The sequence below is a fragment of the Pedomonas sp. genome, from assembly GCF_036515995.1.
In the GTDB taxonomy this organism is placed as follows: Bacteria; Pseudomonadota; Alphaproteobacteria; order Sphingomonadales; family Sphingomonadaceae; genus Pedomonas.
In genome coordinates, this window is sequence record NZ_DATBUP010000119.1 from 1 (window position 1) to 46476 (window position 46476).

The 46476-nt window shown below is 65.8% G+C and carries 40 protein-coding genes, 1 tRNA gene and 1 pseudogene; 15 read left to right on the top strand and 27 right to left on the bottom strand.

The features are described 5' to 3' along the window. Positions 1-107 precede the first annotated feature (107 nt). From VIG90_RS09155 to VIG90_RS09225, 15 genes and pseudogenes are all read right to left on the bottom strand, one after another. Positions 108-443 carry a phage head closure protein gene (locus VIG90_RS09155; protein ID WP_331593196.1) on the bottom strand — a complete coding sequence of 112 codons (336 nt, stop codon included), beginning with the start codon at positions 441-443 and terminating at the stop codon, positions 108-110. Next, positions 440-1021, bottom strand: a complete 582-nt coding sequence (locus VIG90_RS09160) for a head-tail connector protein (protein WP_331593197.1) — start codon at positions 1019-1021, stop codon at positions 440-442. The genes VIG90_RS09155 and VIG90_RS09160 overlap by 4 nt, the downstream gene beginning before the upstream one ends. After that, on the bottom strand, positions 1021-1299 hold the full coding sequence (locus tag VIG90_RS09165) for a hypothetical protein (protein WP_331593198.1): 279 nt from the start codon (positions 1297-1299) through the stop codon (positions 1021-1023). The genes VIG90_RS09160 and VIG90_RS09165 overlap by 1 nt, the downstream gene beginning before the upstream one ends. Positions 1300-1390: 91 nt before the next feature. Then, entirely contained in the window at positions 1391-1765 is a 375-nt protein-coding gene (locus tag VIG90_RS09170; protein ID WP_331593199.1) for a hypothetical protein, read from the bottom strand. A gap of 37 nt (positions 1766-1802) precedes the next feature. Then, complete coding sequence (locus tag VIG90_RS09175) at positions 1803-2795, bottom strand: hypothetical protein (protein WP_331593200.1); 993 nt, start codon at positions 2793-2795, stop codon at positions 1803-1805. Positions 2796-2873: 78 nt separating this feature from the next. Beyond that, a complete protein-coding gene (locus tag VIG90_RS09180) occupies positions 2874-3983 on the bottom strand; it encodes a phage major capsid protein (protein WP_331593234.1) in 1110 nt (369 codons plus the stop codon). A gap of 133 nt (positions 3984-4116) precedes the next feature. Then, a complete protein-coding gene (locus VIG90_RS09185; RefSeq protein ID WP_331593201.1) occupies positions 4117-4623 on the bottom strand; it encodes an HK97 family phage prohead protease in 507 nt (168 codons plus the stop codon). A 428-nt stretch (positions 4624-5051) separates the two neighbouring features. After that, the gene (locus VIG90_RS09190; RefSeq protein ID WP_331593202.1) at positions 5052-5405 is read right to left on the bottom strand and encodes a DUF6127 family protein; all 354 of its coding nucleotides are present in this window, start codon (positions 5403-5405) and stop codon (positions 5052-5054) included. A 233-nt stretch (positions 5406-5638) separates the two neighbouring features. Then, positions 5639-5914: a hypothetical protein gene (locus VIG90_RS09195; RefSeq protein ID WP_331593203.1), complete on the bottom strand. Its 276-nt coding sequence runs from the start codon at positions 5912-5914 to the stop codon at positions 5639-5641. 126 nt (positions 5915-6040) lie between these two features. Beyond that, positions 6041-7216, bottom strand: a complete 1176-nt coding sequence (locus tag VIG90_RS09200) for a phage portal protein (RefSeq protein ID WP_331593204.1) — start codon at positions 7214-7216, stop codon at positions 6041-6043. Positions 7217-7996: 780 nt separating this feature from the next. Continuing rightward, on the bottom strand, positions 7997-8224 hold the full coding sequence (locus VIG90_RS09205; protein ID WP_331593205.1) for a hypothetical protein: 228 nt from the start codon (positions 8222-8224) through the stop codon (positions 7997-7999). A 510-nt stretch (positions 8225-8734) separates the two neighbouring features. Beyond that, a complete protein-coding gene (locus tag VIG90_RS09210) occupies positions 8735-9814 on the bottom strand; it encodes a DNA-packaging protein (protein ID WP_331593235.1) in 1080 nt (359 codons plus the stop codon). Positions 9815-10216: 402 nt separating this feature from the next. Beyond that, positions 10217-10477: pseudogene (locus tag VIG90_RS09215) on the bottom strand (hypothetical protein); the annotation flags it as partial. Positions 10478-10728: 251 nt separating this feature from the next. Further along, positions 10729-11295 (bottom strand): hypothetical protein, encoded by a 567-nt coding sequence (locus VIG90_RS09220; RefSeq protein WP_331593206.1) that lies wholly within the window; start codon positions 11293-11295, stop codon positions 10729-10731. 485 nt (positions 11296-11780) lie between these two features. Continuing rightward, complete coding sequence (locus VIG90_RS09225) at positions 11781-12269, bottom strand: DUF6456 domain-containing protein (RefSeq protein WP_331593207.1); 489 nt, start codon at positions 12267-12269, stop codon at positions 11781-11783. 109 nt (positions 12270-12378) lie between these two features. Here VIG90_RS09225 and VIG90_RS09230 point away from each other — a divergent pair, with 109 nt between their 5' ends. Together VIG90_RS09230 and VIG90_RS09235 are read left to right on the top strand one after the other, a co-directional pair. Continuing rightward, a complete protein-coding gene (locus VIG90_RS09230) occupies positions 12379-13032 on the top strand; it encodes a helix-turn-helix transcriptional regulator (RefSeq protein ID WP_331593209.1) in 654 nt (217 codons plus the stop codon). A gap of 1746 nt (positions 13033-14778) precedes the next feature. Further along, positions 14779-15147 (top strand): hypothetical protein, encoded by a 369-nt coding sequence (locus VIG90_RS09235; protein WP_331593210.1) that lies wholly within the window; start codon positions 14779-14781, stop codon positions 15145-15147. Between the two features lie 52 nt (positions 15148-15199). Here the strand turns inward: VIG90_RS09235 and VIG90_RS09240 are convergent, their stop codons facing one another. The 3 genes from VIG90_RS09240 to VIG90_RS09250 form a co-directional block, all read right to left on the bottom strand. Next, positions 15200-15379, bottom strand: a complete 180-nt coding sequence (locus VIG90_RS09240; protein WP_331593211.1) for a hypothetical protein — start codon at positions 15377-15379, stop codon at positions 15200-15202. Between the two features lie 73 nt (positions 15380-15452). Beyond that, positions 15453-16142 (bottom strand): MBL fold metallo-hydrolase, encoded by a 690-nt coding sequence (locus VIG90_RS09245; RefSeq protein WP_331593212.1) that lies wholly within the window; start codon positions 16140-16142, stop codon positions 15453-15455. A gap of 179 nt (positions 16143-16321) precedes the next feature. After that, positions 16322-18232, bottom strand: a complete 1911-nt coding sequence (locus VIG90_RS09250; protein WP_331593213.1) for a S9 family peptidase — start codon at positions 18230-18232, stop codon at positions 16322-16324. A 244-nt stretch (positions 18233-18476) separates the two neighbouring features. On the opposite strand from VIG90_RS09250, the gene VIG90_RS09255 reads away from it, so the two are divergent. The 4 genes from VIG90_RS09255 to pabB all read left to right on the top strand — a co-directional run bounded on the left by VIG90_RS09255 (position 18477) and on the right by pabB (position 23502). Continuing rightward, positions 18477-20000 carry a S10 family peptidase gene (locus VIG90_RS09255; RefSeq protein ID WP_331593214.1) on the top strand — a complete coding sequence of 508 codons (1524 nt, stop codon included), beginning with the start codon at positions 18477-18479 and terminating at the stop codon, positions 19998-20000. Positions 20001-20263: 263 nt separating this feature from the next. Then, on the top strand, positions 20264-20743 hold the full coding sequence (locus VIG90_RS09260) for an outer membrane protein (protein ID WP_331593215.1): 480 nt from the start codon (positions 20264-20266) through the stop codon (positions 20741-20743). 207 nt (positions 20744-20950) lie between these two features. Continuing rightward, a complete protein-coding gene (locus VIG90_RS09265) occupies positions 20951-21484 on the top strand; it encodes a hypothetical protein (protein WP_331593216.1) in 534 nt (177 codons plus the stop codon). Positions 21485-21666: 182 nt separating this feature from the next. Continuing rightward, positions 21667-23502 (top strand): aminodeoxychorismate synthase component I, encoded by a 1836-nt coding sequence (pabB, locus tag VIG90_RS09270; protein ID WP_331593217.1) that lies wholly within the window; start codon positions 21667-21669, stop codon positions 23500-23502. Between the two features lie 606 nt (positions 23503-24108). Here pabB and VIG90_RS09275 read toward each other — a convergent pair. Beyond that, positions 24109-25284, bottom strand: a complete 1176-nt coding sequence (locus VIG90_RS09275) for an MFS transporter (RefSeq protein WP_331593218.1) — start codon at positions 25282-25284, stop codon at positions 24109-24111. 254 nt (positions 25285-25538) lie between these two features. Between VIG90_RS09275 and VIG90_RS09280 the strand changes: the two genes are divergently transcribed. Continuing rightward, on the top strand, positions 25539-26432 hold the full coding sequence (locus tag VIG90_RS09280) for a pirin family protein (protein ID WP_331593219.1): 894 nt from the start codon (positions 25539-25541) through the stop codon (positions 26430-26432). Positions 26433-26473: 41 nt separating this feature from the next. On the opposite strand, the gene VIG90_RS09285 is transcribed toward VIG90_RS09280, so the two are convergent. Together VIG90_RS09285 and cphA are read right to left on the bottom strand one after the other, a co-directional pair. Continuing rightward, the gene (locus VIG90_RS09285) at positions 26474-27295 is read right to left on the bottom strand and encodes a cyanophycinase (RefSeq protein WP_331593220.1); all 822 of its coding nucleotides are present in this window, start codon (positions 27293-27295) and stop codon (positions 26474-26476) included. Between the two features lie 15 nt (positions 27296-27310). Beyond that, positions 27311-30103 carry a cyanophycin synthetase gene (gene cphA, locus VIG90_RS09290; protein WP_331593221.1) on the bottom strand — a complete coding sequence of 931 codons (2793 nt, stop codon included), beginning with the start codon at positions 30101-30103 and terminating at the stop codon, positions 27311-27313. A gap of 308 nt (positions 30104-30411) precedes the next feature. On the opposite strand from cphA, the gene VIG90_RS09295 reads away from it, so the two are divergent. Further along, complete coding sequence (locus tag VIG90_RS09295) at positions 30412-31659, top strand: MgtC/SapB family protein (RefSeq protein ID WP_331593222.1); 1248 nt, start codon at positions 30412-30414, stop codon at positions 31657-31659. Between the two features lie 84 nt (positions 31660-31743). Here VIG90_RS09295 and VIG90_RS09300 read toward each other — a convergent pair. Then, a tRNA-Leu gene (locus tag VIG90_RS09300) sits at positions 31744-31830 on the bottom strand. 150 nt (positions 31831-31980) lie between these two features. Between VIG90_RS09300 and VIG90_RS09305 the strand changes: the two genes are divergently transcribed. The 5 genes from VIG90_RS09305 to VIG90_RS09325 all read left to right on the top strand — a co-directional run bounded on the left by VIG90_RS09305 (position 31981) and on the right by VIG90_RS09325 (position 38197). Further along, entirely contained in the window at positions 31981-33588 is a 1608-nt protein-coding gene (locus VIG90_RS09305; protein WP_331593223.1) for a pseudouridine synthase, read from the top strand. Further along, positions 33585-34136, top strand: a complete 552-nt coding sequence (gene rsmD, locus VIG90_RS09310) for a 16S rRNA (guanine(966)-N(2))-methyltransferase RsmD (protein WP_331593224.1) — start codon at positions 33585-33587, stop codon at positions 34134-34136. Before VIG90_RS09305 ends, rsmD begins: the two co-directional genes overlap by 4 nt. A gap of 207 nt (positions 34137-34343) precedes the next feature. Continuing rightward, a complete protein-coding gene (locus VIG90_RS09315; RefSeq protein ID WP_331593225.1) occupies positions 34344-34817 on the top strand; it encodes a response regulator in 474 nt (157 codons plus the stop codon). A 153-nt stretch (positions 34818-34970) separates the two neighbouring features. Next, positions 34971-37262 carry an ATP-dependent helicase gene (locus VIG90_RS09320; RefSeq protein WP_331593226.1) on the top strand — a complete coding sequence of 764 codons (2292 nt, stop codon included), beginning with the start codon at positions 34971-34973 and terminating at the stop codon, positions 37260-37262. Positions 37263-37273: 11 nt separating this feature from the next. Next, positions 37274-38197, top strand: a complete 924-nt coding sequence (locus VIG90_RS09325; protein ID WP_331593227.1) for a 50S ribosomal protein L11 methyltransferase — start codon at positions 37274-37276, stop codon at positions 38195-38197. A gap of 160 nt (positions 38198-38357) precedes the next feature. Here VIG90_RS09325 and VIG90_RS09330 read toward each other — a convergent pair whose 3' ends face one another. The 4 genes from VIG90_RS09330 to VIG90_RS09345 all read right to left on the bottom strand — a co-directional run bounded on the left by VIG90_RS09330 (position 38358) and on the right by VIG90_RS09345 (position 43369). Next, complete coding sequence (locus tag VIG90_RS09330) at positions 38358-38543, bottom strand: hypothetical protein (protein ID WP_331593228.1); 186 nt, start codon at positions 38541-38543, stop codon at positions 38358-38360. A gap of 151 nt (positions 38544-38694) precedes the next feature. Continuing rightward, on the bottom strand, positions 38695-40821 hold the full coding sequence (ligA, locus tag VIG90_RS09335) for an NAD-dependent DNA ligase LigA (RefSeq protein WP_331593236.1): 2127 nt from the start codon (positions 40819-40821) through the stop codon (positions 38695-38697). A 63-nt stretch (positions 40822-40884) separates the two neighbouring features. Next, positions 40885-42543 carry a DNA repair protein RecN gene (gene recN / locus VIG90_RS09340; RefSeq protein ID WP_331593229.1) on the bottom strand — a complete coding sequence of 553 codons (1659 nt, stop codon included), beginning with the start codon at positions 42541-42543 and terminating at the stop codon, positions 40885-40887. 10 nt (positions 42544-42553) lie between these two features. After that, positions 42554-43369, bottom strand: a complete 816-nt coding sequence (locus tag VIG90_RS09345) for an outer membrane protein assembly factor BamD (RefSeq protein WP_414695486.1) — start codon at positions 43367-43369, stop codon at positions 42554-42556. Between the two features lie 122 nt (positions 43370-43491). Between VIG90_RS09345 and VIG90_RS09350 the strand changes: the two genes are divergently transcribed. Then, positions 43492-44676, top strand: coding sequence for a glycosyltransferase (locus tag VIG90_RS09350; protein ID WP_331593231.1), 1185 nt, complete (start codon positions 43492-43494; stop codon positions 44674-44676). A gap of 98 nt (positions 44677-44774) precedes the next feature. On the opposite strand, the gene VIG90_RS09355 is transcribed toward VIG90_RS09350, so the two are convergent. After that, positions 44775-45395: an SOS response-associated peptidase gene (locus VIG90_RS09355; RefSeq protein WP_331593232.1), complete on the bottom strand. Its 621-nt coding sequence runs from the start codon at positions 45393-45395 to the stop codon at positions 44775-44777. 438 nt (positions 45396-45833) lie between these two features. Between VIG90_RS09355 and VIG90_RS09360 the strand changes: the two genes are divergently transcribed. Beyond that, positions 45834-46476 (top strand): glycosyltransferase (locus VIG90_RS09360; RefSeq protein WP_331593233.1); only part of this gene is annotated, 643 nt, incomplete at its 3' end.

Consider the following 46476-nt stretch of genomic DNA (forward strand, 5'->3'; position numbering starts at 1 on the left):
CCCCGGCGCAAGCGCGGCGGCCTCCGCCCGCAACCGCTCCGCCAGAGCCCGCGCCGCGCGCCGCCCCTGCCGCGCGCCCGCGTCTTTCAGCCGCTCCGAAAATCCGCTCATGACACCGTCTCCTCCCGCGCCTGCAGCAGCACCAGCTCGGGCCGCCCGTCCACATCCGCCAGCGCGGTGATGCCGAGCAGCCGGTTGCGCCACCGCACCCGCCAGCCCGGGTTCAGCCCCGGCGGCTTGCGCGCCACCAGCCGGTAGCGAATGGCGCGGGCGTGCTGCTGCGCCACCGTTTCCTCCTTCACCGCCACCATCTCGATCGCCGCCCAGCCGTTGGCGACGCGCCGCCAGCCGCGCGTCACACCGCCAAGGCCATCGTCCAGTCCGGTGAAGGCCTCGAACGTCACCCGCTCGCGCATGCGCCCCAGAAATTCGGCTCCGGTCATGCCAGCCTCCCCACGCGAAACGGCCGCCACAGCGCCGCCACCGCCAGCGGCGGGCCGGTGTCGTCCGGCCGGTCGCGGTGCGCGTACAGATGCGCCGCCAGCCGCAAGATCCCCTGGCGCAGCGCCTCGGGCACGCCGTTCCAGTCGCTGCCCATCCCCGCCCAGTAATCCACTTCCAGCGCGGCTCCCGCCGGCGGCAGGAACGTCATGCGCAGCAGCGTCTGGCCGCGAGCGTTCTCGGCAATGTCGAAATCCGGCAAGCCCAGTGCCGTGCGCGTGCCGTCCCGGCTCACCAGCGTCGCTGACATGATCTGCCGCAGCGGCATCTTGCCCAGCCGCACGCAGCGCCCCGCGCTCCACGGCACGCCGCTGTTCTGCGCCGCGTCGAACGGCTTGCGTTCAGAGTAGCGCGTCGCGATCAGCACCTGCCCGGTGAAGGCCTCGCACAGCTCCCGCGCCACCTTCAGGAAACCGGCCAGCCCCGCGTCCTCCTCCCCGCATTCGATGCGCAGGTAGGCCCGCGCCTCGGTCACGGACACCGGCTCCGACGCCGGTCCTTCCAGCCATGTCGTCGTCATCACCGCGCCTCCGTCCGAATGACGAGGGAGCGCACATCCACCCGCCCGTCGCTGCGGGTGACGGTGTTCGCCACCCGGTACAATCGGCCCGGCACGCCGCCTTCCAGCGTCACCGCCGTGCGTTCGTCTTCCCGGAAATCGGCTGCGGCCCGCAGCCCGCCGGTCTCCTCCGGCTCCACCGCCCACCGGCTTTGCGCAATGCTTGCGCCGTCCAGCGCCGCGCCCCAGTCAATGGCGTAATCCAGGCTTGCGCCCGGGTCCTTCAGGTATATCCCCACGGAAATTCCTCCCGCCCAGAGCCCATGAAAAAAGCCGCCCCGAAGGCGGCTCTGATTTCTGATTTTTCTGTCCGTTTGATTTTTTCGGGGACTACGCCGGGTCGTTGATCTCCACGTCCCAGCTGCCGAAATTCACGCTCGTGCCCTGCGTCAGGCTCTGCGGCGTGCAGGTGGTCACATACAGCAGGCGAGCCGCCCCCTCGTCCAGCAGCGCCACATGATCCGCCGTGCCGCTGGCGGTCACCGCCACGCCCAGCTTCTGCGCCACCGTCACCCGGCGGCCGGACGCCGCCCCGTTGCCGATGCTGAAATCCGCGGCGCTCATTGCCACTTCCGCCAGTTTCAGGCTGCCGTTGGCCGCACTGAAGCTGGCAGGCTCTGCCGAGCATGCCACCATCTTGGTCGTATGGCCGCGCACGATGCCAAGCGCACCGTCCAGCACATCGTCATGCACCCGTTTACCCATGCACTTCCTCCCCGGTTTATTTGAAAATCCGCCGCTCTCAGCAGCGCCCCACATCCATGTGCCGCTGATCCGGCGGCACGTGCCACGCATCATCCCGGCACCGGTCCCGCAGCGCGGCAAGCGACACCGCGCGCACCCGGTGCCGCAAAATGCCGTCCTGCGGCGCAAGGCCGTCTCCGCCCTCGCCCGGCCCCGGCTCCCCTCCCTCTCCCGGACCCTCGCCCTCTCCCGGCCCGCCTCCCGTCAGCAGCGGACTGCCGCTCGCCATGCCATGCACGCCGCGCGCGCCCTCGATCAGAAAGAACGGATGCGTTGCCGCATCCACGCTCACGCCGCTGCTGATCATGGTCAGCGGCATGTCTCCCGCCTCGGCCACCAGCCCGGTGCGGAACGAGCGGTAGAACAGCAGCTTCTCCGGCATGATCTGCATCGGCGAGGCCCCGTGCGACAGCCGCGCCGCCTCCTCGCTGGTCAGCCGGTGGCCCTGCCACACCGCCACCTCCGCCACCCAGCCATTGAAGGCGCTGAGGTTGGAAGCCTCCCGGCACAGCAGCACCACCTTGCCGCCCTGGGCCGGCAGGGCGGAGGCCGTGCTCGTTGAGGCAATGGCCGCAAGGCCGCCCTTCCACCACACCTCGTGCAGCTGCATCGCGCCGGAATGGCCCGTATTGTCCGCCGCCCCGCTGCCGCGCATCGAAAATGCCAGCGGGCTGAACACCGTGTCGGAGAGGCCCGAGACGATGGCGCGCCCCCGCCCGCCCTGGGTGAGCGAAGAGCCCCAGTTGGCCTCCACCCCTGATGCGGCCGAGATCACCACGTCGCTCACTTGGCTGGAGCCGCTCACCCCGCCGCCCAGATGCACGATGCAGCCGCGCGTCCGCTCGGCATTGATCAGGGTGAGCAGCCGCGCGCTCGTCGTGTCCGCGCCGCCGCTGCGGGCCCACAGGAAAACGGAAAGATCCGCCGTATCGTCATATTCTCCCGGCAGGGCGAAACTGCACCCTCCGGTCGCCATACCGCGCAGGGCCATGGTCCTGCCTCCTGCCGAATTGAGAAAAATCGGCAAGGGGGCGTCTCCGCCCCCTCGCGCCTGTCAGAAAAAACACCCTTAGCTGACGGAGAATTTCATCAGCTTGATCGCCTCGGAATTGACTACCGCACCGCCGATCCGCCGCGTTGCGTAGAAGTGCACGAACGGCTTGTTGGAATACGGATCCCTGAGGATCCGCGTGCCCGTGCGCTCGGCAATCACATAGCCGTGGGCAAAATTACCGAAGGCGATGGCGTAGCTGTCCGCCGCAATGTCCGGCATGTCCTGCGCCTCGATCACCGGATACCCCAGCAGCGTCGCCGGCTGCCCTTCGGCAAGCGAGGGACGCCACAGGAAATTCCCCTCCCCGTCCTTCAGCTTGCGAATGCGCGCCAGCGTTGCCGAGTTCATCAGGAACACCGCCCCCTGCCGGTAGGCCGGGCGCAGCGCATGCACCAGATCGATCAGCTTATCCGCCGCATCGCTCGCGCCGAAATTTCCGGCCGCGCCCGCCGCCACATATTGCAGCGTGCCGAACGGCCGGGTGGCATCGCCCGTGGCGGCGGTGGGGTAGGCAAGGAAGCCCTTGGGCCGGTTGGTGCCGTTGCCCGAAATGAACGCCGCGCCCTCCCGGCTGGCGAATTCCAGCGAGATCTCCCCCGCCAGCCAGCTCTCCACGTCGAACACCGCATCGTCCAGCATGGCCTGCGTCGCGGCGGGGTTGGCGTACAGCTCGCCCCACGGCGGGCTGATCTCGCTGAAGCTCGGCGCGGCCGTTTCCGGGCGCTGCGCCGTCTCTGCCACCCAGCCGGAGGCAAAGCCGCTGGTCGCCACCAGCTTGCGGTAGTTGGCCGTGCCCACCTGCACCACCGTCGCCACCTGCCGGATGGGGGAAATATCCCGCAGCCGCGTCTCGATCATCTGGTCGATCGCCTCCGGCACCGCATAGCCGCCATCCCCCGGCGCCGTGATGTTCATGGACTTCGCCTCAAGCCCCGCAAGGCCCGTCTCCAGCCCCTTGCGCAGGTAGCGGTCCGTGAAGGCGGCCCGGTGGGTGTCATCCATGCGGCCGGATTTCATCTCGCCCGGCCCCGAGGCCGCTGCCCCCAGCAGCGGACGGCGCGCCGCGCCCACCACTTCCGCCACGCGCCGGTCGAGCACCTGCACGGTGCGCGCCAGCTGCGCCATCTTCTCCTCGATCCGGCCCTGCATTCCAGCCTCTGCGCCGCCATCCGCCGCGCCCGCCTGGGCTTCTGCTCCAACACCTGCGCCTGGGCCTGCGCCTGCAAACACGTCGTCCAGCCCCATCACGCCCTTGATTTCATATCCGTCCATCAACCGTCTCCACAGATGTCATGTCCCACGCAGACGCCACCACAGTCTCCACTCCCAGCACCCGCGCCCGCGGCTGCATGGGAAAGGTCACAAGAGAAATTTCGATCAGCTCCACATCCAGCAGCCGCCGCAGCCGCTGCTTCCTGTCCACCTCGGCGCGCCGCACCCGGTAGCCGATAGACAGGCCCGTCAGCGCCTTCGCCCGGATCAGCGCCGCCGCATCCCGCCCGCGCCGCGTGCCCAGAGCAATCTGGCCGATGACCCTGAGCCCCCGCTCATCCGCGCTCATCCGCTCGATCCGCCCGATCGGCTCGCGCGCCTCGTGCTGCCACAACAGCGGCACCGCGCCCCGCCCCGCCTCGCGCCCCACGTCTCGCAAAGCCCGCTCGAATGCGCCGGGCATCACCACGTCCCGGCCGCTGTCCGCCTCATGGAAAATGCTCGCGTATCCGGCAAACCGCAGGCTTGCCGGGTCGTGTCTCTCCCCGTCCATTTTTGTGTCTCGCTTTTGAGTTCGGAGTGTCCTGTGCGGCTGACGCCGCTTTACGCAGGAGGGACAAGTCCCTCCTGGCAACCTCCCGATTTTATCCAGAGCCGTGCGCCTGAGCAGCGCCCCCGCATCCCGGATTTATTCTTCTCTATCCGGCCGCGCCTGAAATAATGCGCCACGCCCCGTTCCTGAGACCGGAACAGAGCCTGCCACCCATATTGCGCTGAATGATTTCAAGGAATATCAGCGCCCCTTCTCCCATCCTCTCTCCAGCCGAACCGGCAGCGCGGGGCCTTGTAAAAACCCCCTTCCAACCCGCCCCTCCAGCCCACACGCACGGCCCGAAAAAACGAACAGGGGGTCGCAGGGGGATCAAGATCCCCCTGCATTCAAAGCGAAGCTCAAACCCCCAGCCGCCACACACACATACCCTACCGCACCCCGCCCAGCAGTTTCAGCTTCACCGCCAGTCCCACCACCAGTCCGGCCAGCGTCAGCCGCACCAGCCAGCCGATCAGCGCGTTGCGGGCGGAGCGGCGCACGTCCCGCCAGGCGGAGAGCAGTTCGCGCAATTCGGAAATGTCGGCGCCGGCGCGTCCGTCCGCCAGCCCCAGCCGGGCCAGCGCGCGGGCGGCGCCGGCGTCGGCGGCTTCCTCCCACAAGGCGCGCAGCGTCACCATGGAGGCGCCCTCGCCGTGCGCCTGCCGCAGCAGTGCGCCGAGCATCGTATCACCGGAAAGTGTCTCGCCGGGCATTGCCCCGCCCGGCCTGCCACCGTCGCTCATGCCTCTCTCCCCATTTTCATTTTTATGGTTGGGTGAATGCGGGCAGGCAGGCGCTGAAAACAGAAAAGGGCCGAAGCGTACGGCTTCGACCCCTTGATCCTCCAGCCTCGGGAAATGGCAAGGAGGAGTTCGCTGCGCTTATTGCCCGATTTTAACGAACAATCCAGCCCTTATAAAAATTCCGCAATGAATTCAGCGATTCTGACCGCACAGTATGGTTAATTTCCGCACTCTCAATAGACCGGAGCCGGCCTGTCCTTCGTCGAATCGGCAATCACGGCGTCCGGCGAGAGTTCCAGCACCCGGGCCAGCGCCTGCAGCAGCAGCGGGCGCTGAATGTCGTCCGCCGTCTCCAGCGCGTCCACCAGCGCCTTGGCCATTTGCACGGCGCTGACCTGATGGCCGTCCGGAATATCGAATTCCACGTCCGGCACGGCCTGCGCGGGCGAGGTTGCGGCCATCATCATCATGGCGAGGCTTGCCGCCCCGGCTTTCAGCATCGTCTTCAACGCACTCTCCCACTGCCGTTCTTTTCTTGCGCCAAGCTTTGCAATTTCCGGTCCAGTTTCGCTTTCTGCCGGTTTTTCAGAGCCTTGGCCGCCTGCCCCGCCTGCTGAGTTATTCCAGTTGTAAAGTTATCCGTCACAGTCCCGGTCCAGCCCCAGCAGGTGCCGCTTTTCCTCTGCCGAGAGGAAGTCCGCCGCCGCCACCTGCCGCCACAGTCGCTCCCGGTCCATCGCCAGCGCCGGGATGGCGTTGCGGCTGATGTCCAGGTGCAATCCTTCCCACCAGTGACCGAGGTAGGCCGACAGGCTGCTGGCGATCTTGCCCAGCAGCGGCAGCACGGTCAGCCGCCACAGCGCCCGGTTGGCCTCGCTGTAGTTGGCATAGGTGTTGTCGCCCGGCAGGCCCAGCAGCATGGGCGGCACGCCGAAGGCCAGCGCGATTTCCCGCGCCGCCGCGTTGCGCGCCTCGATGAAATCCAGCTCCGCCGGAGACAGGGACAGCGGCTGCCATTTCAGCCCGCCCTCCAGCAGCAGCGGCCGACCGGCGTTGGCCGCGCCCTGAAAGCCAGCTTCCATTTCCGCCTTCAGCCGGTCGAACTGGTCCTGTGTCAGGGTTGCGCCCTGTCCCGGCTCGAAAACCAGCGCGCCGCACGGCCGCGCCGCATTGTCCAGCAGCGCCTTGTTCCACCGCCCCGCCGCGTTGTGGGTTTCAATGGCCAGCTGCGCCGCCTCCAGCGGAGACAGGCCATAGTGATCGTCCAGCGGGTGAAAGGCGCGAATGTGCAGCAAGTCCCCCCGCCCCGTCACCGGATCAACGCCATAGCGCGTCACCACTCCGCCAACCGTGTGCCGATATTCCTGCGGCCAGCCCGTCGGCCCCGGCACCACCGTCACCCGCTCCGGGCGCAGCAGGTGCAGCTCCATCGGGCTGTCGTCCGGCCCCAGCACCACCTCCACATAGGCATTGCCCGAGAGCACCAGATGGCTCGCCAGCGCCTCGATGAACGCCGCCCCCGGCTGCCCCGGGTTCGGGCTGGCCAGCAATTGCAACGCCGGATGCCCGGCAGGCGAACTCACCCACGGGGCCGACGCCGCGCTTTCCGCCACCAGCCGCACCGCCCGCTGCGCGATGGTGTTGCGCAGATAGCTCTCCCGCACCTGCGCTTCATATCCCCTGACCGGCGAGCCCACCGGCCAGCCCGTCAGCACCGCCAGCGGCGCGCCTCCCCGTTTTGACGCGCCCCATTTCGACCCGCCCCGCGCAGACGCGCCCTTCCGCCGCCATGGCAGCAGTGAAAACTCCATGTCGCCCTCCGTCATGATCGTGCGATTTTCAGAATGAATTTTTCGAGATTTTCTTTTTTGTTTTGCAGGGGTCCATAGCCCCTGCACCCCCTTCGTTTCTCCGGTCGCGCTGTCCGGCGCATTCTGGGATTCTGGATTTATGATTTTTCGCGATATTCCTTTTTTGCAAGCCTGCCATCCCGCCACTCGCTGAGCGAAAATACAGGCTGCCGCCTTTATTGATTTTATTCCGTGCGCCATCCGGCAACCGCAACCCGAGCCGTTGCCGCCGCCCGTTTCAGATAAAATTTCCACCCACAGTGACAGCGCGAGCCGACAGTTTAATTTTCTCGACCGCACGCCGGCGAACCGAACAGCACACTGGATATCCCGGTGCGCGCCCCCGCCTCCTGGCACTCATCCTCTCGGCACTCAGGCACGTTGAGGTTTTCTCCGATCTGACTACATCAGATCCGCGCCGTTCATTCTTTTTATGCCTGCACTCGCCCACTGCCGGGTATTTCGCTCTGCGCGCACGCTGCTTCAGCGCCTTGAGGCCACGGCTCATTAACCCAGCACCGCACCGGACCAGCATCCATCTTCAAAGTGCCATGCCGGCAGCAGTGCAACTATGGCCTTCAGTCCTTGTGGCTCCGTGCCCTGTGCTCCGCGTTCTATGCCCCAGTGGCTGCGGCTTCGCACCCCCGTGCTCCCTGCCTCAGTGCCCTCTTGCAGTCGTGCAGCCGTGCGTTAAATCCCAGGCCCCGCCACCCAGCTCGCCATCCGTCCAGCCCGCCGGTATCAAAAATCGCCGTCCATCCAGCCCCCTCCATCACCCAACTCCCCGCCCCACAACTCATCGCCCCAAAAAAAATGGGCAAAGTGTGAAAGGTGCCACTTATACGATCGAATTATGTGTTCCGTTGATCCACCGCCTTGGGCGGCCACACCTGAAACTTCGGCTCCCATCGCCTCGCCCCGCCAACCAGCTCGCCAGCCGTCCAACTCGCCGGTGTCAAAAATCGCCATCCATCCAGCCCCCGTCCCCCCACAACTCATCGCCCGCAAAAAAATGGGCAAAGTGTCAAAGGTGCCACTTATACGATCGAATTATGTGTTCCGCTGATCCACCGCCTTGGGCCGCCACACCTGAAACCTCGGCTCCCATCGCCTCGCACGGGCAGCCACTCCCTTCCGCACGTCACATCATCGGCAAAGTGTCACCTAGGCCACTTATCAAACCGAATGATCTTACGTATTTATTCTCCGCCACCCCCGCCGCATGGCCGCATCAATCTCCACCGGCAGCCCCCATTCAAAACACCCGGCAAAGTGTCAAATCTGACACTTATGCGCCCGTATTACTCAGGCCCATCATTCACCCCCAATACGCGCCCCTTCAGGCAACGCCAGCAGCTCGGACAAGCACGGCCCATTAAATCAAAATGGGAGGTGCAGGAGGGGTCCTGAAAGTCTGTGCGCCTCCGCCCACGGGGCCCTCCTGCGAAAAACCTCACCCTCCAGTTTCCAAAAGCCCCCTTAAATCGCCCGCACGCGCGGCATGGGGCTCGTTGCCAGCATCAGCTCGGTCAGCGCCCACACCAGTGCGTCGGCGCGGTCGGGCGAGCGGCCCGGCCCCACGTATCCGCCGCCCGGCAGCAGGCCGCACAGTTCGTCTTCCAGCCTGGGCAGGCCGCCGGTGTGGTGCACCCGGCCCTGCTCGTAGAGGGCGGCCACCGGTTCGGCCCGGGCGGCCTTGCCCCGGCTGGCGCGCACCAGCTTGATCGGCGCGGGGCACCCGGCGGAGCGCAGCACCAGCGCCACCAGATCGCCGCCGTTGTTGGCCTCGGCAATGATGCGCTCGGCCTCGAAATCGCTGGCGGCGGCGGCGACTGCCCGCGCCCAGCCATCCGGGCTTGCGCCTTGCACCGAGCGGTCAGCCAGCACGTAGCCATGGCCGTCTGCCCCCAGCGCGGCGACGATGATCCCGCAGGCGTCTGCCTCCGGACCGCCGGTGACGGGCGGGTCCACCGCCACCACCACGCGGGCGTAGGGGCTGGCCGGCAGCGACGCCGCCTCCACCCGGTTGCGCTCGATCAGCTCCGGCGACCACAGCGCCCCTTCCACCGCCTCCACCATTTCGCCTTCCAGTTCCTGCCGCCCCAGCCGGGTGCCGCCGTAGGTGGCGGTCATTGCGTCCAGAAAACTTTGCGGCAGGTTGGCGCTATTGTCCCATGTGGCGCCGCGCGTCACCGCAACCCGCGGGTCTGCCAGCAGGCGGCGCACCAGCGGCACCGGGCGCGGCGTTGTCGTCACCAGCACGCGCGGGCGCGGACCCAGCCGCAGGCCCATTTCCAGATTGGCCCACACGGTTTCCGCATTGCGCCACTTGGCAGCTTCGTCGCACCAGGCGAAATGATGCTGGCTGCCACGCAGCTGCTCGGGCGCGTCGGCCGAGTACAGGTACGCCACGCTGCCGTTGCGCCACACCAGGCGACGCAGCGCGGGTTCGAACACCGGCTCCTCTCCCGGCGGCGCGATGGCGAGCAGGCCGGATTCCCCCTCCACCATCACCGCCCGCGCTTCCGCCAGCGTTGCCGCCACCAGTGCGATCCGCACCGGCCCGCCAGCGAATACCCCCGCGCCAGCACCCGCCTCCCGTGCATCTTCAGGGGCGGCATGTCTCTCGGAAGCCGTGCCCTCAAGGGCGTTCGACTGAACGGCACCTGCGTCAGGCCCGCTCTTCCCCCGTTCACCAGCCCCGCCAGCACCGGGTTCCGGGCAAGCCAAATTTAGTTCATCGGGATGCGAAAAACCTGCCTTCAAACCACGCGCCGCCAAGTCGCCGGAACCAGGATTTCCTGAGGTCAAACCTCCGGCCTCAGAACCAGTATCTCCAGCGCCCCAACCTTCCGCACCAGAATATCCAGCAAACTGTCGTAGGTGACACTCCTGTGTAGGAATTAGTCCGCCCGCCTGTATCCCGAACGGCCTTTCGGCCGGTGCGGAGCAGCCGTGGGTTGCCACGGTGCGCACCCATTCGGCGCCGGCGCGGGTCTTGCCGAATCCGCGCCCGGCCAGCACCAGCCACACCCTCCAGTCACCCGGCGGCGGCAATTGGCCCGGCCGCCCCCAGAACCGCCAGTCATGCAGCAGCCGCGCAGCACCGTCCGGCCCCAGCGCACGCCACAGCGCGAACCGATCCGCCTCCGGCAGTCGCGCCAGGCGCATGGCCAGCGACACGGCGTCAGCCCGGCCCGCCTGTGCGTAACCCTGATCCATTGTCTTGCCCCCGTTCGCATGGGTTGCAGAGTGTGATGTGCGCAGGAACAGGACGTCCCGCAGCTCTCGGAAATACAAAAACCGGGGCAGCCGATGGCCCTCACCGCTCGCCCCGCGCAAAGGCTGCTCTTCCCGTGCCGCCGCCTGCAAACACGCGGCAAAGTGTCAAAGCTGACACTCCTGTGCCTAATATTAAACCAGCGTGTTCGCGGCAGCCGGTTGCGCTGCGGAAATTCGTCCGGCTGGAATTGCTACCCGTCTTGCGTGCCCGGACCGCCCGCGCCGCATGCTGCCAGCATGCGCAGCCGCGCCTCGATCAGCGCGATGGGGTCGTCCCTGCCTTCGCTCCGATCCCCCGGCTTCTCTCCGGTTGCGGACGGCGCGGCCTGCGCCTCGCCCGTTGCGGCGCGGCCGTAGGTTTCCGGCCGTCTCGCCCGCAGCAGGAACATGGCGAGCGCATCGGAATACTGCCGCACCGAGCCGCAGGACTTGCCGCCGTAATAGACCTGCTTTTCCACCCCGTTCATTGCCCGGTCGAGCAGCGTTTCCTCCAGCGCATCCAGTGCCAGGTCCATGGCCTCTTTCCATGCCTTCGCGAATTCCGGGCATTTCTGCCGCTCCCGGTACACCCTCTGGGGAGACACGCCCGCCGCTCGCGCCGCCGCCCGCACCTGCCCCAGATCGGCCAGCGCCTCGAGGAACGCCGTGCGCACCCGGCTGGTCCAGAGCCGCACCGGTTGGCGCGGGCTTGCAAGGGGAGCCGGGGTCTCCTCCGGTGCGGAGCTGGTTGCCTCCGGCTTCAGGTCTTCCGGCTCCACCCCTGTCGGTTTCGCGGCGGATCTTGCCCTGATAGCTTTTAGGGCAGCTTTCGGGTCAGCTTTTGAGGCGGATTTCGGAGCTGCTTTTGGCGCTACCTTCGGGCGAGCTTTTGCTGCCTCATCCACCACCTCTTTCAGGGCTGCCTTCGGTGCAGCCTTGGGGCCAGCCTTTGCCCCTGCTCCCGCCCGGCCTGTGCTGGTTTTCGCCTTTGCCTTTGAGACGGGCGCTTCCACTCGCGTCTCGGCTTTCGGCCGGGCAGACGCCTGCCTGGTCTTGCGAAGTGCTGACGTCTGTTCGCCCATGGTGCCCCCCTCCTGCCTGTCATCCGCCTGCGCCCGCGCCGGGCAGCCGCCCCAAACGCATCAGGGCGGCTGGTCTGTCCTGACCGCCGCCCTGATGCCGACCCGGGCTCAGCCCGGAACACAATTTTCCACCGTGATTCGATTTGTACAAAGTATCGTGACGATAGTCAATAGGCTTTTTCCTATCTTGGGGCAAAAAAAGGGGAGCCGCCCGGCAGGCGGTAATGATCAGCCAGTCGATCGAGCGCCAGACACAGCACCAGCTTTCCGGCCCGCCGCGGCCAGCCGAGCGCCCGCTCTGCCGCATCCAGCCCGGTGCCTTCGCACACCACGCGCCACAGCACGTCTGCCAGCCCGTGGCCCAGGGCGGCCATGGCCTCGTGAATGCGCTGCCGTGCTGCGATCTGCCGTTCGGTCAGGTCCAGATGCTCGTGCGGGCCGCGCCGCACCCGGGATGCGGGCAGCATGTCCCACCCTTGGGTGACCTGCGGCGACAGGCTGGAAATATAATAGTCTTGCTGCAGGCGCTCCGCTGCGTCAGCCTGTCGGTCAGACAGGTGACGGTGGCGTTTCAGCCAGGCAAGCGGCGAGTCGTCTTGCGTAGCAAACGCCGCACCGGATTGCGATTTTTCGTGGCTGCTTCTCAGCTTAACTGTAGTTCTGACAGTCATACCGGCCTCCAGGATGGTCGTTTCACATCTTTACCGTGTTGACTCAACTACCGGACCGGGGCTTCTGTAGGACAGTAAAAAGTACCTTTGCGGTGGGGGAAAAAGTCGAATGCAAACGCGCATCCGCGAGGTTCGCAAGGCAAAAGGGCTGACCTTGGCGGAGGTCGCAGCCCGCTGCGCTCCACCGACCACGGCCCAGACCATCGGCCGGCTTGAAACCGGCACCCGCACGGTCTCCGTCGGCTGGCTCAACCGCATTGCCGAAGCTCTGGACGTGGATCCTTCCGAACTGGTCCACCTGCCTGACCGCCCGGACGTGCCGGTTGCAGCCATTCTCGGCGCGGCAGGCCCAGAGCGTCCGCGCCGCCCGATGATGCTCGCCGCGCCGCGGGTGCAACCCGATCTGATCGGCCTGACCGTCGAGGTGGCGCAGGGTGAGTACCGCGCCGGCGATGAGGTGTGGCTCACCCGCCTCGCCCCGCAGGATTACACCCTCGGTCTCAACAAGGATGTTCTCGTCCCCCTTCCCGGCGATGGCCCGGCGGGCAGGGGCAAGGCCACAGACCCCAGCAGCATCGGAACTGCCAGCACCGGGACCGCCGGCACCGGCAGCGAGGACACTGGCGGCCTCGTCTTCGGACGGTTGATGTCCGCCACGCCCGATGAGCTTCAAGTCGTACCGCTCACCTGGGCGGCTCAGCCCGTCACCCTGCCCACACCCGAATGGATGGCCGTCGTCTGCATTCTCATGCGCAAGCTTTAGAGCAGCTTTCGAGCAGGGTGGCACACCCTGCGCTGAACAAAAGGGCGATCAGCAAAGAGTTTAGAGCCGCGATCTGATGCAATCGGATTGGACAAGGCTCTAGAGCCCTTCCCAATCCATACGATGGAAAACGGATCGGGGCACATCAGCCCCTGCTTCGTCGCGCCCATGAACTTCATCGCGCCTGTGATCCCCGGATGACCTTCCCTGCCCGCCAGGTGATCCACCCTGCCCCGTTTCTGTTGCTCGGCGCGCTTCCGCTCCCTCTTTCATGCCCGCCACTGGCAAGCCTGAGGCGCCCCTCCCGTTGGCCACCCCTGTCCTTTCAGGTTCGACCCTGAAAGCTGACCAGACAGGGGCGGCACTGGGGGAGATCGGAAGCGATATTTGCACCGCAGAGGCAACATCGCAGGAAGCAACCGCCTAAAAACGCGTTCGGAAATGTTCTTGCGAGACAATCATTTTTTTTTGAGGAAACCGGACGCTGGAATATTGGATGCTGGGAAAACTGGCCTGCCCGAGCCCCAACTTGCCAGAGCCCCAGCTTGCCGAGGTTCTAGCCTGCCCGGAGCTCGAGTTTGCCAGAACCCCAGCTTGCCAGAGCCCAGGTCCGCAGCTCGCCAGTACCCAGACACCGGCCGGCACTCGCGATCCTTTTAATTCCCTGCCACCGGCCACTGTAATACTGGCACCCTGGTAATACTGGCACCTGGATTCCAGATCACCGACCACTGCACCAACGGTCATTTTTACTTGTAGCCAAATCGGCTACCGCCGCCTGAACACGAGACCCGCCATGATTGCCCCCGCAGCACTGGCTGCGGCGCTCACAGGCTGCTGGTCACTCACTGGCTGCGGATCCGTCGAGCCGCCCGATTGCCTGATCCGCTGGCCAGAGCCCCCCGAAGCCCGAAGCCCGCCAAGGCTCGAAGCCTCTGAAGCGCGGGCAATGAACCCGGCTCCAGCCCGGCACTGGGCCCTGAGAACCCAGACCCTAAGAAACCCGGCCTAAGAAACCCGGCCCTAAGAAACCCGGCCCCTAGGTTCGGAACTCCAAGGTTCAGAACCTCCAGTGTTCAGGATCCCCGTGTTGACCCCGAGCGCCTGCGGCTCCAGCCATTGGATTGCCCCCTTCAGGTGCGGATCCACCGGGATCAAGCCCCATGATCCCGTGGCCCGTCAACGCATCCTGCCCGTCGCAACCCACCTTCACTCAGCTTGCTTCAGGTCAGCTTTGCAGTTCAGATCAGGCCACTTTCCAACCCGCCGTTTTCCAATGCGCCTGTTCTAACCTGCCCTGTTGTGGTGTGCCGTTTTCCGGCCTGTTGTTTTTGATTTGCCGTTTTCCGGCATATCATCTTTTTGTCAGCACTGTTCTAGTCCGCCTTGTTCTCAGCTTACCGTCTTTCATGCCTGTCAGGGGAACCGCAATCGGGCGGCTCAGTTTTAGGATGCAGAAAACCGCCCTCCGCGGCAACGGTTCGATAGTCGTAGATCGCATGCCCAACCCTGAGCATGGCGCTGTTTTTCCTTTATCTTAAATGCTTTAGGTTGATTTCCCCCTGTCTGCTTCAAAATGGTCGAAGCCGTTACGGTCGCCGCCGTTCGGCGCACAAAGCTCACGGGCAGGCGCTGGACTGCTGGCAGCGCCCACGCGCCGCGCTAATGATTTTTCGCTAATCAAAAAGCGTCGTTAAGCGTGCCACGCACCAGTCGTGGGAACTTCATTCGAGGGGAGAGAACACCATGACGACTCGGCGTTTTGGAATACACCGGCGCAGTACCGCCAAGGCAGGCGGCCTTGGCCTCGCCTGCCTCCTGCTGGCGGCAACGCCCGCGCTCGGCGCGGCCCCCGAAACCTTCACCGCCCAGACCGCCCGCGCGCCCACCACGGCCCTGGCGATGAATGACGCGGCCGGGCCGCAGGCGTTCACCACCGTCCTGCCGGAGGCGCAGAGGTGCCCGCAGGCGGCGGACCGGCCCATGCCTCCGGCCGAAGGCGCGGCCACCGGTGCGAAGGAAAGCCCCTGCCTCGGCCGGCTGACCGACAAGCTGCTGGGTCTGGCGGCGCGCAAGGCAGGCCAGTTCCTCTCCGTGCCGGTTCTGGTGTTCTGATCCGCGCCAGCGCCTGGTCAGGCTTGCTGCATCAAATACTGCTGCCACCCCGTCAGCGGTAACGCCGCGTTACGCGCTTCCACCAGCGCCAGCCGATGATGCCGGCAATGATCGCCAGGATCAGCACGATTACCAGCACCACCGCCACGCCGCCCAGAATGGCGGCCAGCGTGTCCCAGAATCCGAAGGTGGCAACCAGCGCCACCAGCACGAGAAACAGCAGCAAGGGCATGTGAGCACGTGTCCCTGTTGGAAAGACGGTTCACATCCTTAACGGATAAAAGCGGTTCAGGCTCCCCGATCCGTCAGGCCCGCTGGCGCAGGGCGCTGTCGCTCACGAACGGGTTGCTCCGCCGCTCCTGCCCGAAGGTGGACATGGGGCCATGGCCGGGCACGAAATGCACGTCATCGCCCAGCGGCCACAGCCGCGTGGTGATGGCGTTCACCAGATCCTCGAGGTTGCCCTTGGGAAAATCGGTGCGGCCGATCGAGCCCTGGAATAGCACGTCCCCCACGAACGCCAGCTTCACGCCCTCGTGGTAGAAGATCACGTGGCCCGGCGTGTGGCCGGGGCAGTGGCGCACCTGAAACGTCTGCTCGCCCACCGTCACGGTGTCGTTGTCGTGCAGCCAGCGGTCCGGCACGAAGCTGCGCGCGGGCGGGAAGCCGTAGGACTTCGCCTGGTGCTCCAGCCCCTCGATCCAGAACAGGTCGTCCTCGTGCGGCCCCTCGATGGGCACGCCCAGCTTTTCCGCCAGTTCCGCCGTCACGCCGCAGTGGTCGAGGTGCCCGTGGGTCACCAGCAGCTTCTCGATCTGAACGCCATGCTGCTCGGCCGCCGCCAGCAGCTGGTCGATATCCCCGCCCGCGTCGATGAACGCGCCGCGCATGGTCCTGGTGCACCAGACGAGGCTGCAGTTCTGCTGGAACGGAGTGACCGGAACGATGGTCACCTGAATGGGCGGTGTCGGCCGTGAAGTGTCTTGCGTGCTCATACCCCAAGAGGTGCCCTCGCCAGGTGCCTCTGTCAACGGGGGGCCCGTCATGCCGCGCACGGCCTGATGAACCCGCCAAAGAAAAGGGCCGCACCCGTTTATCCACGCGCACGGCCCTTGTCTTACCAATGGGGCGCAGGGGTCCAGGACCCCTGCAAAAACCCTTGAAAACCGGATGATCAATCCAGCAGGTGCTTCTTCCAGAACATCAGGCTCGACCAGAACTGGGCGTCCAGGTTGTCCTTCTTCTTGAACTGGTGGCCTTCGTCCTTCGCCAGGAAGTGCCACGCCTCGCCGCCGTTGCGGCGCACGGCCTGCACGATCTGGTCCGCTTCGGACGCCGGCACGCGCGGGTCGTTCGCGCCGGTCACCACCATCAGCGGCACCTTGATCTTGTCGACGTTGGTCAGCGGCGAGATCTTCTCCAGGTGCGCCTTCATCTTCGGGTCGCGCTCGTCGCCGTATTCCACGCGGCGCAGGTCGCGGCGGTAGCCCTGGGTATTGTTGAGGAAGGTCACGAAGTGGGAAATGCCCACCACTTCCAAACCCGCCCGCACCTTGTCGGAATAGTGGGTCAGCGCCGCCAGCGTCATGTAGCCGCCGTAGGAGCGGCCCGTAATGCCGAAGCGGTCCTTGTCCAGCTGCGGGTCCTTGGCCAGCGCGTCGAGGAACGCGCCGATGTCCTTCACCGAATCCTCCCGCTTGAAGCCGTTGTCCAGCGTCAGGAAGGTCTTGCCGTAGCCTTCAGAGCCGCGCACGTTCGGGAAGAACATGGCGATGCCCATCTGGTTGACGAGGTAGTTGTAGTTGCCCTGGAATTCGGGGCGGATCTGCCCTTCCGGCCCGCCGTGGATGTGGATGATCATCGGGCGCTTGCCGGGGAATTTCGCAGGGTCCGGCCGGTAGAGGAAGCCGGAGACCTCCAGCCCGTCGAAGCTCTTGATGGAGACCAGCTCGGGCTCCACGTAGGCGCTGGTGTCAACCCCGCCGGTCTCGCTCGCGGTCCAGCGCTTCACCTCCAGCGTCTGCGGGTTCACCGAGAACACGTCGCCCGGCGTCTTGGCGGAGGAGAAGGAGAAGCCCACCTCCCCGGTGCTGGAAATCTTCAGATTCGAGATCACGCCCTGCGGCAGCTCCGGCGAAACCGGGGCGATGCGGCGCACCAGATTGTGGATGACGAGGCGCGAGCTGCCCGCCTCGTTGATGGTGTAAGCGAGGAACGAGCCGTCCGGGGCAATGCCGAAGTCTTCCACGTCCCACTTGTCGTTGTTGGAAACGCGGGTGGTCTTGCCGGTCTTGGGGTCCAGCCGGGCCAGGGTGCGGAATTCGCCCTCGGCATCGGTGGTGACATAAATGGTGCCGTCCGGCGCGAAGCGGGCATCACCGTAGGAGACCATGCCTTTCGGCGTGACCTGCCGCATCTTGCCGGAGGCGATGTCGAGCAGGTGGACCTCGCTCTGGTTCACGGAGATATACTTCAGCACCAGCGCGCTCTTGCCGTCGGCCGAAACGTCGGCCGGACGCCAGCCGCCACCCTGAAGCCGGGCCACCAGCGTGTCGGTCTTCGGGTCGCGCGGGTCGATCACGTAAAGGTCGTTGTCCTGCCCCGTGCGGCGGGTGGAGGTGTAGAGGAAGCGCGAGCCGTCCTTGAACCAGGTCGGGCTGCCGTTGCGGCTCTTGCCGTCGGTCAGCAGCACGGCGCGGGCGGCACCGGGGTCGAGGCGATAGAGCTGGAAGAACTCGTCGCCCTGCCGGTCCTGCGAGAATACCATCATGCCGTTGCCCTTGGGGGCGAAGGAGGCGTTCACCACCGGCTCGCCGCCGAAGGTGATCTGCTTGCGCGCCGCACCGGGCGCGGCCACTTCGTGCAGGTGCGGCACGTTGCCGAAGCGGGTGTACATCAGCGCCCCGCCGGTGGCCGGGTTCCAGCCGAGGAAGGTCGCGCTGCGGTAGTCCAGATAAGCCTGCGTCTCGGCCTTCAGCTCGGCCGGAATGTTCGGCAGCCCGTCCGCCACCACGCCCGCCGGGTAATCGGCATGGGCGGAGCCGGCCGCCAGCATCAACGCGGCCGCTGCAAAAATCTGTTTCATGGTAAACCCCCAGATGCACTTACTCCCGGCCCGGCGCTTCCACGCCCTGCCGGCATCCCTCCATTATGCGTCAGCCCGGCCACGCTTCGCCCTGTTGTGAGACAAACGCCCCGTCACATCAGATGAATTGTTTCAGCTGTGACTTGTGAGGTTTGTAACAGGGGCATTAGTGTCGCACGGTAACGTTCATGTTCAGTTCATGTCCCCGGCGTGGTCGCGCGTTGGGGAAACTGGGGGTTTAAAGATGAAATACCGCGCCTCGCTCCTGGCCCTTGCCCTTCTGGCGGCCGCCACCCCGGCTGTTGCTGCCGACAAGGCCCCGAAGGTCGAAAAGGCCGCAGAGAAGCCCGTCTCCGAACCCAAGGTGTTCGTGACCGAGCACAGCGGCCGCTTCAACGGTCAGGACGTCCGCTACAAGGCCATTGCCGGTGAGACCTACCTGTACGACGAGGATGAGAATCCCCGCGCGGCCATCTTCTCCACCAGCTACATCCGCCAGGGCGTGAAGGATACCTCCACCCGCCCGGTCATCTTCATCTTCAACGGCGGCCCGGGCTCGTCCTCGCTGTGGCTGCACATGGGCGCGTTCGGCCCGAAGCGTCTGGTCCTGCCGTCCGACGCCAAGGACGACGGTGCCGCGCCGTACAAGATCGTCGATAACGACAAGACCCTGCTCGACATCGCCGACATGGTGTTCATCGACCCCGTCGGCACCGGCTTCAGCCGCGCCATCGGCAAGGGCGAAGGCAAGGATTACTGGGGCGTCGATCAGGACGCCGAGAGCATCGCCAAGTTCATCCGCCAGTGGACCACCCAGCACAAGCGCTGGAATTCGCCCAAGTACGTGGCGGGTGAAAGCTACGGCACCACCCGCGCCGCCAAGCTGGCCGAGGTGCTGGAAGGCGGCTTCAACGGCTACGGCCTGAACGGCGTCATGCTGATCTCGGCCATTCTGGACTTCTCGACCGCCCGCTTCCAGACCGGCAACGAGCTGCCCTACATCGGCTTCCTGCCGACCTACGCCGCCACCCACTGGTATCACGCCAGGCTGGGCGAGCAGGGCATAAGCGTCGAGCAACACGTCGAGCGGGCTCGCCAGTTCGCGGTCAACGAATATGCGCCGGCCCTCCTGAAGGGCGACCGCATCTCGCCTGAGGAGAAGGCCCGCGTCCGCAAGACGCTGGCGGAGCTGACCGGCCTGTCCGAGCAGTATCTCGACCAGACCAACCTGCGCATCAACGCTCACCGCTTCATGAAGCAGTACGGGCGTGATCGCGGCCACACCGTCGGCCGTTTCGACAGCCGCTACACCGGCATCGATCAGGATGCGGCGGGCGAGACCTTCGACAACGATCCCTCCGGCTACGCCATCGCCCCCAGCTACACCGCGGCGTTCAACCACTACATCGCGGACTCGCTGAAGGTCGATCTGGGTGCGCGCGAGTTCAAGACGCTGTCGGGCGAACCCGGCCGCAACTGGGACTGGGCCGGCAAGAAGCGCGGCGGCTACATCAACGTGAACGTGGCCGAAGGTCTGGGTCAGGCCATGCGCGAGAACAAGGACCTGCGCGTCCTCCTCGCCAGCGGCTACTACGATCTGGCCACGCCGTTCTTCGCGGCGGAGACCACCCTCGCCGCCAACGGGCTGGTGAAGGATCGCGTGTCCTACACCTACTACGAGGCCGGTCACATGATGTATCTGCACCACCCGTCGTTCGACAAGCTGATGCAGGATGTCCGCAACTTTGTGGTCGCCGGCCGCAAGTAAGCCGGACCACACGCAAGCTTACCCTGCTGCCGGACTCCCTGAGTCTGGTCGCCAGCCCCCGGAGTCCCTCGCTCCGGGGGCTTTTCGTTTCGGCGAACGTCGGCGAACCGTTGTGTTGCCGCGACGCCACGTTTTAACTGTTGCTCAAATACAACGTCATGCCATCGAACTGTAACAATTCCACCCACCCCCTGTTGCCCAGCCGCAACGTCCGGGAGTAGGGAGGCGGCCCCCGATAGTTTCCAGTCTGAAGGAAAAATAAAATGAAGAAGGCACTTGTTGCTTCGCTCGTCGCGATGACCGTTGCTACCCCGGCTCTGGCCGCTGACTTCACCGGCTTCCGCGTTGCTGGCACCGTTGGCCTGGCTGACGAGAACTTCCTGGGCGACGACGCTTTCACCTACGGCGTGAACGTTGGCTACGACCGCGCTTACGGCAACCTGATCGCCGGCGTCACCGCCGAGTTCCAGGAAAGCGGCGAGACCGGCTACGGCCGTGACCTGTCGGTTGCTGCTCGTCTGGGCACCAAGGTGACCGACACCGCAATGGTTTACGGTCTGGTTGGCTACACCAACCAGGGCACCGAAGGCTACGCTGGCAAGCTGGACGGCGTCCGTCTCGGCCTGGGCGCTGAAGTTGCTTTCAACGAGCAGCTGTTCGCCAACGTCGAGTACCGCTACTCGAACTACGAGCGTGGCGCTGAGCTGCACCAGACCCTGGTCGGCCTGGGCGTTCGCTTCTAAGCCTTGCGCTGAAAAGCATCAGGCCTCGGCCTGAACGGAAGGGCGGCTCCTCGGGGCCGCCCTTTTCGATTCCATCCGTCAGAACCTATCTTTTCAGCGGTGTTTTCCGGCCCTGCCCGCCCCCCGCGTTGCCACCCCCGCGAAACTCGATATCCTTTCCAAAAATTCGGCAGAAAACCGCGCCGGACATTCTGGGGAGACAGTATCGTGGCAGACACTTCATCCGGTGCGCAGCTCAGCGCGCCCAAGGCGGCCCTGATCACCGCCGCCGTTCTCGTCGTCGTGGCGATCCTGATCGGGATCTACATGCTTCTCGACATCACGCCGTTGTTCGCCGGCTTCCTGTTCGCCCTCTACTGGGCCGGGATCAAGCACACGGATTTCAAGGAATTCGCGCCCGCCCTCGTCGGCGGCCTCGGCGGTCTGGCACTGGCGGCCGGTCTGCACCACCTGCCGCAGCTGTACGGCAACGCCGGCCTCGCGGCCGCGCTGGTGGTGGTGGTTCTGGCCATCTATGCCCAGATCCGCAACTCCGTGCCCCTGCTGGTCAACGCCTCCTTCATGCTCTACCTGACCGTCGGCACCATTCCCGCCGTCGGCGCGCAGGAAGACTACCCCGGCATGGCGTTCGCCCTCATCGTCGGCGCGGCCTATTGCGGCGGTCTGGTCTGGCTCATGGGCCGGCTCGCCGGTGCAAAGGCGCAAACCGCCGCCCCGCAGACGGACACCAGCCTCGGCTGACCTCAATCCTGAGGCGCAAGAGCAACTTTCGAGCAGGGCGCATGCCCTGCGATTAAGAAAGTGCGACCAAACAATAATTTAGAGCTACGATTAGTGCAGGCAGATCGTAGCTCTAAGCCTGACACACCGTCATTCTTGCGCCTTTTCTTGCACCTCACCGGGCGGCGCGCTATCCGGCCCGCATGCTGCCGCTCGAACCCCTTCAGCCCTTTGCGCTCTTCGAGGACGCCCGAGGCCCCCTGTCCTCGTCCTCCCCTGCTGCGCCCGCGCGCCTGCTGACCACGCTGGTGCAGGCCGTCACGGTCAGCGCGCCCGAGGAGCTCGAGCCCGCGCTGGAGGCCGTTCGCGCCGCGCTGCGCGCCGGGCTCCATGTGGGCGGCTGGCTGTCCTATGAAGCCGGTCTGCTGTTCGAGCCGCGCCTCACCTCCCTCTACCGCGCCCCCGAAGGCGAGCCGCTGGCATGGTTCGGCCTGTTCCGGGAGTGCCGCCTGATCGATTCCGCCGAGGCTGAGCAGTTCTGGCGCGGCCAGCCCCTCGCCCCGCCGTCGCCCCCTGCCGCGCCCCGCATCGATGAGACAACCCATGCCCGCGCCTGTCGCCGCGTGAAGGAGTACATCGAGGCCGGAGACGTCTATCAGATCAACCTCACCTTTCCGGCCGATGTCTCGTTCGAAGGCTCGCCGCTGGCGCTCTACCGCCGCCTGCGCGAGGCCCAGCGCCCGCCCCACGCCGCCTGCGTCTGGACCGGAAACCGCTGGCTCCTCTCCCTCTCGCCCGAGCTGTTCTTCCAGCTTGAGAACGGCCGCCTTACCGCCCGCCCGATGAAGGGCACCGCGCCCCGCCGTGCCGCCAGCGCGGAAGACACCGCCGCTGCCGAGGCGCTGGCGCAGGACGAGAAGAACCGGGCCGAGAACCTGATGATCGTTGATCTGCTGCGCAACGACCTCTCCCGCGTCGCCACCCCCGGCAGCGTCCGGGTGCCGTCCCTGTTCGCGGTCGAGACCTACCCGACGCTGCACCAGCTCACCTCCACCGTCGAGGCAGACCTCAGCGCCGGGCTGGACGCCATTGATGTCATCCGCCGCCTGTTTCCCTGCGGCTCCATCACTGGCGCGCCCAAGATCCGCGCCATGGAGATCATCCGCGAGCTGGAGCCCCACCCGCGCGGGGTCTACACCGGCAGCATCGGCTGGATCGCCCCCGGAACGCCGGAAAAGCCCGGCGACGCCTGCTTCAACGTCGCCATCCGCACGCTGCTGGTGGACTTTCCCGGAGCCGCCCGGCTCGGCCTCGGCAGCGGCATCGTTGCCGACAGCACCCCCGCCGCCGAATGGCAGGAGTGCCTGCTGAAAGGCCGCTTCCTCACCGCCAACCAGCCCCCGTTCGACCTGATCGAAACTCTCGCATGGCATCCCGTCAATGGGCACCCGGATTCCGGCTACGCCCGGCTCGATCGCCACCTCGCCCGCCTCGAACAGTCCGCCCGTTACTGGGGCTTCGCAGCCCAGCCCGACACATGGCGGCAGGCGCTCGCCGACACCGCCGCCCACTTCATCCGCCCCATGCGCGTGCGCCTGCTGGCCGCCCGCCTCGGCGGCTGCGCGGTGCAGGCCGCGCCCCTGCCTCCCGGCCCCTCCGGCCCGGTCAAAGTCGTGCTGGCCGATCTGGCAACCGACCCCCTCGACCCCTTCCGCCAGCACAAGACCACCCACCGCAAGGCGCTCGACGACACCCGCGCAAGGCTTGCCGCCCGCACCGGCTGCTTCGACGTGCTGTTCCTCAACACCCGCGGCGAACTCACCGAAGGCTCGTTCACCAACATCTTCCTCGAGCGCGACGGCGAACTGCTCACACCGCCCCTCGCCTCCGGCCTGCTCCCCGGCGTGCTGCGCGCCGAACTGCTGGAAACCGGCCGCGCCCGCGAAGCCGTGCTCACCCCGGAAGACCTGCGCACCGGCCGCCTCTTCCTCGGCAACAGCCTGCGCGGCCTCATGGCCGCTGAGGTGGATTCGGTTTGAAATTTTCAGGATTCTGCGGGGGTCTATAACCCCCGCGCCCCGTTTGTTTTTCAGGCCGTGTTTCAGGTGCGAACTGACGACACCCCATCGCGAAGCCATGCCCACCGGACGCGCTGCGCCTGATTGGGGGAGAATGCGCCTGCTCCGCAAATAAAACGGCCGCACCCCGGTTCCTGACGCGAGCATTCTGCCCTGCCCCCTCGCATCGACGGTCCAATTTCGTTGAATAATTTTAAGGAGCATTCACCCCTGTGCGCTGCCCAGCACAGAGTCTGAGAGGTCCAGAGCCTGAGTGAGCCCGAGCTTTAGCGCCATAGAGGCCCGGCCCCGCTCCCGGCACCGGTCCGCCCCAGTTCAAACCCAAGCTACAGCCCCAAACCCGACTACAGGCCCAGCCCCTTCCTCCAGCGTCATTGCAACGCCGCTTCCCACAAAGATTTGAATGATTTTAAGGAGCACTCTTCCCGGCTGACCCGGCACGCACGGATAACGCGGCCGCATCAATCAAAGAAACGGAAGGCTCCAGAAACACCCCCGCAAAACGAAGGGGGCGTGGGGGTTATAGACCCCCACAAAACCCAGCCGAAGGCTTACAGCCCCGCCCCCTCAAGCTTGCTTGAAAAATCGCCACTGCGTCACGGCGAACAGCAGCACGCCGACCGTTGCCAGCACGATGGTGAAGCCGAGCGGGCCGATGAAGGTCATGGCGACGCCGCCGGTTGAAGGGCCGATGAGCGCGCCGCCCTGATAGGCCAGCAGGAAGCCGGTGTTGGCACGGATCACGTCCTCGCCTTCGAACTTCTCGCCGAGCAGGGTCAGGCCGAGGGAGTAGAAGCCGAGCACGCCGCCGCCCAGCAGGAAGGCCCAGAACAGGGCGATGGTCGGCTGCATGGTCACGAACGAGAGCGCGACGACGCTGACGATGGTCAGCAGCGCCACGATGCTGAGCATGCGGCCCTTGCTCCAGCGGTCGGCCAGCCAGCCGAAGGGGTATTGCAGCAGGATGCCGCCCAGCAGCAGGGCCGAGTAGGCCTGCAGCGAGGTCGAGGTGCCCCAGCCGAGGTCGAGGCCATAGATCACGAACAGGCCGAAGCAGAGGCTCTCGGTGAGACCCGCGGCAGCGGCGGCCAGCGTCACGATCTTGGCGCGGCGCAGCACCGGCCATGGGTTGCGAATGGATTCAAGCGCGATGGGCGGCGCGTACTTGCGGGCGATGATGAGCGGCAGCGCCGCGCCCAGCAGGAAAATGATGCCCGCGATGATGATCGGCCAGCCGTCCGCCCCCACCGCGTCGATGGTTATGGGGCCGATGGCAAAGCCGATGAAGAACGCCGAGGCGTAGAAGGCAACCACCCGCCCGCGTATGTGCGGCGGGGCGGCAAGGTTGACCCAGCTTTCGCCCAGCAGCCACGGCATGGTCAGGCCCAGCGCCGCGACCAGCCTGAGGCCAATCCACGCCCACACGTAGGGCAGCAGCTGCATGCCGACCAGCGCCGCCACGCCCACGGCGCAGCCGCCCGCCATCATGACGGTGGGATTGACGCGCGGCACCCGCGCCACCAGCGGCAGCATGATGAGCAGCGCCAGCGCCGTCATGGCGGCGGAGAGGCCCACTTCCCATGAATCCGCGCCCCAGTCCTTGAAGCGCAGGGCCGTCAGCGGAGCCAGAATGCCCAGGCTCGCACCAATGCACCCCATGTGAAGAATGATGGCGACCAGCCCCGGCAGGGGATTGCGCACAGGCAGGGTTGCCTGCTCGGCAAGCTCGGCGCGTACGGGCATTCAGTTACTCCGCAAATTACAGACGGCGCTGCCTTGCCAGAAACGGTTCGGCCGGTCGAGCCTTCCGCCGATCGGTGGCCTTATGGTCAAGACAAGAAGCCGCATTTCGTTCCCCCGGTTGAACATGGAAGCCTGCCTCCGCAACGGGCGGAGCAGGACGGGGGGAAGGCCGGTACAATAGACGATGACGGGCGTTATCGCAATCTGTGGTATACTTTCAGTATCCGGGCCGCACGTGACAGGAGACCAGACGCATGATCGAACTGCTCATCCCCCAGCGCCGCCGCAGCCTTGGCGGCGGCCTCGAGGTTGGCCGCGTGCTGCCCTTCGCCAAACGGCGAATGGTCGGCCCCTTCGTGTTCTTCGATCACATGGGCCCGGTCGATCTGGCCCCCGGCATCCCGCGTGAGGTCGACGTGCGCCCGCACCCGCACATCGGCCTGTCCACGGTCACCTACCTGTTCTCCGGCGAGATGGTGCACCGGGACAGCGTCGGCTCGGAAATGTCCATCCGTCCCGCCGAGGTGAACTGGATGACCGCCGGCAGCGGCATCACCCATTCCGAGCGGTTCGAGAAGGCACGGAGCCAGGGGGATCACCTGCACGGCATTCAGGCCTGGGTCGCCTTGCCGACCGAGTTCGAGGAGACCGAGCCCGGCTTCTCCCACCATGAGGGCGCGGACCTGCCCCAGTGGCAGGAGGGCGGCGTGCACGGCCGCCTCATCGCGGGCAGCGCCTATGGGCTGACGGCGGGCGTCAAGACCCACTCCCCGCTGTTCTACGCCCACCTCGATCTGGCGGCGGGCGCGGTGGCCGAGCTTCCCCCCGGCCATCCCGAGCGCGCGCTGTACGTCGTCTCCGGGGCCATCGAGCTTGAGGGCACCCGGTACGAAGCCGGTCAGATGCTGGTCGTTGCACCCGGCGCGTCCCGCTTCACGGCGCCGGAGCCGGCCATCGTCATGGTGCTGGGCGGAGAACCGGTCGGCCCCCGCTTCCTGTTCTGGAACTTCGTCTCATCCTCGCAGGAACGGCTGGAGCAGGCGAAGGCGGACTGGCGCGCGGGCCGCATGAAACTGCCGGATCTCGACAATCAGGAGTTCATCCCCCTGCCGGAGGAGCCCGCGCCCCAGCCCAACCCCATGTCGTGACGGCCGACACCCTGACTAACGCCTACCGCCCTGACGGACGCCTACCGGTTTGACTGCGCCGTGCGGGGACGACGGGTATCCAGATCAAAGTCGTCCCCTGCGCTCAGCACGTGCAGGCGCACGTCGAACATGGTCAGCGCCCGTTCGGGTTCGGCCTCGGTGATGTTGGAGTGGGAGACGCCTGCGCCATCCACCACGTAGACCGCGCCGCTGCCGATCACGCGCATGCGCTCGTCCTCGACCACCACGGCAGTGTCCTCGTCGATGCCGATGCCCAGCACCCGCGGGTTATGCGCCACCGCCCCCAGCAAGCGGCCCATGCGCCCCCGCTCGGCGAAGTGCTGATCGATGACGGCGTTGCGCACCAGACCCAGGCCCGGGGCCATGTGCAGGTCGCCGATGCGGTGGGATTCCCGGCTGCTGCCCTTCACCAGCATGGTGTCGCTCATCACTGAGGCCCCGGCGGAGGTGCCCGCGATCACCCCGCCGTTCCGGTAGATTTCCCGCACCCGCTGCTCGATCGGGGTGTCGCCGATCTGGCTGCTGATGCGAAGCTGGTCCCCGCCAGTGAAGAACACGCCAACCGCCCCGTCGAACAGGCGCAGCTTCTCCTCGCTCAGCAGTTCGCTGCGGTCCTGAACGTACAGCTCCGCCAGATCGGTAACGCCGAAGCGCTCGAAGGCCTTCTGGTACGCATCGAAATACCCCTCGGGCTGGTGGGAGGCGATGGTGGCGACAACCAGTCTGCCGCCCTCCACCAGCCGCGCCACTTCCCCAAGAATGAGGCAGTCGCCTTCCTTGTCCTCGCCGCCGCCGATGATCACCAGCGTGCCGCCGCGGGACCCGCGCGCCTTGTCCGTCATGTCTCGCCCCAATAACTAACCGTGCCGCAAGGCCAGTGGACTGTCAGCCGTCTCGGTCACGCGTGCACCCGCTCCGGGGCGAAAGGCCAGCATTCTCCGCCACATGGCTTCCACGTCCGTCGGGGTCAGCACCACGAGGTCGCCGCTTTGCGCCATGCCGAGGCACAGGTCGGCCGCCGGATCCTCGTCCAGAACGCAATGGATGCGCTCGGGCGGGAAGCCGGCTGCCAGCGCCCCTTCCCTCAGCAGCTGCACGATCTCGCCCGGTGCGCGTCCCCGGCGGGCCGGGTCCTCGCGGAACACGATCTCGTCGAAGACCGAGGCCGCAATCGCGCCCATGTCGCGCATGTCCTGATCCCGGCGGTCGCCCGGAATGTTCACCATGCCAATGGTGCGCCGGTACTGCGGACGCAGGCGCTTCACCACGTCCCCCAGCGCCTTCAGTCCGGCGGGGTTGTGGGCATAGTCCAGAATGACCCGGAAGCCGTGGCCGTCATAAACGTTGAGGCGGCCGGGGCTTTGCTGGAACGAGGTGGAGAAGCTGGCCAGCGCCGCGCGAATGACCAGCATCGGCACGCCGTTGGCAAAGGTCATGGCCGCCGCCGCCATGGCGTTCTGGATGTTGAACTCCGCTGCGCCGCCCAGCGTTGCCGGAATGGCGCCCGCCGTGATCAGCGGCAGCCGCTCCCGGTCCTCGTGGATGACGATATCACCGCCATTCGGCCCCGGCTCGCGGGTGACGGCCAGTCCGCCCGCCCGCACGTGCTCGCGGACGAAGTCGGGCGCCTCATCGATGCTCTTTATGGTGAAGTAGACAATGCGGCCGCCGGCGCGCCGCGCCATGCGGGCGGTCAGCGGATCGTCGGCGTTCAAAATGCTGAAGCCGCCGCGATGCACGGTCTCCACCACCACGGACTTCACCCACGCCAGATCCTCGATGGTATCGATGCCCTTGAGGCCGAGGTGATCCGCCTCCACGTTCAGCACCGCGCCCACGTCGCACCGGTCGAACGCCAGCCCTTCGCGTAGAATGCCGCCGCGCGCCGTCTCCAGCACCGCCGCCTCCACCCGCGGGTCGCGCAGGATCATGCGTGCGCTCTTCGGCCCGCTCGCATCCCATTTGCCGATCAGCTCGTCGTTCACATAGACGCCGCTGGTCGTGGTGTAGCCCACCTTGAGGCCGGACTTGCGCAGGATATGCGCCACCATGCGCACCGTGGTCGACTTGCCGTTGGTCCCGGTCACCGCGAACACCGGCACGCGGGCAGGCGTCCCGCGCGGGAACAGCATGTCCATCACCGGACGGGCCACGTTGCGCGACCGCCCTTCGGACGGCTCCAGATGCATGCGGAAGCCCGGCGCGGCGTTCACTTCCACAATGCCGCCGTCGGTTTCATGGACGGAGCAGGCGATGTCCGCCGCAATGAAATCGATGCCCGCCACATCCAGCCCGATGATCTGCGCCGCGCGCTGGGCGATGGCCGCGTTGTCCGGATGGATGGCGTCGGTCCGGTCGATCGCCGTGCCGCCGGTCGACATGTTTCCGGTCGCCCGCAGGCGCACCACGATGCCGGCGGCGGGAACGCTCTCGAGCGTCAGGCCCGCGCGGCCCACCATGTCGAGCACATGATCGTCGATCTTGATGCGGGTCATGACCTTCTCGTGACCCTCGCCGCGCCGCGGATCGGTGTTCACGATGTCGATCAGCTCCCGGATGGTGTGCTTGCCGTCGCCCACCACCTGCGCCGGAACCCGCTCGGCCACCGCCACGACCTGCCCGTTCACCACGAGGATGCGATAGTCCCGGCCCTGCCAGAACTGCTCCACGATGATGTGCCGGCCGTGCTTGCGCGCCTGGTCGAAACCGAAGGCCAGCTGCTCTGCCGTCATGATGCCGAGCGTCACGCCGCGCCCGTGGTTGCCGTCCAGCGGTTTGGTGACGACCGGGAAGCCGATCCGCCGCGCCGCTTCATTCGCTTCCTCCAGCGTCGTGACCAGCCTGCCCTGCGGCACCGGCAGTCCGGCGTCGTCCAGCAGTTTCTTGGTCAGGTCTTTATCGCCGGCGATGTCCACGCCGATGAACGAGGTATTGCCCGTGATGCTGGCGCGAATGCGCCGCTGGTGCTTGCCGTGGCCGAGCTGGATCAGGCTGGCCTCGTTCAGCCGCAGCACCGGAATATCCCGCCGCTCCGCCTCGTGCACCAGGGCCTGTGTGGTCGGCCCCAGCGCGGTGCGGTCATGCAGCCGCTGCAGCGCCTTCAACGCGGTTTCCAGATCGAACGGCCCGTCCGCCAGCCCGTCATCGGCGTCGGTGATCTGGCCCAGCCCCACAATACCCTGATATTCGGCGGGCAGAAGGCTGTTGATAAGCTTCAGGGCAATGCGCCCTGCCAGCAGGCCCACACGGGCCTCCTCATATTGGAACATCACGTTGTAGACGCCGGGCAGCCCCTTGACCGAACGGGTCTTGCCGCGCGTCGTGCGGGCGCCTACCCGGCACTGCAATTCCAGCGCCACGTGCTCGGCCACATGGCCAAGCCAGGTGCCTTCTTCCATCCGGCGGGCAAAGCCGCCGGGCTCGCCGTAGCTGCATCCATGCTCGGCCAGCCCCGGCAGCATGGCCAGAAGCGTGCGGTTGAAACCGGGCAGCGTGTTGGAGGGCCGGGCTTCCAGCGCGCCCAGATCCAGCATGATGCGGATCATGGGCAGATCACCGAAAATATGGGGGCCTGTATAGACCCCCGTTTCAATCACCCGAATACGCTCGGATACCATCGTGGATCGCTGAGACATCTGGAGCGTGGTCATTTGCACGCCTCCTGACAGGACAGCAGGCGAATATTCAGCAGAACATGCACAAGCACGGAGCGCGTACCTTCACCGAATTTTTGCCCTCCTCCCGATTGAGGAGGACATTAGTCATGTTCAAACGAGCTTCCCTGATTCCTGTTCCGGAAGCGTGAGCGAGACGCAGCCATTCTGTCTCAAGCCAGCCAAACCGGCCTTTTGCGCGCAAGCGCCCGGTGAATAATCGCCACGCTCTCGAATTTCCGCGCCAATGGTCTAAGAATGAGATTCAGCTTTGTGTTGCAGCCGCTTGGAGGATCGTTTTCCCCATGGATGATTTGTTCAGCCGTCTCGCTGTTGCCCTTGCCATCGGGCTTCTTGTCGGCCTGGAGCGGGGCTGGCACACGCGGGATGAGCAGAACAAGCAGCGTGCCGCCGGTTTCCGCACGTTCGCGCTCTGCGGCCTGCTGGGCGGCGTTTCGGGTGCGCTGAGCCTGATTTCCGGCCCGGTCGTCCTCGGTTTTATCTTCTTTGCATACACCGGCGCCTTTTCGGTTTTCCAATGGCTGGAGGCGCGGGCAAACAATGATCTGGGCGCAACCTCCGTCGTTGCGGGCATGCTTACGTACGTGCTCGGGGCCTATGCAGTGCTCGGCAACCTCAACATCGCCATCGGCTGCGCCGTTGCCATGACGCTGCTGCTGGCGCTGCGCGACCCGCTGCACAAGTGGATCGCCGCCCTGCGCTGGGAGGAAGTGCGCGCGGTGCTGATCCTGCTCGCCATGTCCTTCCTGCTGCTGCCCATCCTGCCCAACCGGGCCATCGACCCGTGGGATGCCATCAATCCGGCGCAGATCTGGCTGCTCGCCATCATGATCGCGGGCATCTCGTTCGGCGGCTATGTCGCCATGCGCGTGTTCGGCAGCCGCCTCGGCATTCTTATGGCGGCCATCGCCGGGGGCATCTCCTCCTCCACCGCCACCACGCTGGCGCTGGCCAAGCTGGGGGGCGACACGCCCGAGTGCGACCGCCCGCTGGCGGGCGGCATTCTGGTGGCGGGCGTCGTCATGGTGGTGCGCGTGGCGGCCTTTGCCGTCGTGCTCAACCCGGCCCTCCTGATCCGTCTCTGGATGCCGCTGACGGCTGGCGGCCTCGTGCTGGCGGCCTATGCGGCCGTGCTGTTCCTGCGCAGCAGGCATGAGTCCGCCACACCCAATATCCAGACCTCGAACCCGCTCGCGCTCGGCATGGCCATCAAGCTCGCCCTGCTCATCGGCGTCATCATTCTGGCATCGGAGGTGGTGCAGCAGACCGTGGGCGCAAGCGGCGTGCTGCTGGTCGCGGCAGTGTCCGGCGTGGCGGACGTAGCCGCCGTCACCATCTCCATGGCCAAGCTCGGCGGCAACCAGCTGGACATGGATACCGCCATGTACGCCGTTGCCCTGGCGCTCGGGGTCAACACCCTCTCCAAGGCCGTTATGGCCGCCTACGTGGGCGGTGCGCGCATCGGCCGCGATGTGGGCATCGGCAGCGTGCTCGCGCTGGCCGCCGCAGGCGCGGCCCTGTTTTTCGCCTGATGCGGACCCTCGGCGGGCATGGCGCAAGCGTTATCGGCCCGCAGGGAATGCAGGCTCAACAGGCTGGAATGTAAGGAGAGATTTTGGTGCCCCTGGCCGGACTCGAACCAGCACGACGTTTCCGCCACTTGATTTTGAGTCAAGCGTGTCTACCAATTCCACCACAGGGGCACCGGTCTTGGTCGAGCGCACTATAGAGACGGTTGTGCTCTGGTCAATCACGACTTTTCGAGACAGAAGCACGTTCGTCGAATAAGAAAGCTCCCTGACGACCTCGTCCCTCATTCAGTCTGCCCATCTAAGAAAGCCCAGCGGTTCATCATGTCGCGCAAGCCCCGTCCCCCGGTTTCCTCCTCTTCCCGCCCGTCGGCTCCCGAACGGGGCCGTGGCCGCCGCCCGAACCGCACCGAGAGGTCGGCCCAGAACGACAGACCGGCTCGGGAGGAGCGGGCAGAGTTCGAGCGCCCCGCCCGCGCTGCTGCCGGTAAATCGCCCTACGGCAAGTCCCCCTACGGCAAGGCCCGGTACGGCAAGACAGCCAGCGAGCAGCCAGCCGAGCGCAAGGGCTCCGGTGCACCCGCCAAGCGCCCCGCAGCCGCGCCCGCAAAGGCCCCCGCCAAGCCCCCTGCCAAGGCAAAGGCCGAACCCCGGTTCGAGGCGCACGAGCCCCAGCGCATCGCCAAGCTGCTGGCCCGCGCCGGCGTCGGCAGCCGCCGCGATATCGAGCGCATGATCGAGGACGGCCGCATCGCGCTGAACGGCGAGGTGCTGACCACCCCCGCCACCATCGTCACCTCGCTGCAGGGCGTGACGGTTGACGGCAACCCGGTCTCCGAGGTGGAGCCCACCCGCCTGTGGCGTTTCTTCAAGCCCGCCGGGTGCCTCACCACCGTGCGTGATCCGGAAGGCCGCGCGACCATTTATGACCTTCTGCCCAAGGGCACGCCCCGCGTCGTCACCATCGGGCGGCTGGACTACAACACCGAGGGCCTGCTGCTGCTCACCAACAACGGCGAGCTGAAGCGCTGGTTGGAGCTGCCCTCCAACGCGGTGGAGCGCATCTACCGCGCCCGCGTGCGTGGCCGCATCGACTACACCGCGCTGGCGGACCTGATCGAGGGCATCACAATCGACGGCGTGCGCTACGGCTCCATCAACGCCGAGGTGGAAAGCAGCCACGGCATGACCCACTGGATCGCCGTCAAGATCAGCGAGGGCAAGAACCGGGAAGTGCGCAACGTGCTGGGCCATCTCGGCCTGCAGGTCTCGCGCCTCATCCGCACCGATTATGGCCCCTTCACCGTTGACGGCCTGCGTGAGGGCGACATTCAGGAAATCAGCCCCGGCTCCATTCCGGGCGTGCCGGGCGAGCTGCTGCCGCCTGCGGGGTTCGAGATCGAGAACCCCTACCCCTATCGCCGCGAAGAACTGTTCGCCACCCGCCGTCCCCGCCGGGAGACGGAAGAGGTTGCCGCCCCGAAGGAGCCGCGGGAGGACAGAACCCGTGAAGGCGGCCGAGGCCGTGACCGGCGCGATGAAGGCCCCCGCCGCCGTGCGCCTGAGGGCAAGCCGCAGCGCGGCGCCTCCTACCGCGATCGCGACGCCGCGCCTGAAGTGGAGGCCGTTGCTGAGGAACCGGTCCGCCCGTTCCGCCGCCTGACCCGTGCCGCTGAGGCACGGGGCGGCGCGCCCGCACCGAAGACCGGCACGCCGGAGCTTCGCGCGGACACGAAGAAGGGCACGGACTCCCGCAAGCCCGGCGGGCGCAAGCCTGTCAGCGGCACGCTCTCCGCCTCCGGCCGTCCGGCCGCCGGCGAGACTGCCGAGACCGGCCGCAAGAAGCTGGAGCGCAAGGCCGGCTGGGCCAAGCCGAAGCCCAAAGGCAACACCAAGCCCCGGTCCGGTTCCAAAGGGGGCCGCAAGAAATGAGGATCATCGCCGGTCAGTGGCGGGGCCGCAAACTGGCGTCCCCGCCCGATGAATCGGTTCGCCCTACGTCAGACCGCGTGCGCGAGGCCGTGTTCAGCATGATCTCTGCTCGGTTGGGCGGCTTTGCCGGCCTGCGCGTGGCGGACATCTTCTCCGGCAGCGGCGCGCTGGGTCTGGAAGCCCTATCGCGCGGGGCCAGCCATGCCACCTTCGTCGACTCCGCCCGCACCTCCTGCCGGCTGGTTGAGCAGAACGCCACCACACTCGGGGCCAAGGCGCAGATTCAGGTGCTCAATCGCCCGGCGACCAACCTGCCGTCCGTCGCCGATTCCTATGACGTGGTGTTCATTGACCCGCCCTACGGCAAGGATCTGGTCGCCCCCACGCTGGCGCAGCTGCTCCAGCAGGGCTGGGTCGGGGCCGATGCGCTTGTGGTGGTCGAGACGCCCCGCGATGAGGAAATCAGCGATCCCGCGTGGGAAATCGTGCGCACCGCAACCTATGGAATCACCAGAATCACGTTGCTCACCCCGGTCGCTTCGGCCTGATTCTGAAAGTTTCGGCAAAATATCTGTGACATACCTGCAACAAAAGGTTGCTAATGGGGCGTTTACCGGCTTTCCCATTGCATCTGCAGTGCAATCCGAATGCAGCCGGGTTGTATTGCAATAGTTGCTATGATCTTATCCGGATGCATTGGGGCGCGTGAGTATGTGTACTGGCTATCGACCAACAGCAACGGGGGAAGCGGGTCGATGATGTATTCTGTTGGTTTTGCATCGGAATTTTCCGGGACCGGCAATCAGTCCGTCCTGTCCAACACGGCTCCGAGAGAGGTGGAACGGCTGCACGTCCTTGTTGCGGAAGACAATCCCGTCAACCAGCGCCTCGTGGAGACCCTGCTACAGCTCTCCGGGCACAGCTGCGTGATCGTGGGAGATGGCGTTGCCGCCGTCCGCGCCGTGCAGGAGGACAGCTTCGATCTGGTCCTCATGGACATCCGCATGCCGGAAATGTCCGGCCTTGAAGCCACCCGTGCCATCCGTACCCTCGGCGAGGATTTTGCGGACCTTCCCATCATCGCCATGACCGCCAATGCGGAAGAGGACGAAGCGGAGAACTGCGCCGCGGCCGGCATGAGCGGCTACCTGCCCAAGCCCATCGACCGCCAGCGCTTCATTGCCCTCCTCGACTCCTACGGCCGGCAGAAGTCCACGCCGGATTACTGAGCCGCAGCTTCTGGGCCACAGCTTCTGGGCCTTAAGCGACCGACGATGAGGCGGACTGCAAGCGGCCTCAAAGGCACGGCTGAACCCGTTAGAGTGTAATGATCGTATATCCGGGCGTGACAGGCCGGGTGCATTTTGGTTATGGGACGAAACATGAACGTCGCGCCCCATTCCGAACCGCCCCTGAACGCCCCTTATCTCGACGGCCTGAACGAGCCGCAGCGGGATGCCGTCATGACGACGGACGGTCCCGTCCTCGTGCTGGCCGGTGCGGGCACGGGCAAGACCAAGGTGCTGACGGCCCGCCTCGCCCACCTCATCGCCACCCGCCGGGCGTGGCCGAGCGAGATTCTGGCCGTCACCTTCACCAACAAGGCGGCGCGGGAAATGCAGCACCGCATCGGCCAGATCGTCGGCTCGGCGGTCGAGGGGATGCCGTGGCTCGGCACCTTCCATTCGGTGGCCGCGCGCATTCTGCGCCGTCATGCCGAACTGGTGGGGCTGAAGTCCAACTTCACCATTCTCGACACCGACGACCAGCTGCGCCTCCTGAAGCAGATCATCGTCGCGGCGGATCTGGACGAGAAGCGCTGGCCCGCCCGCCAGCTGGCCGGTGTCATCGACAAGTGGAAGAACCGGGGCTGGACGCCGGAGAAGGTGCCGGAGGCCGAGAAGGGCAATTTTGCCGAAGGGCGCGGCGGTGACCTCTACGCTGTTTACCAGAACCGGCTGAAGACGCTGAACGCCTGTGATTTCGGCGACCTGCTGCTGCACACGCTCACCATCTTCACCAAGCACACCGACGTGCTGGCGGACTACCAGCGCCGCTTCAAGTACATCATGGTGGACGAATATCAGGACACCAACGTCAGCCAGTACCTGTGGCTGCGCCTGCTCGCCCAGTCCCGCAAGAACATCTGCTGCGTGGGTGACGACGACCAGTCCATCTACTCCTGGCGCGGCGCGGAAGTGGGCAACATCCTGCGCTTCGAGCAGGACTTTCCCGGCGCGAAGATCATCCGCCTCGAGCAGAACTATCGCTCCACCCCGCACATTCTGGGCGCGGCCTCCGGGCTGATCGCCGCCAATCAGGGCCGCCTCGGCAAGACGCTGTGGACCGAGTCCGATGACTATTCGGAGAAGGTGCGCGTCATCGCCGTGTGGGACGGCGCGGACGAGGCCCGCACCGTGGGCGAGCAGATCGAGACCCTGCAGGTTCGCGGCACGCCGCTGAGCGACGTGGCGATTCTGGTGCGCGCCTCGTTCCAGACCCGCGAGTTCGAAGAACGCTTCATCACGCTCGGCCTGCCCTACAAGATCATCGGCGGCTTCCGCTTCTACGAGCGCGCCGAAATCCGCGATGCGCTGGCTTACCTGCGCGTGCTGATCCAGCCGGACGATGATCTGGCGTTCGAGCGCATCGTGAACCTTCCCAAGCGCGGCCTTGGCGACAAGAGCCTGCAGAAGATCCACATGCTGGCGCGCGCGCAAGGCATTCCCCTCACCCGCGCCGCACAGATGGTGGTGGAAACGGACGAACTGCCGCGCGGCGCACGCAAGGCCCTTGGCGATCTGCTGGCGGATTTCGACCGCTGGCGCTCCCACCTGACCGAGCTGCGCCATGCGGAAGTCGCCCGCATCATTCTGGAAGAGTCGGGATATGTGGCCATGTGGCAGGCGGATCGCTCGCCCGATGCCAGCGGCCGCCTCGAGAACCTGAACGAGTTGACGCGCGCCATCGAGGACTTCGAGACCCTGCCCGCCTTCATGGAGCATGTCTCCCTCGTCATGGAGAACGAAGCGCAGGACGATCATGAGAAAGTCACCCTCATGACCCTGCACGCGGCCAAGGGCCTTGAGTTCAACGTGGTGTTCCTGGCCGGCTGGGAGGAAGGTGTATTCCCCAACCAGCGCTCGCTGGACGAAGGCGGCACCGCCAGCCTCGAGGAAGAGCGCCGTCTGGCTTACGTCGGCATCACCCGCGCACGCCGTCAGGCGACCATTCTGCACGCCGCAAACCGCCGGGTTTACGGCCAGTGGCAGTCCTGCATCCCCTCGCGCTTTATCGATGAGCTGCCGCCCGAGCACGTGTCCATCGAGTCGACCCTGACCGGCGGCGCGAGCATGTGGCAGCAGACGACTGTCGAGACAGATCCGTTCGCCCATCTCACCCGCGGCGGCGGCCGTGGTCCCGGCTGGGCGCGGGCGCAGGCCCATGGCCGCGCCAATCAGTACGGACGGGGCGGCCCGGCGATCATCGAGGCCAGGCCGGTTCAGAAATCCGTCATCTCCCCCAAGACGTCCAACATTCCGGTCGGCGCGCGCGTCTTCCACGAGAAGTTCGGCTACGGCGACGTGCTTTCGGTTGAGGGCAACAAGCTGGAAATCGAATTCGAGAAGTCCGGCACCAAACGTGTCGTGGACAGTTTCGTAACAGTCGCCTAGTGATCCGCGCCATGACTGAGAACACGACACCCGAATCCTGGAAACTCACCCTCCCCTGCCACAAGGACGAGGCCGAGCGCCTTCAGGAAGATATCGCCGCCTTTGCAGGCCGGGACTTCCCGCCGGTGCTGATGACGTCCGAGCCGGACCCGCACAAGCCGGAAGAATGGCTGCTGGAGGCCTTCTTCTCCGAAGAGCCGACCGACGCCGACATCGAAGCGCTGCTTGATGTTCTGCCGTCCTCCCGCCGGGAAGACGTCGTGATAGAGCCGGTGTTTCCGGCTGACTGGGTGTCGATCAGCCAGAGCTACCTCCAACCCATCACCGCAGGCCGCTTCCACATCTATGCGGAACACAGCCGCGACAGCCTGAAGCCAGGTTATATCGGCATCCGCATCGAGGCCGGTCAGGCATTCGGCACCGGCCAGCACGCCACCACCAGCGGCTGCCTTGCAACGCTGGATGCACTGGCGACGGACGGTCTCGAGCCTGAAAACGCGCTCGACCTCGGCACCGGCTCGGGCATTCTTGCCTTTGCCATGTCCAAGGCGTGGCCGCGTCTGCGGATTGCCGCAAGCGACATCGATCCTGTTTCGGTGGATGTGGCGATTGAGAACGCCGAGATGAACAGCGTGTCCGTGGGGGAGGCGGCAGGACAGATTGCCTTCCTCCCCGCTGCCGGACTGGACCACCCTCTGCTGCGCCAGCGTGCGCCGTACGATCTGGTGACCGCCAACATTCTGGCAGGTCCGCTGATCGCCCTGGCGCCGGACATCGCCGGCAGCATGAAGGCGGGAGGGTTTCTGATTCTTGCCGGACTGCTGACTGACCAGGAAGAATCAGTACTCAACGCATACGCAGCTCTGGGACTGGAGCTGAAGCAGCGTCGGCTGAACGGGGATTGGCCGACACTGCTTTTACAGAAGCTAAGCTAAGCCAAACGAAGCAACACACAACAACGCGACGCTACGCAAGCCGAGAAACGAAACGCAAAGCTACTGAAACAAAATTACGCAACGCAACAACAAAGATGCTTCGAAAATATGTGCTCAAAGCATACCGAAGCAGTGCCGTAACAGGCGGAAACAGAGCCTGTTACGGCCGCCAAGCGTGAAACAGCGGGAACTGCATGCCAGTCGCCTTGGACAGACCGGGGCGGCGACGGTTACGGCGAACGCCACGCACGGTCTGCGAAGCAGCACCTGCGGCAGCCTGGGACATCTGGGCCACCTGGGTTTCGTCGTTGATTACACCAGCAACACGGGCCTGAAGCGCGGTCATGGCTGAAAGTCTCCTAGATATCGTTGACGGTTCGCTCTCGAGCCGTGCCGCTTATCTAGTTGCTTCCGTGTAGTTTGAGCAGAACATAGAATCGCAGTTCAGCCATACAATTTTTGCATAGATGGGGGGGGTGTGATCCAGCCGGACCGCGTCAGCCGCCCGCCCTAGCGAGAATGGCAACCCACGCATCCTCGTCGATCACCTGAACGCCCAGCTCCGCCGCCTTCTTCAGCTTGGAGCCCGCCCCCGGTCCGGCCACCACGATATCGGTTTGCTTCGAGACCGACTTGGCGATCTTCGCGCCCAAGCGCTGCGCCCGGTCTTCCGCTTCCTCGCGGGTCATCTGCACAAGCGAGCCGGTGAACACCATGGTCTTGCCGCTGACCTCCGATTCCACCGTCTCGAACACGAACGGCTCGACCGTCACTTCGGACAGCAAATCATTCACGACCTCGACGTTGTGCGGCTCGGCGAAGAAGTCCACCAGCGCCTCGGCGACCACCGGCCCGATCTGGGCAATGCCGATGCGCGCCTGCATCTCCTGCGCCAGCCGCTTTTCAGCGTCCGCCTCGTTCATGCCATTGGCACGCCACTGGCCGACCAGCCCGTCGCGCTCCTGCCCCAGTGTCTCCAGTGCAGCGCGCAGCGCCTCGATGGTGCCGTAACCCTTGGCAAGATCGCGGGCCGTCACCTCGCCCACGTGGCGAATGCCCAGCGCGTAGATGAACCGGTCCAGCGTTACCGTGCGCCGCGTCTCGATGGACGCCAGCAGGTTGTTGACCGACTGCGGCCCCCAGCCCTCGCGCCGCTTGATCTCGTCGGAACGCTCTTTCAAGCGGAAGATGTCGGCAGGCGCATTGATGAAGCCATCCGCGAAGAACGCCTCGATGCTGCGCTCGCCCAGCCCCTCGATGTCAAAGGCGGTGCGGGACACGAAGTGGCGCAGGCGCTCCACCCGCTGCGCCGGGCAGATGAGGCCGCCGGTGCAGCGCCGAATGGCCTCGCCTGCCTCGCGCTCGGCATGGCTTCCGCACACCGGACAGGTCTGCGGGAACTCGTATTTCTTCGGCTCGGGATCGATCGGGCGGCGCTCCAGCACCACGCCGACGATCTGCGGGATAACGTCGCCCGCGCGCTGCACGATCACCGTGTCGCCAATGCGCGCGTCCTTGCGCTCGATCTCATCCTCGTTGTGCAGCGTGGCGTTGGAGACCACCACGCCGCCCACCGTCACCGGCTCCAGCTTGGCCACCGGCGTCAGCGCGCCGGTGCGGCCCACCTGAATCTCGATGGCCTTGAGAATCGTCGTCGCCTGTTCGGCGGGAAACTTGTGCGCAATCGCCCAGCGCGGGCTGCGCGCCACCTGCCCCAACCGGTCCTGCCAGTCGAGCCGGTCGACCTTGTAAACAACGCCGTCGATGTCGTAATCGAGCGTTGCCCGCTCCGCCTCGGTCTCGCGGTAGCAGGCGAGAATCTCTTCCAGCGTCTCGCAGCGTCGGATGCGCGGGTTCACCGGAAAACCGTAGCTTTTCAGCGTCTCCAGCATGCCCCACTGCGTATCCGCCGGAAGCGAGGACACCTCGCCCCAGGCGTAGGCGAAGAAGCGCAGCGGCCGTTTTGCCGTCACCGTCGGGTCGAGCTGGCGTAGGCTGCCTGCCGCCGCGTTGCGCGGGTTGGCGAACACTTTGTCGTTGTTCGCCGCCTGCGCCTCGTTCAGCCGCAGGAACGCCGCCTTGGGCATGTAGATTTCACCGCGCACTTCCAGCACTTCGGGCCAGCCCTCACCGAACAGGTACGGCGGCACATCGGCAATGGTGCGCACGTTGGCGGTCACGTCCTCGCCCTCGCTGCCGTCGCCACGGGTGGCAGCAGAGACCAGCTTACCCTTCTCATAGCGCAGGGACATGGAGAGGCCGTCGATCTTCGGCTCGGCCACCACGCACACGTCAGCGCCCACGCCCAGCTTCAGGAAGCTGCGCACCCGGCCAAGAAAGTCAGCCACGTCCGCGTCCTCGAACGCATTGTCGAGGGAGAGCATGGGCCGGGCGTGGCGAATCTTGCCGAATCGGCCCAGGGGCGCCGCACCCACCTGATGCGGTGCGCTGAACAGGTCCACCAGATGCGGGAATTTGGCCTCGATCGCCCGGTGCCGCTGCACCAGCGCGTCATAGGCGGCGTCGGAAACGGTGGGAGCCTCTTCCTGGTAATAGCGCTTGTTGTGCTCTGCGATCTCGGCCGCCAGCCAGCCCAGCTCGGCCTTTGCTTCCTTGTCAGACATGGCATCGATCGCCTTTCGGCGCAGCAGGAGACGATCCACGGACCTAAGCTCTCTTTTTTAGTTTCAGGCTTTCAACAAACGCTGGGCTTGCGCCCGGGCTTCATCGGTCACGATGTCGCCTGACAGCATTCGGGCGATTTCTTCCCGCCGCTCCACCTGGCTGAGCCGGTGCACGGAGGTGCGCATGCCATCCTCGTTGGCGGCCTTGGAGATCTGCCACTGGCAATCGGCGCTCGCCGCCACCTGCGGGGAGTGGGTGACGACCAGCACCTGCGTCTCGCGACCCAGACGGCTCAGTCGATCACCAATGGCCGAGGCCACCGAGCCGCCCACGCCCCGGTCGATTTCGTCAAACACCAGCGTGCCCGCCACGCCCTCTCCCGCCAGCGCCACCTTCAGCGCCAGAATGAAGCGGGACATTTCACCACCCGAGGCGATTTTCATCAGCGGGCCGAACGGCGCGCTCGGGTTGGTGGAAATGGTGAACTCCACCCGGTCAGACCCGCCCGCGCTCCACGCGCTCTCCGGCAGGGTTTCAACCTCGGTCTTGAACTTGGCCGCATCCAGCTTCAAGGGCGGCAACTCGGCGGCCATGGCCGCGTCCAGCTGTTTTGCCGCCTTGGTGCGCAGCTTATGCAGATGGGCGCACGCATCGGCAAAACGCGTCCACGCCTTGCGCTCTTCCGCCTCCAGCTTGCCAAGGCCCGCCTCGCCCGCTTCCAGCGTCGCCAGTCGTGCGGAAAGCTCCTCGCGCAGCGATGCCAGATCGTCCACGCTTACCTTGTGCTTGCGCGCCATGGCGCGCAGCTCGAAAAGCCGGGTTTCGACCGCCTCCACCCGCGCAGGATCATAGTCCATGGCGTGACGGGCACGAATCAGCGTGTCCTCGGCCTCCGAGGCGTCGTTCACGGCCTGATCCAGCGCAGTCAGCGCCTTGGCCAGCGTTTCGTCTTCCGCTGCCAGGCGCTCCAGCTTGCGGGCAGCCTGACGCAGCTTGGACAGACCGCCGTCACTGTTGCCGAGGCATTCCAGCACCTGATCCAGATCACCCGCCAGCCGCTGCCCCTTGAGCATGGCCGCGCGCTCGTCCGCCAGTGACTGCTCCTCGCCCGCCTCCGGCTTCAGTCGTTGCAACTCATCCACCGCGTGGGTCAGCCATTCGCGGTCCCGCTCGGCCTCCGCCAGGCTGGCCTTCGCCCGCTCCAGCACCTCGCGCGCCGCCACCCACGCCGCGTAATTGCCCGTCGAGGCAGCAATGGCCTCGTCATACCGGCCGAACGCATCCAGCAGATCGCGATGGCCGCGCGGGTTCAGCAGGCCGCGCTCGTCATGCTGGCCGTGGATTTCCACCAGAAGCGCGCCGATTTCGCGCAGCAGGCCCACGCCCACCGGCTGATCGTTGATGAAGGCCCGGGAGCCGCCATCGGCTTTCACGATTCGGCGCAGCAGCAGCGGCTCGCCGTCCTCGAGGCCGGAGTCGCGCACAAGCTGGCGGGCCGCGTGATCCGCCGGCAGCTCGAACGCCGCCGTCACGCTGGCTTGGGTAGCGCCCCGGCGCACCATGGAAGATTCGCCGCGGGCGCCAAGTGCGAGGCCAAGACTGTCGAGCAGAATGGATTTGCCCGCCCCGGTTTCGCCGGTCAGGACACACAGTCCCGCCTCGAAATCGATGGTCAATGCCTCGATCAGCACCACATCGCGGATCGTGAGCGACGTCAGCATCGTGTGGCGGTCAGCCCCCGGTTTGAGAATTCTGCTCCGCCGAAGCGGACTGGTTCAGCTTGCCGCCGCCCAGCAGGTCGTAGGAGCGCTTGTACCACTTCGAGCCCGGGAAGTTATACCCCAACACCGCGGCTGAACGCTGCGCTTCGGCGCGCATGCCGAGCGTCAGATAGCATTCGGTCATCCGGTGCAGGGCTTCCGGCACGTGCGAGGTGGTTTCGTACTTCTCGATCACGTTGCTGAAGCGGTGAATGGCGGCCAGACACTCGCCGCGCACTTCATACCACCGGCCCACTTCCATTTCCTTGCCTGCCAGATGGTCCTTGGTCAGGTCCAGCTTCAGGCGGGCGTCGGCAGCGTAGGGCGTATCCGGATAGCGCCGGGTCAGCTCGGTCAGCGAGTTCAGGGCCTGCTCGGTGATCTTCTGGTCACGGCGCACGTCCGAGATCTGCTCATAGTAAGACACGGCGATCAGATAGTAGGCGTAGGGCGCGTCCTTGTTGCCGGGGTGCAGCGAGAGGAACCGCTGCGCCGCCAGGATCGCCTCCTGATACTTGTTCGCCTGATAGTAGGAGAAGGCCGACATCAGCTGCGCGCGGCGCGCCCAGGCCGAATAGGGGTGCTGGCGCTCCACCTCGTCGAAGATCAACGCGGCCTGCCCGTACTGTCCCCGTGCCAGCGTATCGGCGGCAAGGTTGTACAGGGTCTCCACGTCGCGGGCCACATAGGTCAGTTCCTTGTCGCCCTTTGCGCAGGCACCCAGAGCAAGGCTGGCGCAGGCAACAAGCAGCAGACGGCGGACGGGCAGCTTTGAGTCGTGTCTCATCATGGTCTTCCTTTAGCGGAGCCGACGCCCGGGGCCAAGGTCTTGCAGTTGATGCAGATGCTTCCTGCTGGCATAGCTTCGCCGAAGCGGCTCTGCCATGCGGCAAAGTATAAGGAACTTCTGTGAAGGCTCTCGTTTTCTCAACCCTTTATCCCAACCGGGCACAGCCGAATTTCGGCATCTTCGTGGAAAACCTCACCCGGCAGGTCGCGGAAGCGGGAATCGAAACCAAAGTCATCGCCCCCAACGGCGTGCCGCCATGGCCGCTGTCGCTGCATCCGCGGTACCGGGCACTGGCTGCATTGCCGGAGAGGGAAGACTGGCGCGGGCTGGACGTGCTGCGTCCGCGCTTTCCCCTGCTCCCCTCCGTCGGCTGGCGGCTGAACCCCGCGCTGATCCTGCGCGCGGGCGCAAAGGCGCTGCAACAGCTGAAGAATGAAGGCTTCGTGCCTGATGTCATCGACGCCCAGTTCTTCTACCCGTGCGGTGTCGCCGCCGTGCAGCTGGCCCGTCAGTTCAACCTGCCCGTCACCATCAAGGCGCGCGGGTCGGACATCGCCCTCTGGGGGCAGCGCCCGCTTGCCCGCCAGCGCATGCTGGAGGCCGCCCGCAATGCCGACACCGTGACCGCCGTCTCCGCCTCGCTGAAGGGGGAAATGGCCAGCCTCGGCATGGCCGCGGGCGAGATCATCGTGCATTACACCGGCGTCAATCTCAGCCGCTTCAGCCCCGGCGCACGCGAGGAAGCCCGCCGCGAATACGCCTTCACCCGGCCTACCGTCCTCTCCGTCGGCTCGCTGACGGAGGTGAAGGACCACGCCCTTCTGATCCGCGCCATGAAGCAGGTTGAGGGTACGGACCTCGCCATCGCCGGCCACGGCCCGCTGCGCTCCAGCCTTGAGCAGCTCGCCGCCGACCTCGGCATTGCAGACCGTGTCCGATTCCTTGGCAACGTCTCGCATGATGCCCTGCCCGATCTCTACCGCGCCGCAGACGTGTTCGCGCTGACCAGCCAGCGCGAGGGTCTGGCCAACGTCTGGCTCGAGTCGCTGGCCAGCGGCACGCCGCTCGTCATCACGCCGGTCGGCGGCGCCCGCGAGGTGGTCGATCGTCCGGAAGCCGGCCGTCTGGTCGAGACACGCACGCCCGAGGCCGTGGCCGCTGCGCTGAAGGATCTGCTGGCCAACCGTCCTGCCCCGGAGGCCGTGCGCCTTGCCGCCGAGCGATTCTCGCTGGAGCGCAACGTGTCCCACAAGCAGGAGATTCTGGCGGAAACGGTCGAGAAGTTCCGGCAGCGTCGGGGCTAGAGCAGCTTTCGAGCAGGGTGGCACACCCTGCGCTTAAAAAAGTGCGACCAACAAAGAACTTGGAGCCGCGATCTGATGCAATCAGATCGGAAAAGGCTCTAGTCCGCCCGCTCCACGTCCAGCGAGCCGTCTTCCAGCGGCCCGGCCAATGCCAGCGCGTCCTTTGGGCTGCCGTTCATCCAGGTGTCGTACTGGTCTGGGCGCAGGATCACTGGCATGGACTTGGGGTGAATCGGCCGCACGTCCGCGTTCGGCTCGGTCGTCAGGAAGGCCATGGTCTCAAGCGAGACCCTCTCGCCCCGCAGCTCGCCCTGCCACGGCCGCCACAGCCCGGCGAAGGCGAACACCCCCTCCTCTGCCTCCTTCAGGCGGAACCAGTGCAGGATCTTGGGCGCGGCCTGGGTCCACTCGCCAAACGCCGTCACCGGTACGAGGCAGCGGCGAGACTCGAACGAGGAGCGCCAGAAACCCGAAATGTTCACCTTGTCGCTACGCGCATTGGTGACGGGCTTGGGGGCCTTGTCGCCCTGCGGCAGCACGAATCCCCAACGCATCATCGCCATTTCGCGGTCACCGGCCCGGCTGCTGCGCACAACCGGCACGCGCTCGGTCGGACGGATCGAACCCAGCGCGGGCACATTCGGCACCGCCCCGGCTGCCACCTCGAACAACCGGCGAATCGTGTCAACGGGAGCGGTCATGGAGTAGAGATTGCACATGGTCGAGAGCCTGCACGGTTTGAAAATATTCCACTCGGCCCACCCGCCCGAATCTGGGCCGGCCGCCGGTTCGCCTTAGTCTATACTCTGGCACCGGCCGCGCAGCCCACCCTTTCAGGGCCTCGCCCGCCATGCCGGAAACAGGGTAATGAGGAAAAAATGCAACAACTTGCGCCACAGTTGCAGATCGATGCGAAATGATGAACCGTTTCCCTTCTGCATCGTTTCTATGTCATTGACCGCGCCGGTGTTCGCCTTTGGACTCACGGTTCTGTCCCTGGCCAAAACGACGGCGCGGCGATGTGGCTTGTTGTAGAATGTTGCATCTGCGCGCGGCCTTCGCCATGAAAACATGCTGGCGGGCCGCCAATCGGTTCTGACCAACCATCGGTTCTGACCAAATTGAGCGAGTGGCATCGGATGTTACAGGCGGGAAAAATGCCGGCTTTTGAAATGCAGGATCAGGAAGCCCGGCAGGCACCACTCCGAACGAACCAAACCCCGACCTTTAACCCCAACCTGCGTGTTGCGGTGTTTTCGGGCAACTACAACTACGTTCGGGACGGTGCGAACATGACGCTCAACCGTCTCGTCGCCTATCTGGAACGGCAGGGCATTCCGGTGCGGGTTTACTCCCCCACCACTGACACCCCGGCGTTCGAACCGGCGGGCACCCTCATCTCCGTGCCATCCATTCCCGTGCCGCGCCGCCGCGAGTACCGCATTGCGCTGGGCATGCCGCGCTCCGTGCGGGAAGATCTGGTCCGCTTCAACCCGACAATCGTCCACCTGTCCGCGCCTGATCTCCTCGGCTACGCCGCTCAGCGTCAGGCCCGGCGCATGGGCATTCCGGCCGTGGCGTCCTTCCACACCCGGTTCGAGACCTACCTGCAGTACTATGGGCTGGATTTCCTGAAGTCGCCCGTCCTGCGCTACATGCGCCACTTCTACAACCGCTGCGCCCAGATCTACGCGCCCAGCACCTGCACGGCGGATTCGCTGCGCAGCGAGGGGCTGTCGCAGGAGATCCGCATCTGGAGTCGCGGTGTCGACCGGCGGCAGTATCACCCCGGCCGTCGCG

Excerpts from the sequence above, each read along its gene's own strand:
- VIG90_RS09305 (WP_331593223.1), top strand. The coding sequence starts at position 31,981 with ATGTCGCGCAAGCCCCGTCCCCCGGTTTCCTCCTCTTCCCGCCCGTCG.
- VIG90_RS09345 (WP_414695486.1), bottom strand. The coding sequence starts at position 43,369 with ATGAGACACGACTCAAAGCTGCCCGTCCGCCGTCTGCTGCTTGTTGCC.
- VIG90_RS09260 (WP_331593215.1), top strand. The coding sequence starts at position 20,264 with ATGAAGAAGGCACTTGTTGCTTCGCTCGTCGCGATGACCGTTGCTACC.
- VIG90_RS09240 (WP_331593211.1), bottom strand. The coding sequence starts at position 15,379 with ATGCCCTTGCTGCTGTTTCTCGTGCTGGTGGCGCTGGTTGCCACCTTC.
- VIG90_RS09280 (WP_331593219.1), top strand. The coding sequence starts at position 25,539 with ATGATCGAACTGCTCATCCCCCAGCGCCGCCGCAGCCTTGGCGGCGGC.
- ligA (WP_331593236.1), bottom strand. The coding sequence starts at position 40,821 with ATGTCTGACAAGGAAGCAAAGGCCGAGCTGGGCTGGCTGGCGGCCGAG.
- VIG90_RS09355 (WP_331593232.1), bottom strand. The coding sequence starts at position 45,395 with ATGTGCAATCTCTACTCCATGACCGCTCCCGTTGACACGATTCGCCGG.
- cphA (WP_331593221.1), bottom strand. The coding sequence starts at position 30,103 with ATGACCACGCTCCAGATGTCTCAGCGATCCACGATGGTATCCGAGCGT.
- pabB (WP_331593217.1), top strand. The coding sequence starts at position 21,667 with ATGCTGCCGCTCGAACCCCTTCAGCCCTTTGCGCTCTTCGAGGACGCC.
- VIG90_RS09230 (WP_331593209.1), top strand. The coding sequence starts at position 12,379 with ATGCAAACGCGCATCCGCGAGGTTCGCAAGGCAAAAGGGCTGACCTTG.
- VIG90_RS09285 (WP_331593220.1), bottom strand. The coding sequence starts at position 27,295 with ATGACGGACAAGGCGCGCGGGTCCCGCGGCGGCACGCTGGTGATCATC.
- VIG90_RS09160 (WP_331593197.1), bottom strand. The coding sequence starts at position 1,021 with ATGACGACGACATGGCTGGAAGGACCGGCGTCGGAGCCGGTGTCCGTG.
- VIG90_RS09275 (WP_331593218.1), bottom strand. The coding sequence starts at position 25,284 with ATGCCCGTACGCGCCGAGCTTGCCGAGCAGGCAACCCTGCCTGTGCGC.
- VIG90_RS09320 (WP_331593226.1), top strand. The coding sequence starts at position 34,971 with ATGAACGTCGCGCCCCATTCCGAACCGCCCCTGAACGCCCCTTATCTC.
- VIG90_RS09315 (WP_331593225.1), top strand. The coding sequence starts at position 34,344 with ATGATGTATTCTGTTGGTTTTGCATCGGAATTTTCCGGGACCGGCAAT.
- VIG90_RS09325 (WP_331593227.1), top strand. The coding sequence starts at position 37,274 with ATGACTGAGAACACGACACCCGAATCCTGGAAACTCACCCTCCCCTGC.
- VIG90_RS09225 (WP_331593207.1), bottom strand. The coding sequence starts at position 12,269 with ATGACTGTCAGAACTACAGTTAAGCTGAGAAGCAGCCACGAAAAATCG.
- VIG90_RS09175 (WP_331593200.1), bottom strand. The coding sequence starts at position 2,795 with ATGGCCCTGCGCGGTATGGCGACCGGAGGGTGCAGTTTCGCCCTGCCG.
- VIG90_RS09185 (WP_331593201.1), bottom strand. The coding sequence starts at position 4,623 with ATGGACGGGGAGAGACACGACCCGGCAAGCCTGCGGTTTGCCGGATAC.
- VIG90_RS09200 (WP_331593204.1), bottom strand. The coding sequence starts at position 7,216 with ATGGAGTTTTCACTGCTGCCATGGCGGCGGAAGGGCGCGTCTGCGCGG.
- VIG90_RS09250 (WP_331593213.1), bottom strand. The coding sequence starts at position 18,232 with ATGAAACAGATTTTTGCAGCGGCCGCGTTGATGCTGGCGGCCGGCTCC.
- VIG90_RS09180 (WP_331593234.1), bottom strand. The coding sequence starts at position 3,983 with ATGGCGCAGCTGGCGCGCACCGTGCAGGTGCTCGACCGGCGCGTGGCG.
- VIG90_RS09235 (WP_331593210.1), top strand. The coding sequence starts at position 14,779 with ATGACGACTCGGCGTTTTGGAATACACCGGCGCAGTACCGCCAAGGCA.
- VIG90_RS09155 (WP_331593196.1), bottom strand. The coding sequence starts at position 443 with ATGACCGGAGCCGAATTTCTGGGGCGCATGCGCGAGCGGGTGACGTTC.
- VIG90_RS09190 (WP_331593202.1), bottom strand. The coding sequence starts at position 5,405 with ATGAGCGACGGTGGCAGGCCGGGCGGGGCAATGCCCGGCGAGACACTT.
- rsmD (WP_331593224.1), top strand. The coding sequence starts at position 33,585 with ATGAGGATCATCGCCGGTCAGTGGCGGGGCCGCAAACTGGCGTCCCCG.
- VIG90_RS09295 (WP_331593222.1), top strand. The coding sequence starts at position 30,412 with ATGGATGATTTGTTCAGCCGTCTCGCTGTTGCCCTTGCCATCGGGCTT.
- VIG90_RS09255 (WP_331593214.1), top strand. The coding sequence starts at position 18,477 with ATGAAATACCGCGCCTCGCTCCTGGCCCTTGCCCTTCTGGCGGCCGCC.
- recN (WP_331593229.1), bottom strand. The coding sequence starts at position 42,543 with ATGCTGACGTCGCTCACGATCCGCGATGTGGTGCTGATCGAGGCATTG.
- VIG90_RS09170 (WP_331593199.1), bottom strand. The coding sequence starts at position 1,765 with ATGGGTAAACGGGTGCATGACGATGTGCTGGACGGTGCGCTTGGCATC.
- VIG90_RS09245 (WP_331593212.1), bottom strand. The coding sequence starts at position 16,142 with ATGAGCACGCAAGACACTTCACGGCCGACACCGCCCATTCAGGTGACC.
- VIG90_RS09330 (WP_331593228.1), bottom strand. The coding sequence starts at position 38,543 with ATGACCGCGCTTCAGGCCCGTGTTGCTGGTGTAATCAACGACGAAACC.
- VIG90_RS09205 (WP_331593205.1), bottom strand. The coding sequence starts at position 8,224 with ATGGCGATTTTTGACACCGGCGAGTTGGACGGCTGGCGAGCTGGTTGG.